This is a genomic window from Geodermatophilus sp. SYSU D01105 (assembly GCF_054050095.1).
The window spans coordinates 1-57671 of sequence record NZ_JBJGYR010000023.1; the positions used below are offsets into that span (position 1 = coordinate 1).

Genomic DNA, 57671 nt, shown 5'->3' on the forward strand with positions numbered 1-57671 from the left:
TGGAGCCGTACGGCGTAATTGTGGGGTGGTGAGAGCTCGCGCTGCGGGGCGGCGCGCGGCGCCCGGCCGGGGCGGCCCGCCCCCCCCCCCACCGCGAGGTCCAGCGGTTCGCCGACCAGGTAGTCGGCCGGCACCCGCAGCCGCAGGTGGAGCTTCTTGGCGTGGTAGTCGTGCAGCCGCTGCGGCCCCCACTGGGCCACCGGCAGCACGACCGCGTCGGTGGTCAGCGCCAGCCGGGCCACGCCGGTGCGCGCCTCCATCGGCCACCAGTCGGGGTCGCGGGTGACCGAGCCCTCCGGGTAGATGACGACGACGTTGCCGCGGGCGAGGTCGGCCTCCGCGGCGGTCAGCGAGGCGCGGGCGTCGGCCGAGCCGCGCGCCACCGGGATCTGGCCGGCGCTGTGCAGGATGCGCCCGACCACGCCGGTGAACACCGAGGCCTTGGCCAGGAAGTGCGGGACGCGGCCGCAGTCCCAGACCAGCCGCGCGCAGGCCAGCGGGTCGAGGACCGAGACGTGGTTGGCCACCACGATGACCGGCCCGGTGCGCGGGAACCGCTCGGCGTGCCGGTAGCGCATCCGGAACAGCAGGGAGACCAGCGGGTACACCACGGCGACGCACAGCGCGAGCGCCGGCGGGATCCGCCCGCGCGTCCGCCACCGCGACGGCGGACCTCCCGGTCGGCGCGCGATCCCCGGGGACCGGTCCTGGGTCACCGGCGCCCTCCCTCCTGCCGCTCCCGCGGCCTGCCGCCGCGGGATTGATCTGCGCCCATGATCGGGCCTGGTCCGGTCCCCCCGCTGCACGGGGTCCCCGGCGCGGGCGGAGCGCCCCCTCCCGCGGCCGGTGTGGTCACATGGGACCCGTGTCAGGGTGGTCGGTCGTCGTCCCGGCGAAACGGCTCGCCGTGGCCAAGACCCGGCTGACCCCGCTGACCGACTCCCTCGGCGGCCCGCCGGGCTCCGCCCACGCCGAGCTGGTGCTGGCCCTGCTGGCCGACACCGTGTCGGCCGCGCTCGCCTCGGCCGCGGTCGCCGAGGTCCTGGTGGTCACCGACGAGCCGCGGGCAGCCGCCGCGGTCACCGCGCTGGGCGCCCGGACCGTGCCCGACGAGCCCGACCGCGGCCTGAACCCCGCGCTCGCCCACGGCGCCCGCGCCGCCGGCAGCCGCACGGTCGCGGCGCTGTCCTCCGACCTCCCGGCGCTGCGGCCCGACGAGCTGACCGCCGCGCTGACCGCGGCCGGGACGGCGCCGCGCTGCTTCGTCGCCGACGCGCAGGGCACCGGGACGACGCTGCTCACCGCCGCCGGCGCCGACCTCGCCCCCGCGTTCGGGGCCGGGTCGGCCGGGCGGCACCGCGCCGGCGGCGCGGTGGAGCTCACCGGGAGCTGGCCGGGGCTGGCCCGGGACGTCGACACCGCCGCCGACCTGGCCGCGGCCGTGGCCCTCGGTGTGGGCGAGCACACCGGCGCCCTGCTGGCGGGGACCCTCGAACGCCCCTGAGCGTTGCCCGCCGTTCACCTTGCTGCGGCACGATGACCGCGTGCCCTCCACCCGATCCGGCGTCCCGTCCGAGCGGTACATCAACCGCGAGCTGTCCTGGCTGGACTTCAACGCCCGCGTCCTCGAGCTGGCCGAGGACGACTCCCTGCCGCTCCTGGAGCGGGTGAAGTTCCTCGCGATCTTCGCCAGCAACCTCGACGAGTTCTACATGGTGCGGATCGCCGGCCTGAAGCGCCGCCAGAGCACCGGGCTCACCGTCCGCTCCCCCGACGGGCTGACCATCCGCGAGCAGCTGGCGCGGGTGACCGAGCGGACCCGCGAGCTGGTGCACCGGCACGGCGACGTGTTCACCAAGGACATCACCCCGCGCCTGGAGGACGCCGGGATCCGCATCGTGCACTGGGACGACCTGGCCGACGTCGAGGCCAAGCGGCTGCGCGAGTACTTCCGCGACCAGGTCTTCCCGGTGCTCACCCCGCTGGCCGTCGACCCGGCCCACCCGTTCCCCTACATCAGCGGGCTCTCGCTCAACCTCGCCGTCTCGGTGCGCGACCCCGACACCGGGGCGCCGCGGTTCGCCCGGCTCAAGGTGCCCAACAACGTCCCGCGGTTCATCCCGGTGGGCGCGCCCGACTCCGAGGCGACCTTCCTGCCCCTCGAGGACCTCATCGCCGCCCACCTGCCGCAGCTGTTCCCCGGCCTCGACGTGCTCGACCACCACCTGTTCCGCGTCACCCGCAACGCCGACCTGGAGGTGGAGGAGGACCGCGACGAGGACCTGCTGCAGGCCCTGGAGCGCGAGCTGGCCCGGCGCCGCTTCGGCCCCGCGGTGCGCCTCGAGGTCGCCGAGTCGATGGACCCCCGGATCCTGCAGGTCCTGATCAACGAGCTGGAGGTCGACAAGGAGGACGTCGTCCAGGTGCCCGGCCTGCTCGACCTCGCCGCGCTGTGGGCGCTGGTCGACCTCGACCGGCCGGAGCTCAAGGACGAGCCGTTCGTGCCGGCCACCCACCCCCGGCTGTCGGAGGGGGAGACGCCCAAGAGCGTGTTCGCCACGCTGCGGGAGGGCGACGTGCTCGTCCACCACCCGTACCAGTCGTTCGCGACCAGCGTGCAGCGCTTCATCGAGCAGGCCGCCGCAGATCCGAACGTGCTGGCGATCAAGCAGACGCTCTACCGCACCTCCGGCGACTCCCCGATCGTGAACGCCCTCATCGACGCGGCCGAGGCGGGCAAGCAGGTCGTCGTCCTCGTGGAGATCAAGGCGCGCTTCGACGAGGAGGCCAACATCAGCTGGGCCCGCTCGCTGGAGCGCGCCGGCTGCCACGTCGTCTACGGCCTGGTCGGGCTGAAGACGCACTGCAAGACGGCGCTGGTGGTACGCCGCGAGGGCAGCGTCATCCGCCGCTACTGCCACATCGGCACGGGCAACTACAACCCGAAGACCGCCCGCCTCTACGAGGACCTGGGCATCCTGACCGCCGACCCGCGGGTGGGCGCCGACCTCACCGACCTGTTCAACACCCTCACCGGCTACTCGCGGCAGACGACCTACCGCCGGCTGATGGTGGCGCCGCACGGGGTCCGCGCCGGGCTGGTGGAGAAGATCCGCCGCGAGGCCCGGCACGCCCGCGAGGGCCGGCCGGCCGGCATCCGGATCAAGGTGAACTCGCTGGTCGACGAGCAGGTCATCGACGCGCTGTACGAGGCCTCGGCGGCGGGCGTCCCGGTGGAGCTGTTCATCCGCGGCATCTGCTCGCTGCGGCCCGGCGTCCCGGGCCTGTCCGAGAACGTGCGGGTGCGCTCGATCGTCGGCCGCTTCCTCGAGCACTCGCGGGTGATGCACTTCCGCAACGCGGGCGAGGGCGAGTGGTGGATCGGCAGCGCCGACCTCATGCACCGCAACCTCGACCGGCGGGTGGAGGTGCTGCTGCAGGTCTGCGACGAGCAGGCGCACCGCACCCTGGAGGACGTCTTCGACCGGGCCATGGCCGAGGACGTCCGCTGCTGGGAGCTGGGGCCCGACGCCACCTGGACCCGCCGGGAGGGACGGGACTACCAGGCGGGGCTCATGGCGATGGTCGCCGAGCACGCGAACGGCACCGCCTGATGGTCGTCCGGGCCGCGGGCGGGGCGCTGTGGCGGCCGGCCTCTGACGGGGGCGTCGAGACGGCGGTGGTGCACCGGCCCAAGTACGACGACTGGTCGCTGCCCAAGGGCAAGCTCGACCCCGGGGAGCACACGCTGACCGCCGCGGTCCGGGAGGCCGTCGAGGAGACGGGACTGGCCGTCGTCGCGGGGCGGCGGAGCGTGCGCACCGAGTACGAGGTCGCCGAGGGCGTCAAGCGCGTCGACTACTGGCTCATGCGGGTGGTGGGCGGGGAGTTCACGCCCAACTCCGAGGTCGACGACCTGCGCTGGCTGTCCCTGGACGACGCCGCCGAGCAGGTGAGCCACGACGCCGACCGCGCGGTCCTGGCCGACCTCGCGCGCACCGACGTCCCCCGGGAGCCGACCCTGCTGCTGGTGCGGCACGGCCGGGCCGGGGACAAGTCGGAGTGGGACGGCCCCGACGACCTGCGGCCGCTGGACGCCAAGGGCCGCCGGCAGGCCGCGCGGCTGGCCGAGGTGCTGCCGCTGTTCGCCCCGACCGCGGTGCTGACCGCGCGGCGCACCCGCTGCCGGGAGACCGTGCAACCGCTGGCCGATCGGCTCGGGCTCCCGGTGGAGGACTGCCCGGAGCTCGGGGAGGTCGAGTTCAGCGCCGACCCGGAGGCGGGCCTCACCGTCGTCGAGCGGCTGCTGGAGCCGCGCGAGGAGCCGGGGGTGACCGTCGTCTGCAGCCAGGGCGGGGCCATCCCGTCGGTCCTGCTGAGCCTGGGCGTCCGCTGGGCCGGGGTGGCCGGGCGGCTGCACCCGCCGGCGGCGAAGGGCAGCGTGTGGGCCCTGGCCGGCCGGCCGGGGGCGCTGGCGGCCGACTACTACCGCCACTTCGACCCCGACCCCGACGACGCCGCCCCCCGCTGAGACGCGAGGGGGGCGAGGACGCCGTGTGCGTCCCCGCCCCTCCGGCCCCGTCCAGGGCACCGCCGCGAGCGGGCGAGCGGTGGGGAGGACGGGGTCCTCCCTCAGGCGGGGAGGGCGGGCAGCGCCTTCGGCAGCCAGGGCTTGCGGGCCGCCTCGTAGGCCTCGATGTCGGCCACGTGCCGCTCGGTCAGGCCGACGTCGTCGAGCCCCTCCAGCAGCCGCCATCGGGTGTAGTCGTCGATCTCGAAGGGCACGGTGACGCCCGCGTAGCGGACCTCCTTCGCCTGGAGGTCCACGGTCACCTCGGTGGTCGGGTCGGCCTCGATCGCCTTCCACAGCGCCTCGACGTCGGCCTGCGGCAGCAGCACGGTGAGCAGCCCGGCCTTGGTCGAGTTGTTGCGGAAGATGTCGGCGAACCGGGAGCTGATCACCGCGCGGAACCCGCCGTCCATGAGCGCCCAGACGGCGTGCTCGCGGGACGAGCCGGTGCCGAAGTCCGGCCCGGCGACCAGGATCGAGGCGTCCGCGTACTCGGGCTTGTTGAGCACGAAGTCCGGCTCGTTGGTGCGCCAGGCGACGAACAGGCCGTCCTCGAACCCGGTGCGGGTGATCCGCTTGAGGTACTCGGCCGGGATGATCTGGTCGGTGTCGACGTTGGTCCGCCGCAGCGGGGCCGCCGTGCCGGTGTGGGTGGTGAAGGCTTCCATCGGGGTCAGACTCCAGCCGTAGCAGGGACGTCGGCGTCGGCCAGGTCGGCCGGGGCGGTCAGGTGGCCGGTGAGCGCGGTGGCCGCGGCGACGGCCGGGCTGACCAGGTGGGTGCGGCCGCCCTTGCCCTGTCGCCCCTGGAAGTTCCGGTTGCTCGTGGAGGCCGAGCGCTCCCCCGGCTTGAGCTGGTCGGGGTTCATGCCCAGGCACATCGAGCAGCCCGCACCCCGCCACTCGGCGCCGGCCTCGAGGAAGACCTGGTCCAGCCCCTCGGCCTCGGCCTGCGCCTTGACCGCGACCGACCCCGGGACGACGAGCATCCGGGTGTCCGGGTCGATCCTCTTGCCGCGCAGCAGCTCGGCGGCGACGCGCAGGTCCTCGATCCGGCCGTTCGTGCAGGACCCGAGGAAGACGGTGTCGACCTCGATCTCCCGCAGCGGGGTGCCCGGGGTCAGGCCCATGTAGGCCAGCGCCCCCTCGACGTCGCGCCGGTCGTTCTCGTCGGCGAAGTCCGACGGGTCGGGCACCCGCTCCGAGATGGGCAGCCCCTGGCCCGGGTTGGTCCCCCAGGTGACGAACGGCGTCAGCGTCGAGGCGTCGATGCGCACCTCGCGGTCGAAGACGGCGTCCTCGTCGGTCCGCAGCGTCGACCAGTACTCGACGGCGGCGTCCCAGTCGGCGCCCTGCGGGGCGTGCGGCCTGCCCCGGAGGAAGTCGAACGTCGTCTGGTCGGGGGCGATCAGCCCGGCTTTGGCCCCGGCCTCGATCGACATGTTGCAGATCGTCATGCGGGCCTCCATCGAGAGCTTCTCGATGGCGCTGCCGCGGTACTCGATGACGTGGCCCTGGCCACCGCCGGTGCCGATCTCGGCGATGACGGCGAGGATGACGTCCTTGGCCGAGACGCCTGGGGGCAGCTCGCCGTCGACGGTGACCGCCATCTGCTTGGGCCGGTACTGCGGCAGGGTCTGCGTGGCCAGCACGTGCTCGACCTCGCTGGTGCCGATGCCGAAGGCCAGCGCGCCGAACGCCCCGTGGGTGGAGGTGTGGCTGTCGCCGCAGACGATCGTCATGCCCGGCTGGGTCAGCCCCAGCTGCGGGCCGATGACGTGCACGATGCCCTGGTCGCGGTCGCCCATCGGGGCCAGCCGGATGCCGAACTCGGCCGCGTTGCGGCGCAGCGCCTCGACCTGCGCGCGGCTGATCGGGTCGGCGATCGGCGCCAGGATGTCCAGCGTCGGGACGTTGTGGTCCTCGGTGGCCATCGTGAGGTCCGGACGGCGCACGGTGCGCCCGGCCGCCCGGAGGCCGTCGAAGGCCTGGGGGCTGGTCACCTCGTGGACGAGGTGCAGGTCGATGAAGAGCAGGTCCGGCTCGCCCGCGGCGCTGCGCACGACGTGGGCGTCGTAGACCTTCTCCGCCAGGGTCTTCGGCACGGCTGGTCCCTCCTGGGTGCGGATCTCACTGCGGCCTGCTGGCCATCCCATGATGTGGGATGCGAGTATTGCTGTGTGGGACAGCCTAACCCCGTCGCCGTGCTGGACAAAGCAGTGGCCATCCTCCGCGCCGTCGCCGCGGAGCCGGCGACCCTCGCCGAGCTGGTCGAGCGCACCGGCCTACCGCGCGCCACGGCGCACCGGCTGGCGGTGGCGCTGGAGGGTCACCGCCTGGTCCGCCGCACGACCGCCGGGGCGTGGGCGCCCGGCCCCGGCCTGGCCGAGCTGGGCCGCGGCACCGCCGACCTCGCCGAGATCGCCGGACGGCACCTGGCCACGCTGCGGGACGCCAGCGGTGAGAGCGCCCAGTTCTACGTGCGCGACGGCGCCACCCGCGTCTGCCTGGCCGCCGCCGAGCGCTCCTCGGGGCTGCGCGACACCGTCCCCGTGGGGGCGCGGCTGCCCATGACCGCCGGCTCGGCCGCCCACGCGCTGCTGGCCTTCGCCCCGGCCGACGAGGTCACCCCGCTGCTGCCGGCGGCGAGCTTCACCGCCCGCACGCTGCTCGACGTCCGCCGGCGGGGCTGGGCGCACAGCATCGCCGAGCGCGAGCCCGGCGTGGCGTCGCTGTCGGCACCGGTGCGCGACGCCGCGGGCGGGGTGCTGGGCGCGGTCTCCATCTCCGGTCCGGTGGAGCGGCTGGGCCGCCGCCCCTCCCCCGAGGTGGTCGGCGCCGTGCTGGAGGCGGCCGGCGCCATCTCCCGCGCCGCACGCTGAACGACCCTTCCCCGGCAGGACGGGCGGGCGTACACACCTGTCATGAGCCTGACCGACGTGTCCACCCGCGGCCGCTTCCGCATCGCCGAGCCCGGGGAGGGCATCGGCCTGGACGAGCTGGCCCTGGCCACCCGCAACCACGGGATGCCGCTGGAGGCGCTGCGCTACGACGTCACGCCACCCGGCCTGCACTACGTGCTCACCCACTACGACATCCCCGCGGTCGACCCCGCCGGGTGGCGGCTGGAGGTCGGCGGGGCGGTCGAGCGGCCGCTGCGGCTCGACCTCGACGCGCTGCGGAGCCGGCCGGCCGTCACCGCCCGCGTGCTGCTGGAGTGCGCCGGCAACGGGCGCGCCCGGCTCGAGCCCCGGCCGGTCAGCCAGCCGTGGCTGCTGGAGGCGGTCGGCTCGGCCGAGTGGACCGGCACCCCGCTGGCGCCGCTGCTCGAGGAGGCCGGTCCCTCCCCCGCCGCCGTCGACGTGGCCTTCACCGGCGCCGACCACGGCCTCGAGCGCGGCGTCGAGCAGGACTACACGCGGGGCCTGTCGCTGGCCGAGGCGTGCCGCCCCGACGTGCTGCTCGTGTGGGCGATGAACGGGGCGCCGCTGCCGTCCCAGCACGGCGCTCCCCTGCGGCTGCTGGTCCCCGGCTGGTACGGCATGGCGCAGGTCAAGTGGCTGACCCGCATCGAGGTCCTCGACCGTCCCTTCGACGGGTTCCAGAACGCCACGGCCTACCGGCTCAAGGTCGACGCGGACGACGCCGGCGAGCCCGTGACCCGGATCGCCCCGCGGGCGCTGATGACACCCCCCGGCTTCCCGGACTTCATGACCCGCGAGCGCTTCTGCCGCCCCGGGCCGGTGACGCTGACCGGGCGGGCCTGGTCGGGCCGGGCGCCGGTGACCTCCGTGGAGGTCAGCCCGGACGGCGGGCGCAGCTGGGTCGAGGCCGACCTGGCGCCCCCGGACCCGGCGCACCCGTTCGCCTGGCGGGCCTGGGTCCTGCCGTGGACCGCCGAGCCGGGCCGCTACGAGTTCGTCGTCCGCGCCAGCGACGCGGTCGGCGCGCAGCCCACCGAGCAACCGTGGAACCGGCAGGGCATGGCCAACAACCTGGTGCAGCGGGTGCCGGTGACGGTGCTCGACGGGTCCTGATCAGTGCACCGGCCGGTCGTCGTCGGCGGGGTGCTCCTCCACGACGACCGGGCGCAGCCGCGACCACAGCCCGAAGGCGGCGGCGAAGACCAGCATCGCGATGCCGACCCACAGGTTGGCGTTGAAGTCGCCGGTCTTGGCCCGTTCGGCCTCGTCGTTGGCGAACAGGCCCATGAGGACCAGGACGACGCCGTAGAACCCGATCAGGCCGGCGATGACGTTGCGGACGTCGAAGGCGCCGGCCCGGTGCTTCTCGGGCTGCTGTCCGGTGCTGCTCACGTGCGGCTCCTCTGCGGGTGCGGCGCTCATCGGAAGACGACGTTGAGGACGACGACCATGACCAGCGAGATCCCCGCCAGCTTGGTCGGCGACTGGTACCAGGGCAGCCGGTGCGCCTCCGGGTCGGTCCGCTGCTCGCGCGGGGTCTCGGAGTACACGAGGCCGGCCAGCTCGGCCACCGGCTTCGGCGCGGTGACCATCGTGACGGCGACGCTGACCACGATGTCGACGACGAAGGCGGCGCTGGCAGCAACGAAGCTGGCGCCCTGGCCGCTGAGCGGGATCACGCCGACCGATGCCGCGCCCAGCGCGTCCTCGCTGAGCACGGCCACGAGGACGGCGCCGAGCGTGCCGGACACCAGACCGGCCCAGCCCGCGGTCGGCGTCATCCGCTTCCAGAACATGCCGAGGATGAAGGTGGCGAACAGCGGCGCGTTGAAGAAGCCGAACAGCGTCTGCAGGTAGTCCATCAGGTTGCTGTAGCCCGACGCGATCAGCGCCGTCCCGATGGCGACCACCGTCGCGCCGACCGTGGCCCACCGGCCGACCCGCAGGTAGTACCCGTCGGGCCGGTCCTTCTTCACGTACTGCTGCCACAGGTCGTAGCTGAAGACGGTGTTGAAGGCGGAGATGTTGGCCGCCATACCGGCCATGAACGCGGCCAGCAGGCCGGCGATCGCGACGCCGAGCAGGCCGTTGGGCAGCACGTCCCGGATCAGCCCGAGCATCGCGTCGTTGTACTGCAGGCTGCTGTCCTGACCGGCCTTGAGCTGCTGGATCTCCGGCACCAGGATGCCGGCGATGATGCCCGGGACGACCACGATGAACGGCACGAACATCTTCGGGAACGAGCCGATGATCGGCGTGCTCCGGGCCGCGGACATCGACTTGGTCGCCATGGCGCGCTGCACCTCGACGAAGTTCGTCGTCCAGTAGCCGAACGAGAGCACGAAGCCCAGGCCGAACACGATCCCGACGACCGACCACACCGGGTTCTCGAAGGTCGACAGCTCGGTGCCGGGCCAGGACCGCAGCTGCTCCTCGTCCCCGGCCGCGGTGACCCGGTCGATGAGGCCGCCGATCCCGCCGACCCGGTGCAGGCCGATGAGGGTGACCGGCAGCAGCGCGGCCACGATGACGAAGAACTGCAGGACCTCGTTGTAGATGGCCGCCGACAGCCCGCCGAGGGTGATGTAGCTGAGCACCACAGCGGCGGCCACGATCAGCGAGAGCCACAACGGCCAGCCCAGCAGCGACTCGACGATGGTCGCCAGCAGGAACAGGTTGATGCCGGCGATGAGCACCTGGGCCAGCGCGAAGGACAGCGCGTTCACCAGGTGGGCGCCGGTGCCGAACCGCCGGCGCATGAACTCCGGGACGCTGCGCACCTTCGACCCGTAGTAGAAGGGCATCATCACCACGCCCAGGAAGAGCATGGCGGGCACCGCGCCGACCCAGAAGTAGTGCATCGTCGGCATGCCGTACTGCGCGCCGTTGGCCGACATCCCGATGATCTCGACCGCGCCGAGGTTCGCCGAGATGAACGCCAGCCCGGTCACCCACGCCGGCAGGGAGCGCCCGGAGAGGAAGAAGTCCAGGCTGTCGGAGACGCGGCGGCGGGCCGCGAAGCCGATGAGCAGGACGACGGCGAAGTAGACGACCACCAGCAGGTAGTCGACGAAGTTCGCATCGAGGCGTAGGGCGTCCACGGCGGGCTGACCTCCGGTCTCGGGTCGGGTGGGACGGGCTCAGGCGAGCCGGTGGGCCCCCGGAGACGGCACGACAGCGAAGGTCCGCGGCGGGCTGTACCCCTCCTGCGCGAATCGACCCGTGATCGTCGTCGCGACATCGCTGGTCAGCGCGGCATCGACGAGCACGATGGCGCTGCCGCCGAAACCGCCGCCCACCATGCGGGCCCCGAGCGCGCCGGCCTCCAGCGCGGTGGCCACGCAGGTGTCGAGCTCCACCGTGGAGATCTGGAAGTCGTCGCGCAGGGACGCGTGCCCCGCGGTGAGCACCGGCCCGATCGCCCCCGGACCCTCGGTCCCGCGCAGGAGCGCGACGACGTCGAGGACCCGGGCGTTCTCGGTGACGATGTGCCGGGCGCGCCGCAGCAGGACCGCTCCCTCGGGCGTGCCGTCGTCCAGGGCGGCGAGGGCGGCGACGTCCGGGACGTCGCGCAGCGCGGCCACCCCGAGCCGCTCGGCGGCCTGCTCGCACTCCCGGCGGCGGTCCCCGTAGCCGCCGGTGGCGTGGTCGTGCGTCGTCCTGGTGTCGACGACGAGCAGCTCCAGGCCGGCGGCCGCGAGGTCGAGGGGGACCTGCTCGGAGCTGCGGTCCCGGGTGTCCAGGAAGAGCGCGTGGCCCGCGGTGCACAGCAGCGACGCGGACTGGTCGAGGATCCCCGTCGGCGCACCGACGAAGTCGTTCTCGGCCCGCCGGGCGACGTCGACCAGGTCGGCGACGGCGAGGTCGGGTGCGGTCAGGTCGCGCAGCGCCAGGGCGACCGAGCACGACAGGGCGGCGGACGACGACAGGCCCATGCCCGCCGGGACGTCGCCGTCGACCAGCACGCTCACCCCGCCGGGCACCCGGTCCCGCAGCGCGTCGACGACCCCCGCCGGGTAGCCGGCCCAGCCGCCCGGGCGGCCCGGCGCGAGCTCCGCGACGGGCACCTCGACGCGGTCGCCCGGGTGCTGCGCCGAGACGAGGGCGACCAGGCCGTCGTCGCGGCGGCTGACGGCGGCGCGGGTGGTGTGCGGCAGGGCCACCGGCAGCACGAAGCCGTCGTTGTAGTCGGTGTGCTCGCCGATCACGTTGACCCGGCCCGGCGCGGCCCACACCCCCTCGGGCTCCCCGCCGAACGCCTCCGCGAAGGCCTTCCGGGCTCGCTCGACGGCGCTGCCTGCGACGCTCACTCGCCCGTCACCCGCACGTCTCCGATGGTCCGGTTCCGGACTCGCTCCGCTCCTCGCTCGCTGGCGCTCCCTGCGATGCTCACTCGCCCGTCACCCGCACGTTCCGCAGCTGCTCGGCGACGTCCTCCGGCGTGGTGTCGCTGATGAACGCGCCCATCCCGGACTCCGAGCCGGCCAGGTACTTGAGCTTGCCGGGCGCCCGGCGCAGCGAGAACAGCTGCAGGTGCAGCCACCAGTCCTCGCGGCCGCGGCCCACCGGCGCCTGGTTCCACGAGGCGATGTAGGGCATCGGGGTGTCGAACCGGTGGGCGAACCGGCCGAGGACGTCGAGGTAGACCTCCGCCAGCGCGTCGCGCTCCTCGTCGGTGAGCGCGGGGAGGTCGGGGACCCGCCGGTGCGGGAACAGCTGCAGCTCGTAGGGCCAGCGGGCCGCGGCCGGCACGAACGCCGTCCAGTGGTCGTTGGCCGCGACCACGCGCGGGCCGCTGCGCTCGGCGGTGAGGAGGTCGGCGAACAGGTCCCCGCCGGTGTCCGCCCGGTGCCGCTCGACCGAGGCCAGCACCTTCTCCACCCGGGGGGTCACGAACGGGTAGGCGTAGATCTGCCCGTGCGGGTGCGAGAGGGTCACCCCGATCTCCTCGCCGGAGTTCTCGAAGACGAAGACCTGCTCCACGCCCTCGATGGCGGACAGTTCCGCGGTGCGCTCGGCCCACACGTCGACCACCAGGCGGGCGCGCTCGGCGCCGAGGGTGGCGAAGGAGCGGTCGTGGTCGCTGGTGAACACCACGACCTCGCACCGGCCGAAGCCCGGGCGCAGCTCGGTCAGCGGCGCACCGGGAGCCGTCGGGGGGACGTCGCGCTCGACCGCGGTCGCCAGCGACGGGAAGCGGTTCTCGAAGACGACGACCTGGTAGTCGGCCTCGGGGACCTCGGTGGGCTCGCGGTCGGGCCGGGTCGGGCACAGCGGGCACAGGTCGGCCGGCGGGAGGAAGGTCCGCGTCTGCCGGTGCGAGGCCAGGACCACCCACTCACCGAGCAGCGGGTCCCACCGCAGCTGCGAGTGGGTGCTGACCGGCGGGAGGTCGCGGGGGTCCTGCGCCGTCCGTTCCGGGGCCGGAGAGCCTGCGTCGAAGTAGAGGATCTCCCGGCCGTCGGCCAGCCGACGACTCGTCCGGATCACGTGCACTCCCGCCTCCCCACCGCCCGTCACCGACCGTGAGCGGCGCCCAGACGCTAGTCCCGCGCCTGGTCGGGCGGCCACCCGGCCCCCGGACGGCGAGAGCCCCCGGCCGGTGTGGCCGGGGGCTCTCCCCTGCTGTAGCCCCGAAGGGATTCGAACCCTCGCTACCGCCGTGAGAGGGCGGCGTCCTGGGCCGCTAGACGACGGGGCCGTGCGCGCACCATCCTGCCATGCCCCCGACCGGGGCCGCGCACCGGCCCCACGAGCGCACCCGCCCCGGAACGGGAGAGACCCCCTGGCCGGGTGGCCAGGGGGTCTCCCCTGCTGTAGCCCCGAAGGGATTCGAACCCTCGCTACCGCCGTGAGAGGGCGGCGTCCTGGGCCGCTAGACGACGGGGCCGTGCGGTGGTGCAGAGGAACGCTGCTCCCAGGACAGAACAGCTTCCTCGCTGGGGTACCAGGACTCGAACCTAGACTAACGGAGCCAGAATCCGTCGGGCTGCCAATTACCCCATACCCCAAGGGTCGTGCTGCACCTCGCGGCGCTGACCACCACCATACCCGACGCTCTGCGGCGGGTTCGCCACCCCCCGGGGTGACGGTGGTCGCAGGTCCAGCGCCGGGGTGAGCGTCTCGGGCCGCAGCCGCCCCCGGGCACGGGCCACGAGGACGACGTAGCCGGCCATCGCCAGCAGGTCGACGGCGACGACGACCAGCCCCGTCCCCGCCGGCACCGCCTCGGTGGTGACGCCCTCGCCGAGCCCCCCGGCCAGCAGGAAGACCAGCACGTTGTTGACCGCGTGGAGGACGATCGCCGCCTCCAGCCCGCCGGTCAGCCACACGACGGCGGAGGCGGCCAGGCCGAAGGCGAACCGGTCGAGGAAGGTCCAGAAGTCCGGCGGCGCGTGCGCCGCGGAGAACAGCGCGGCGGTCACGACGGCGGCGGTGAGCGCCCCCGCGCGGGGCCCGCGGATCCACCCGGCGATCGCCTGGCTGAGGTAGCCGCGGAAGACGTACTCCTCGGCCGCCGACTGCAGCGGCGTGGTGAGCACCACGACCACCAGCAGCCAGCCGTAGGACGCCACCGGGCCGGTCACCTCGCCGGCCCCGGTGAGGAACCCGAGCAGGACGCTGAGCAGGATCCCCGCACCGAGCGTGGGCAGGGACAGCAGCGTGAAGGGCAGGAACAGCCGCCTTCGCAGCCGTCCCACGACCGACGACGACCAGCCCGGTCGCATCCCGTGCGCCGCGACCCACGCCAGCCAGACGATCGGGATCGCCACTATCAGCGACAGGTTGGTGATCAGCAGGACGCCGGGGTCGACCAGGTCCAGCAGCTGCAGGTCGGGGAACGCCCCGGTGACCAGCGCCGCCAGCAGCACCACGGTGGCCGCCACGGTGTAGACCACGACGACCAGCAGCAGCCCGAGCAGCGGCCGCCACCAGCGCCAGTCCCGCGAGCGCATCGCCTGCAGGTACGGCACCGGCACGTCGTGCGGCGGCGTGCCCGGCGGCGGCGCCCAGCGCACGCCGGGCGGGAGTCCCGGCGGGGCGGTGTGCGGTCCCGGCTGCAGCGGCACCGGTCCCAGCGGCCACGGCACGGGGCCCGCCGCGGCGCCGGTGGCCGGCAGCGAGTGGACCCCGTGGACCGCCCCCGGGACGAACGGCGGGGCCCCGTAGGGCCCGGTCGGCGGCGGCCCGGTGTAGGGCTCGTCGTCCGCGGGTCCCGGCGGGCCCGGGAGCCAGCCCGGCGGCACGGTCACGGCATCGCCGATCAGCCGGGGACCGACGCCCGGGCAGCGGCCAGGCGGGCCAGCGTGCGGTCCCGGCCGAGCAGCTCGATCGACTCGTACAGCGGTGGGGACACGGTGCGGCCGCTGACCGCCACCCGCACCGGCCCGAAGGCCTGGCGCGGCTTGCGGCCCAGGCCGTCGACGAGGGCGGTCTTGAGCGCCGCCTCGATGTCACCGGTGGCCCAGGTGGGCAGCTCCCGCAGCGCGGTCGCCGCGGCGTCGAGCACCTCGGCCGCCTCGGGGCCGGCCAGCTGCTTGGCGGCGGCGGCCGGGTCGATCGCGACGTCCTCCACGAACAGGAACCGCAGCAGGTCGACGGCCTCGGAGAGCACCACCACGCGCTCCTGGGCCAGCGGCGCGATCGCGGTCAGCACCCGCTCCTGCTCGGCCGTCGGCGGGTCGCTGACCAGGCCGGCGCCGGCCAGGAAGGGCACGACGCGGGCGACGAACTCCTCGACCGGCAGCGCCCGCAGGTGCGTGGCGTTGATCGCCTCGGCCTTCTTCAGGTCGAAGCGGGCGGGGTTGGCGCTGACCCGCGTGACGTCGAAGGCCTCGACCATCTCCGCCATGGAGAAGATGTCCCGGTCCTCGGCGATCGACCAGCCCAGCAGCGCCAGGTAGTTGGCGAACCCCTCGGGGACGAAGCCGCGCTCCCGGTAGACGTCGACGTTGGACTGCGGGTCGCGCTTGGACAGCTTCTTGTTCCCCTCCCCCGTCACGTAGGGCAGGTGGCCGAAGCGCGGGGTGTACCGCGCCACCCCGATGTCGGTGAGCGCCGCGTAGAGGGCCAGCTGCCGGGGCGTGGAGGGCAGCAGGTCCTCACCGCGCAGCACGTCGGTGACCTCCATGAGCGCGTCGTCCACGGGGTTCACGAACGGGTACAGCGGGACGCCGTTGCCGCGGACCAGGACGAAGTCGGGGACCGACCCGGCCGCGAAGCGCACCTCGCCGCGGACCAGGTCGGTCCAGACGAGGTCCTCCTCGGGCATCCGCAGGCGCAGCACCGGCTGGCGGCCCTCGTCCCGGAAGGCCGCCTTCTGCGCCTCGGTGAGGAAGCGGTCGGCGTTGTCGTAGCCGAGCTTGGGGTCCTGCCCGGCGGCCAGCCGGCGGGCCTCGACCTCCTCGTTGGTGGAGAACGACTCGTAGGCGTGGCCGGCGGCCAGCAGCTTGGCGGCGACCTCCCGGTAGACCTCGTGCCGCTCCGACTGCCGGTAGGGACCGTGCGGACCGCCGACCTCCGGGCCCTCGTCCCAGTCCAGGCCCAGCCAGCGGAGGCTGTCGAGCAGGTGCCGGTAGGACTCCTCGGAGTCCCGGGCGGCGTCGGTGTCCTCGATGCGGAAGACGAACGTGCCACCGGTGTGCCGGGCGTGCGCCCAGTTGAACAGCGCCGTCCGGAGCAGGCCGACGTGGACCGTGCCCGTCGGCGACGGGCAGAAGCGGGTGCGGACTCCGGCCCCCGGAGCGGTCACCGGGCGCCGCCGGCCGTGGAGGTGGTGTCGGCGCCGGAGACCGTGTTGGCCAGCGTCCCCAGCCCCTCGATGGTGACCTCGACGTGCTGCCCGGGGCGGATCGGCCCGACGCCGGACGGCGTGCCGGTGAGCACCACGTCGCCGGGCAGCAGGGTCATGACCTGCGAGATGTAGGAGATCAGCGTCGGGGTGTCGAAGAGCAGCTGGCTGGTGCGGCCGGACTGGCGCAGCTCGCCGTCCACGGTGCAGGTGACCTCGAGGTCGGCGGGGTCCTTGCCCAGCGCCCCCAGGTCGGTCTCGATCCAGGGGCCCAGCGGGCAGAAGGAGTCGAAGCCCTTGGCGCGGGTCCACTGCCCGTCGCTGCGCTGCATGTCCCGCTCGGTGACGTCGTTGCCGATCGTGTAGCCGAAGACGCTCGACAGCGCCTGCTCGGGGCTCACGTGCCGGGCGCCGCGGGCGCCGATGACGACGGCGAGCTCGGCCTCGTGGTGCACGTTGGTGCTGCCCGGCGGGATGCGGATGGCGTCCCCGGGGCCGATGACCGACGTCGACGGCTTGAGGAACAGCAGCGGTTCCTTGGGCGCGTCGCCGGTCTTCATCTCCTCGACGTGCGCGGCGTAGTTCTTCCCGACGCAGACGACCTTGCTCGGCAGGATCGGCGAGAGCAGCCGGACGTCGGCCTGCGCGAACCGCTGGCCGGTGAAGGAGATGGTGCCGAAGGGGTGTCCCTCGATCTGGGCGACCTGGCCGTCACCGTCGAGGACACCGAAGGACATGCCGGAGGGCGAGGCGAAACGGACGATGCGCACGCACCGAGGCTACTGACCCGCGCCGAGGGCGCCACAGCCCTACGGTCGGACCATGGCGTGCCGGCTCAGCGAGATCGTCGTCGACTGCCGCGACCCCGAGGCGCTGGCCGCGTGGTGGGCGGAGGTCCTGGGGTACCGCGTGCTCTCCCGGGACCGGGACGAGGTGGAGATCGGCCCGGAGGCGGGGTTCGGCGGTCCGGCGCCGACCCTGGTCTTCGGCCGGGTCGCCGACCCGAGCCCGGGCAAGCCGCGGCTGCACATCGACGTCAACGCCACCGACCGGGACCAGGACGCCGAGCTGGAGCGGCTGCTGGCCCTCGGGGCCACGCGGGCCGACGTCGGCCAGACCGGCGACGAGGGGTGGCACGTCCTGGCCGACCCCGAGGGCAACCCGTTCTGCCTGCTGCGCCGCCGCCTCGACCCGCTCTGACATCGTCGTCCTCCGGACGACACCGCGACCAGGAGCCGACCGCCGGCTCCGTGGAGCCCACCCGGACCGACCAAGGAGGAGATCATGATCCTGATCGTCATCAAGTTCCCCGTCCGGCCCGACCGGATCGACGAGTTCCGGGCCAAGGCCGACGAGTACGCCGCGGCGGTGAACGCCGAGGAGGGCAGCCTGTTCTTCGAGTGGTCCCGCAGCGTGCTGGACCCGAACACCTTCGTCTGCATCGAGGGCTTCCGGGACTCCGAGGCCGGCGCCTCGCACGTGGCCACCCCGCACGCCAAGGCCGCCTTCGACTGGATGTCGGACCTGGTCGCGGAGCAGCCGCAGATCATCTACATCGACACCCCGGACGTCAGCGGCTTCGGCCCGATGGGCGAGGTCACGCCCCGGTCGTAGGCAGCGCCACGACCAGGTGACCCGGTCCCGACGCGTCCTCCCCCACCGCCACGGTCCGGGAGGACGCTCGGCGACCAGGTCACCTGGTCATCGCCCGGTGCCGGTCAGCCCTGCCCGGCGCGCACCGGGGCCCGGTGGCGGACGGCGTAGGTGAGCGCGTCGACCAGCGCGTGCCAGGACGCCTCGACGATGTTGTCGTGCACGCCGACGGTGGTCCACTCCCCCACCCCGTCGGTGCTGTCGATGAGCACCCGCGTGGTGGCGCTGGTGCCGCCCTTCCAGCCGAGGATGCGGACCTTGTAGTCGGCGAGCGAGACGCCGGCCAGCTGCGGGTAGCGGCTCACCAGCGCCTGCCGCAGCGCGTTGTCGAGGGCGTTGACCGGGCCGTTGCCCTCGCCGGTGCTGATGATCCGCTCCCCGTCGACGTGCACCTTGACGGTGGCCTCGCTGACCACGACGCCGTTCCCCCAGTGCTCGACCGAGGTCTTGTAGCTCTCCAGCTCGAACAGCGGCGCGGGGGCGTCGGGCAGCTGGGCGCGCAGCAGCAGCTCGAAGGAGGCGTCGGCCGCCTCGAACGACCAGCCGTCGGCCTCGAGCACCTTGACCTGGTCGACGACCCGGGCGATCGCGTCGGGGTGGCCGTCGAGGTCGACGCCGAGCTCGCGGCCCTTGAGCTCCACCGACGCGCGGCCGGCCATCTCGGTCACCAGGATGCGCATGTCGTTGCCGACGACGCCCGGGTCGAGGTGGTTGTACAGCTCGGGGCTGACCTTGATCGCGCTGGCGTGCAGACCGGCCTTGTGCGCGAAGGCCGAGGCGCCGACGTAGGGCTGGTGGTCGTCGGGGGCGATGTTGGCCAGCTCGGCGATCGCGTGGCTGACCCGCTGCAGCTCCGGCAGGCACTCGGCCGGCACCACCGGCAGGCCCATCTTCGTCACCAGGTTCGCGATGAGGACGAAGGTGTCGGCGTTGCCGGCCCGCTCGCCGTAGCCGTTCGCCGTCCCCTGCACGTGCGTGACGCCGGCCTCCACCGCGGCCAGGCTGTTGGCCACCGCGCAGCCGGTGTCGTCCTGGCAGTGGATGCCGAGCCGGCCGCTGACCCGCGACCGGACCTCGGCGACGACCCGCCCGACGTCCATCGGCAGCATCCCGCCGTTGGTGTCGCACATGACCCCGACCTCGGCGCCGGCCCCGAACGCGGCCTCCAGCACGCGGACGCCGTAGTCCGGGTCGGCCCGGTAGCCGTCGAAGAAGTGCTCGCAGTCGAGGAACACCCGCCGGCCGTGGCCGACGAAGAACTCGACGGTGTCGCGCACCATCGCCAGGTTCTCCTCGAGCGTCGTCCGCAGCGCCTCGCGGACGTGCCGGACGTCGGACTTGGCGACCAGGCAGACGACCGGCGTCTCGGCGTCGAGCAGGGCACGGACCTGCGGGTCGTCCGCCACGCGGACCCCGGCCTTGCGGGTCGCGCCGAAGGCCACCAGCTGGGCGTGGCGGAGCTTGAGCTCGGTGCGGGCACGAGCGAAGAACTCGGTGTCCTTGGGCAGCGCGCCGGGCCACCCGCCCTCGATGAACCCCACCCCGATCTCGTCGAGCAGCCGGGCGACGGCCAGCTTGTCGGCGACGGAGTAGCTCACCCCCTCGCGCTGCGCGCCGTCGCGCAGGGTCGTGTCGAAGACGTGGAAGTCCGTGGCGGGGGCGGCGTGGAGGGTCATCGGTTCTCCGGGGGCTGGTCGGCAACGGCCCGAACACGAAAAAGACCCCCCGGGAACGGGAGGTCTGCGCGCGGTCGAGAGGTGACTGCGCGCTACGGGATAATGAGCAGGCCGGTGGGGTGCATCACGACGAGTAAACCACGCCGCCCCGGCAGGTCCTACGGTCTCGGGGCATGACGACGACCGGTGAGACGGCGGCGGGGACGGCGGCCCGCGAGGTGGCCGAGGCGATGGCCGAGGCCGCCACGGCGTGGCTCGACACGCTGGACCCCGACCAGCGGGAGCTCGCCTCCTGGCCCGGCCCCGACGACGAGGCGGCCGAGGCCGAGCGGCTGCGCTGGTACTACACCCCCACCGACCACGGCGGCCTCCCGCTGGGCCGGCAGCGCCCCGCGCAGCAGCAGCTGGCCATGCGGCTGGTCGCCAGCGGCCTGTCCACCGCGGGGTACGTCACGGTCTCCACCGTCATCGGCTGGGAGAACGTGCTCGACCACCTGGAGGGCTGGTCGGTCGACTGGGGCCGGGAGCGCGGTCGCGACCCCGGGCTGTACTACCTGCGCGTCTTCGGTACCCCCGGCGGCGACCGGCCGTGGGGGTGGCGGTTCGGCGGCCACCACGTGTCGCTGAACAACCTCGTCGTCGACGGGAGCGTCCGGTCGGTGACCCCGTGCTTCCTGGGTGCCGACCCCGCGTCCGCGCCGCTGCTCGGCAGCGCCGACCTGCGGCCGCTGGGCACGGCCGAGGACCTGGCGCGGGAGCTGGTCCGGTCGCTCCCGGCGGACCTGCGGGAGGCCGCGGTGCTGCTCGACCGGGCCCCCTCGGACATCGTCGGCGCCAACCGCCCCCGGATCGGGGAGGGCGACGAGATGCTGCAGCTGCCCGACATCTGGCGGCAGCGGTTCACCGAGCCGCGCCTGCTCGACCGGGTCACCCGCATGGCGGAGGGCGCCGAGGCCGCCAGCGGCTTCGACGCCGCCGACCACCGCCGGCTGGCCCTGACCGCCGAGCCGAGGGGCCTGCCGGCGACCGAGCTCGACCGCGAGCAGCGGGCCCTGCTGCAGACCCTGCTCGGCGCCTACGTCGGCCGGGTGCCCGACGGGCTGGCGCCGGAGGTCGACCTCGACCGCGTGCACGTGGCGTGGGCGGGCCCGCTCGAGCCCGGACAGCCGCACTACTACCGGCTGCAGGCCCCCCGGCTGCTGGTGGAGTGGGACAACACCGCCCGGGGGGCCAACCACGCGCACTCGGTCTGGCGGGACCCGCAGGCCGACTTCGGGCTCGACGTGCTCGCCGAGCACCGCCGCCGGCACCACTGAGCACCGGCGCAGGGCGCGGGCGCCGGCCGGTGTCACCACCGACCCGCGCCCGGCCCCGGCGCGTCACCGGGGCTCGACGGGCAGCCCCTCGATCAGCGCGGCCATGTCGACCGAGCCCGGGTCGTCGACGCGGTCGGCCGCCGTCTCCAGCGATGCCAGGACGGCCGCGGCCAGCCGGTCGGAGACCCCGGCCGTCCCCAGCGCGGACCGGATGAGCCGGGCGTCCTTCGTCGCTCCGGGGAGGGCGAAGGACACCGCGTAGTCGCGCTCGATCATCGCCGCGCCCTTGACCCGGGCGAAGGGGGCGTCCAGGTGCCCTCCCTCGAGGACCCGGAAGAAGTCCCGCGGGTCGAGCCCCAGCCCCTGGGCCAGGGCCACCGACTGCGCGACGCCGGCGACGAGGGTCAGCACCCAGGCGTTGCAGGTGAGCTTGAGGCGGGTCCCGGCGCCCGCCTCCCCCACCCACAGCGTCCTGCGGCCCAGCGCCTCGAACACCGGCGCCAGCCGGTCGCGCGCGTCGTCCGGACCGGAGGCGAGCAGGACCAGCGCGCCCTCCTCGGCCGGCTTGCGGGTGCCCTGGACGGGGCAGTCGACCAGCACCACACCGAGCTCGCGGGCCACGGCCTGGAGCCGGTCGACGTCCTCGATGCCCACGGTCGAGCACTGCAGCCACAGGGTGCCGGCGGCCGGCGCGGCCCGGCGGACCGCGTCGACCGCCGCCCCGGCGTCGAACAGCATGGTCAGCACGACGTCGGCGCCGTCGGCGGCCTCGGCCGGGGAACCGAGTGCCTCGGCCCCCGGGCCGGCCAGGGCCCGCGCCTTGCTGCCGTCGCGGTTCCACATCCGCACGGGGATCCCCGCGCGGACCAGCGACCGCACCATCCCGGCACCCATGGTGCCGGTGCCGAGGACGGCGACGACCGGGCTGCCCTGCGGCTCGGTCACTCGACCAGGGCCACCGCGCGGGTGGGGCCGCCGTGCGCCCCGCGGACCTTGAGCGGGAACCCGACGAAGGTGAACCGGCGGTTCACCACCTGGTCGAGGTTGGCCAGGTTCTCGTAGTGGGTGATGTGTTCCCGGCGGCACATCATGTGGACCGGGTAGGTCTTGCTGGCCGGGTTGTCCGGGGTGGGGCTGTCCACGCCGAAGGTCTTGACGCCGCGCCGGACGATCCACTCCGCCGCCGACTCGCCCAGCCCCGCGAAGTCGGTCAGGTAGCGCTTGTCGCCGACGAAGCGGTTCCAGGTCGCCGTGTGGAACAGCACGATGTCCCCGCGCTGCACCTCCACCGGGGACTCCGACTCGATGCGGTCGAGGTCCTCGGCGGTGATGTCGGTCTGGGGCTCGAAGCCGGTGACGTCCAGGCACACGGCCGGGCCGTAGAACAGCTCCAGCGGCATCTGGTCGATGGTCTCCGCGCCGGGCGCCGGGTCCAGGTGCGAGAAGGAGTCCACGTGGGTGGGCCCGTTGTCGTTGAGGATGAAACCGGTCGTCTGGAACGAGAAGCCGCCCTCGAACCGTGGGGCGGTCTCCTCGTGCGTGGCGTGCTCGAACTGCACGGTCTTCAGGTGACCGGGGTAGACCTTCATCCCCTCGTAGATGTCCTGGGACAGGTCGATGATCTGCATGCGCTCTCCTCGGCACTGGGGATGGGCACTGGGGATGGCCCTTGCGGTGGTGCAGCGGTGGTGCAGCGGTGGTGCAGCGGTGGTGCAGCGGTGGTGCAGCGGTGGGACAGGGCATGGTCTCGGGCGGCCCACCGGTCCGCCATGTGTCCGGCCACACCCCGCCGGCCGGTCGTTCGTCGCCGGACCCGAGGCGGCGCGGCGTCCGCCCCGGGTCCGGCGACCGTCACTGGACCCGCTCGACCGCCCCGCTGAGCGCTGACCGGGTGATCGCCTCGAAGGCGCGCACGGTGGCGCGGACCTCGGCCGGGGGGATCGGGTACTCGGCGGTGCCCGCGACGGCGGCGGCGAAGCGCTCGAGGTTGTCGCGGACGGCGGGGCTGGGCGGGACGAACCGGGTGGTCGGCTCGCTGTCCCGGTGGCGGGTGGTGACGTCCCAGCCGGCCGGTGACTCCGGGTGGGCGCGGTCGCGGATCTCCATCCACCCCTCCGAGCCGAGCAGGCAGATCCGCCCGATGAAGGGCGTGGTGAGGATGGCGGTGATGCTCGCGGTGGCCCCGCTGGCGAAGCCCAGGGTCACCGAGAGGGTGTCGCCGTTGCCGAACGACGTGGCGCGGGTGGCCAGGCGCGCCCACACCTCCACCGGCTCACCGAGCAGCCCGACGGCGAGGTCCACGAGGTGGATGCCGGTCGCCGACAACGGGCCCACGGGCGCCTCCACGCTCGACAGCCGCCAGTTGTCCGGGGGCAGGGCGAGGAACTTGTCCTGGCTGAAGTTGCCCTCGAACACCAGCGGCGTGCCCAGCTCGCCGGCGCGGCACCGCGCCTGGAGTTCGACCACCGGCGGCTCGAAGCGCCGCTCGTGGCCGACGCCCAGCTGCACACCGGCCGCCGCGACGGCGGCGAGGGCCACGTCGGCGTCGGCCACGGTGGTGCTGAAGGGCTTCTCGCAGAACACGTGCTTGCCGGCCTCGGCCGCGGCCACGATCTGCGCGGAGTGGAACCGGTGCGGCGAGCACAGGACCACGGCCTCGATCGCGGGGTCGGCCAGCGCCTCGGCGAGGTCGGCCGTCGTCGCCAGCCCCCGCGCCGCTGCGCGCTCCCGCCCGGCCGGCTCGGGGTCGACCCCCAGCACCGGCCGGACGGTCGCGCTGCCGGCCAGCTCGTCGAGGACCTTCTGTCCCCACCAGCCCAGCCCGATGACGGCGACGTCCACGGCGGGCCTCAGCCGTCCAGCTTGAGCAGCTTGGCCGCGGTCGCGCTGCGGATGAGGTTGCGGTCCTCGTCGCTGAGGCCCCGGACCCCGTCGATCTGCCCCAGCGGGTCGTAGTGGCCCATGTCGAAGGGGTAGTCGGTGCCGATGACGACGTGGTCGGCCCCCATCTGCTGGACGAGGAACTCCAGGTGGACGGAGTCGAACACCAGGCAGTCGACGTAGACCTGCTTGAGGTAGGTGCTCGGGGGCCGGGTGATGTGGTGCCGGCCCTCGGGGCGCAGCTCGTAGGAGTGGTCGATCCGGGAGGAGTAGAAGGGCAGGAAGCCGCCGCCGTGCACCAGGCAGAGCTTGAGCGCCGGGTGCTCCTCGAGGACGCCGCCGTGGATGATCCGGTTGATCGCCACCGTGGTGTCCAGCGGGTTCCCGATCACGTTGGTCATGTAGTACTTCTGCAGCCGCTCACCGTGGGTGAAGCCGTTCGGGTGCAGCAGGACGACGACGTCGAGCTCCTCGGCCTTGGCGAAGAAGCGCCGGAACCGCTGGTCGTCGAGGTCGAGACCGAAGACGTTGGTGTTGATCTCCACGCCGCGGAAGCCGTACTCGCGGACGCAGTGCTCGAGCTCCTCCACCGCCGACGAGACGTCCTGCAGCGGGACCGTGGCCAGCCCGACGAACCGGTCGGGGTGGTCGGCCACGATCGAGGCCAGGTTCTCGTTCTGCATCCGGGCGAGCGTCCGGCCGAGCTCGACGTCGGTCCAGTAGTAGTACTGCGGCGGCGCCACCGAGATGGCCTGGACGTCGATGCCCATGGCGTCCATGTCGGCCAGCCGGACGTCGACGTCGGTCAGCTTGGGCATGATCTCGGCGGTGTGCTTGGGCTGGTACTCGTTGGTCTCCGCCCCTGCCCAGTACGAGAACGGTTCGTACTGCGGCTCCATCAGGCCCTTGACGAGCTCCTGACACGCCGGGGTGAACACGTGGGCGTGGATGTCGACGGTGCGGCCGGACATGGGGTCCTCTCGGTCGGGGGTGCGTCGGTCAGTTGACGGGGGCGTAGACGTCGGGTGCCCAGGGCAGCTCGGCCCCGGCGTACTTGGCCGCGCGGACGTCACCGGAGCGGGCGTGGCCCTCGAAGAGCTCGATCCGCGCCGCCCGGCCGCACAGCTCGCCCAGGGCGGCGCTGGCCGCACGGTCGGTGACCTCCTGGTAGGTCACCGTCCGGAGGTACTTGCCCACCCAGAGGCCGCCGGTGTACCGGGCCGCCCCGCGCGTGGGGAGGACGTGGTTGGTGCCGATGACCTTGTCCCCGTAGGAGACGCAGGTCCCCTCCCCGAGGAACAGGGCACCGTAGTTGCGCATCCCCTCCAGGGCCCGGCGCGGCTCCTCGGTCAGGATCTGGACGTGCTCGCTGGCGAACACGTCGGCCAGCCCGAAGGCCTCGTCGATGTCGTCCACGACGAGCACCTGACCGTGGTCCCGCCACGCCGGCCCGGCCATGTCGCTGGTCGGCATGCCGGGGAGCAGCCGCTCGACGTGCGCCATGGCCTCGCGCGCGAGGTCCTCGGACGTGGTGATGAGGACCGCCGGTGAGTCCGGGCCGTGCTCGGCCTGGCTGAGCAGGTCGACGGCGACGACGAACGGGTCGGCGCTCTCGTCGGCGACCACGAGGATCTCGGTGGGACCGGCGAACAGGTCGATGCCGACCTCGCCGAACAGCTGCCGCTTGGCCTCGGCGACGTAGGCGTTGCCCGGGCCGGCCAGCAGGTCGACCTTGCCGATCGTCTCGGTCCCGATGGCCATCGCGGCGACGGCCTGGACCCCGCCCAGGAGGAAGATCTCGTCGGCCCCGGCCAGGTGCATGGCGGCGACGGTGGCCGCGGGGACCTGCCCGCGGATGGGCGGCGTGCAGGCGGTCACCCGCTCGACGCCGGCGACCTTCGCCGTGACCACGGTCATGTGGGCCGAGGCCGTCAGCGGGTACCGGCCACCGGGGACGTAGGCGCCGGTCGCCGCGATCGGCAGGTGCTTCTGCCCGAGGAAGACCCCGGGCTGGGTCTCCACCTCGAACTCGCGCATGGAGTCCAGCTGGTGCCGCGCGAACTCCGCGACGTTGGCCTGGACCGTCTGCAGGTCCTCGACGACCCCGCGGTCGACGCCGGCGACGATGCGCGCGATCTCCTCGGGGCCGAGCCGGAAGTCCTCGGGGGACCAGGAGTCGAACCGCTCGGAGTACTCGCGGACCGCCTCGTCGCCCCGGTCGCGGACGTCGGCGATGACGCGCGCCACCACCTCGGCCACCTCGGGCGACCCCTGCCGCGGGACGCCGTCGGAGGCCCTCTTCTTCAGCTGCCTGATCATCGGTGTGCTCCAGGTCACGTCGGGGCCTGCATCGTGTTGTGCATACCTAGTCATGTCAAGCGACGCACGGGCGGAGAGGCGGTCCGGCGACCCCGCCCGCGACACCTCCGCACCGGAACCCAGAGGTCAGACAGGTGACGCGGGCGGTCGGGCCGGTCGGGCACCGGCTCTCCCGCCGATCCCGGACCCGGCCTGGCTGATGGCGCTGATCCACGAGTGCTTGACGTATGCACACCGTGCCGTGCACAGTTCCTGCCCGTATACGTGGTCTCGGTCACACTCCGGTCCGCTCCCCCGGCCGGTGGCCCGAGCTCCACCGGCCGGCGGTCCCTCGCCGGCAGCACCACGAGGCGGCACCCGTGCGACGGACGCGCGACGCGTCCCCGACCAGAAGGCAGGAACCCATGGGGAACAGAGCAGGCGGCACCCGGGCCGGGAAGCTGCGCCTGGTGGCCGGCGTGGCCGCGCTGGCGGTCACCGCCACGGCCTGCGCCTCCGGCGGCGGATCCGGTCAGGCCGCTGGCGAGGCGCAGGACGCCAACGGCGTCGTGAACATGGTCATGGCCCCCGATCCGGTCTGGAAGTGGCTCGAGGACCAGGGCATCAAGCAGGAGATGGAGGAGGCAGCCGGCGTCCAGGTGCTCACCTCGTCGTCCTGGGACGAGTTCGGCGTCTACGCCGGTGGCCACGCCGACGTCATCTCCGCCGCGACCTACGAGGTCCCCGAGCTGGCGGAGGCGACCGGCGAGCCGGCCACCGTCTTCGGGGCCTACAACACCGACCGCAGCATCCTGGCCGTCCAGGCCGGCAACCCCGCGCAGACCATCTGCGACCTCAAGGGCCAGCGCATCGCGACGTTCACCGCGGTCAGCATCACGCTGATCTGGGGGATGTACGCCAAGGAGATGTGCGACCTGGACCTCCAGGCCGGCGGCGGTGACTTCGAGCTGGTCGTCACCGACATCCAGAACCTGGCCAGCCTGGTGGCGCGCGGCGACGCCGACGCCTGCCTGTGCCTGCCGGACTTCGCCATCCCCGAGCTGTCGACCAACCAGATCACGCCGCTGTACGACGCCAAGTCGGCGGCGCAGATGTGGGCCGAGAACTACGGCAGCAACCCCGACGACGTGACCCACCCGCAGACCAACGTCTTCGTCGCCCGCGAGTCGTGGGTGGAGAAGAACAAGGACGAGGCGACCTTCCTCATCTCCCTGTGGGACCGCGGCATCCAGGAGTGGCAGCAGCACCGCGACGAGATCATCGCCGCCTACCCCGAGGACTTCGCGGTCCGGACGCCCGAGGAGATGGCGTTCCTGCAGGACTGGCTCGACAACCGGTTCGACTGGTTCGTGCCCACCACGTTCCTCGACGACGAGTGGGTCCAGGGCGAGCAGGAGGTCTTCGACCTGATGCGGGAGACCGGCTTCGTCGAGGAAGACGCCGAGGAGCCCAGCTTCACGACCCTCCAGCCGACGTCCTGACCCGGCCACACCTCCCGAGGGGACCACTCCATGACCAACCCCGTGATCACGGAACCGCCTGTGGCGCCCGCGGTCACCTGGCAGGAGGGCGAGGCGCTCGCCCGCAAGGCGTCGGCGCGCAACAAGCGCAAGCGCCTCGCCCTCCTCGTCGCCGGGTGGGCGGCCCTGCTGCTCATCTGGCAGGTGGCCGCGTACTACCTCCCGTTCGGCACCCTGCCGAACCCGCTCGAGGTGTCCGTCGAGATGTGGGACATCGTCGCCAGCGGTGCCCTCGTGTCGGACTTCCTGGCCAGCGTCCTGAAGACCTTCGCCGGCTTCGGCGTCGCCGTCCTGATCGGTGCGCCCGTCGGGTACCTGATGGGCCGCTACAACTACTGGCGGGCGTTCTTCCACGACGGCGTGACCGTCGCCGGCACCATCCCGGCGCTCACCTACGCCGTCCTCTCGCTGATCATCTTCGGCCTCTCCAACCTCGGCCCGGTCCTCGCCGTCGCCCTGGTGTCCACGCCCTACGTCGCCATCAACGTGGCGGAGGGCATCCGGGGGGTCGACCAGTCCCTGGTGAAGATGAGCCAGGCGTTCGGGCGCTCCCCCCGGCAGATCCGCCGGGAGGTCTTCGTCCCGACGATCGTGCCGTACGTCTTCGCGGCGGTCCGCATGTCCTTCGCGGTGGCTTGGAAGGTCGAGGCCCTCACCGAGGTCTTCGGCGGCACGAACGGCGTGGGCTTCCAGATCCGCAGCGAGTACCAGTTGTTCAACATCACCGGCGTCATCGCCTGGATGGCCCTGTTCATCGTCTTCATGCTGATCATCGAGCGGCTGGTGCTCCGCAAGCTGGAGAACCGTCTCCTCGCCTGGCGACCGGAAGAGAGGGCCGCGAAGTGACCGACACCCTGGCCCCGCACACGTCCTCGCAGGAGGTCGCACGGCCCCGCCCGACGTGGCGTCGTCGGCTCCTCTCCGACCGGGCGGCGCGCATCACGTTCTACGTGGCCGCGTTCGTGCTCTGGCTCGTGCTCGCCGCGCTGTTCGAGCGGATCCCGGGGCCCGCCTCGGTCGTCGACTCGCTGATCGAGGAGTTCCGCCGCGGGGAGGTCTTCGGCAACTTCGCCGACACCTTCTACCGGTTCGGGGTCGGCGTGGCCCTGTCGATCGTCGTCGGCGTCCTCGTGGGGGTGCTGATGGGGCTGTCGCCGATGGCGCGGGCGTTCCTGGAGAGCCCCGTCATGGTCGCCCTCTCCATCCCCGCCATCATGTGGGCCTTCCTCACCGTCATGTGGTTCGGCTTCGGGCACACCTCGCCGATCGTCACCACGTTCCTGACCGCGGTGCCGTTCATGATCGTCAACGTGGCGCAGGGCGTCTTCGGGGTGTCCCGGGACCTGCGCGACATGTCGTCCTCCTACGGCGTCCCGGTCGGCCGGCGGGTCCGGGAGCTGGTCCTGCCCGCGGTCATGGGCTACGTCATGGCCGGTATCCGGTTCGTCGTGATCATGGGCTGGAACGGCGTGCTGCTGGCCGAGTGGTTCGGCGGCTCCGGCGGCGCCGGTTACCGGGCCCGCTACTGGTACGACGCCAACCAGTTCGCCGGCTTCGCCGCGTGGGTCGTGCTCTTCGTGGGCGTGATCATCGTCCTCGACCAGCTCATCTTCGAGCGGCTGTCCCGGCGGGCGTTCCGCTGGCGGGACGCGGCGCACTGAGCCACGGGGTGGTGCCGCGGCGCGCGGCACCACCCCCTCCTCCTCCTCCTCCTCCCACACGCAACGACATGCGAGAGGCACGACCATGGCCGTCCTGGCAGTGAAGGACCTCTGCAAGACCTTCGGCGCCGGCACCGCACGCAGCAACCGGGTGCTGGACCACATCAACTTCGACGTCCGCGGGCAGACGTTCGTCTCGATCGTCGGGCCCTCCGGCTCCGGCAAGAGCACCCTGCTCAACATCATCTCCGGCGTGGAGCCGCACACGTCGGGGGAGCTCCAGCTCACCAGCGACGAGGGCAGGCCCGCGCGGCTCGGCTACGTGTTCCAGGACGCGCGGCTGCTCCCCTGGCGCACCGTCCGCCAGAACATGCTCTACGTCCAGGACAAGGACGACGAGGAGACCAGGCGCCGGGTCGACAAGTACCTGGAGATGGTGGGCCTCGCCAAGCACGCGGACTTCTACCCCGGCCAGCTCTCCGGCGGCATGCAGCAGCGCGTCGGCATCGCCCGGGCGTTCGCGGTCGAGCCCGACCTGCTGATCATGGATGAGCCGTTCAGCCACCTGGACGCGATCACCGCCCGCGAGCTCCGGGCCCAGCTGCAGGACATCTGGGCCCGGACCAAGAAGACCGTCGTGTTCGTGACCCACGACGTCGTGGAGGCCGTCGAGCTCTCCGACCGGATCATCGTGCTGCAGCCCGGTGGCCGGATCTTCGAGGAGATCACCGTCGACCTGCCCCACCCCCGCCGTCAGTCCGACCCCGCGGTGGCGACCCTGCAGGCCCAGGTCCTCGCGCGGCTGGAGAACATGAAGGCGCTGACGCCGCAGGTGGCCGCGGCCACCTGAGCCGCGTCCCGGACGCCGGCGGGTGTCGCGCCGCCACCGGGCGGCGGCGCGACACCCGCCGGGACGCCCGGAGCCGCCGCGGCACCAGGGGTCCCACACCGTGCGGTGCGCCGGACGGTCCCGCCACGACGCCCGACGGCGTCCGGCCACTCGTCACCCGCACGACCCGAGGGGGAAGCCATGTCCACCGCCTGCACCGGCCCGGCCGCGGGCGCACCCCGTCCGGACGGGAGCGACCGGTGAGCGCCGAGTCCTCGGCGATCGCGCCCGACGACCCCACCCCGCTGCCCGGGGCCGGTCCCCGGGACCGGCGGACGCAGGACACCCCGCCCACCAGCTGGACCGTCGCCCGCGCGGCCGGCGTCTCCCAGTCGACGGTCTCCCGGGCGCTGCGGGGCGACCCGCGGGTGCGGGAGGAGACGCGGCGCAAGGTGGACCAGGCGGCCCGGCGGCTGGGTTACGTGCCCAACTCGCTGGCCAGCAGCCTGGTCTCCCGGTCGACCCGCACCGTCGCGGTCGTCGTCTCCGACCTGACCAACCCGTTCTTCCCCTCGCTGCTCACCCCCGTCTACGACGAGCTGCAGCTGCTGGGCTACCGCGTGGTGCTCCTCACCGAGCGGACCGACGTCCTCTCCGGCCAGGAGACCCTGCAGCGGCTGCTCGACCGCTCCATCGACGGGGTGCTGGTCACCACCGCGACGCTGGGCTCCCGGGTCGCGGTCGAGCTGCAGCGCCGGGGGCTGCCGACGGTGCTGCTCAACCGGTACATCGACGGCCTGGACGTCGACCGGGTGATCAGCGACAACCACGGCGGCGCGGTCGTCGGGGGCCGGCACCTGCTCGACCTCGGCCACCGCCGCATCGCGCTCATCAGCGGTCCGTCGAACACCTCCACCAGCCGGGACCGCCGGGCCGGCCTGACCGAGGCGCTCGCCGGAGCCGGGGCGCGCCTGGACCCCGCCCTGGTCCGCGAGGGCACCTACTCCCACCAGAGCGGCTACCAGCACACCCGGGACCTGCTGCGGCTGCCCGAGCCGCCGACCGCCATCGTCTGCGGCAACGACGTCGTGGCCTTCGGCGCGATCGACGCGGCCCTCTCGCTCGGCGTCCGGGTCCCCGACGACGTGTCGATCCTGGGGTTCGACGACATCCCGATGGCGGCGTGGGAGGTCTTCCAGCTGACCACCCTCCGCCAGCCGATCGGCGACATGGCCCGCGCGGCGGCCCGGATGCTGGCCGAGCGGATCGAGCACCCCGGGGAGCTCGGTCCCGGCCGCGAGCAGGTCTTCGCCACCAGCCTGGTGCGGCGGGCCACGGTGGACCGCCCGAGCAACGGCTGAGCCGGCCCGAGCGGCCCCTGGCCGGCGGCCCCACCACCTCAGCGGGCCGCCGCGAGCGCCGCCAGGACCTCCTCCGGGCGGATCGGCTGGGACCAGACCCGCGCACCACCGGCCCGGGCGAGCGCGTCGTTGACCGCGCAGTGCAGCGCCGCCGGTGCCCCCGCGGTGCCGGCCTCCCCGACCCCCTTCGTGCCCAGGGTCGTCGTGGGCGCGGGGGTCTCGATGTGCTCGATGCGGATGTCGGGCAGGTCCCCCGCGGTCGGCAGCAGGTAGTCGAGCAGGGTCGAGGTCAGCGGCTGGCCGATCGGGTCGTGGACCACCCGCTCGAGCAGCGCCCCACCCAGGCCCTGGGCGATGCCGCCGCGGATCTGGCCGTCGACGACGTCGGGGTTGACCAGCACGCCGCAGTCCTCGACCACCGCGTAGTCGACGACCCGGACCAGGCCGGTCCCGCGCTCCACCTCCACGACAGCGACGTGCGTGCCGTTGTTGAAGGTGTACGGCGGACCGGAGTACGAGCCGACCGCGCCCAGCCCCACCTCGACGTCCGCCGGCAGCCGGTGGGTGCCCCAGTACGCCACGGCGGCGACCTCGCTGACCGGCGTCCCGGTGGCCGGGACGCCGCGGACGCCGACGACGCCGTCCACGAGCTCCAGGTCGTCCGGGTCGGCCTCCATGACGTGCCCGGCGAGGACCAGCAGCCGCCGGCGCACCTCCACGGCCGCGGCGTGCGCGGCACCGACCGAGACGACGGCCGACCGGCTGGCCCAGACGCCGCTGCCGTGCGGCACCACGCGGGTGTCGCCGGAGACCACCCGGACGTCCTCCAGGCGGACGCCGAGGCCGTCGGCCACCACCTGCGCGGCCGTCGTGTGCAGCCCCTGGCCCTGGCCGGGCGTGCCGAGCAGCACGGTCACCGACCCGTCGGGCTGGACGGTGACCTCGACCTGGTCGTGCGCGGTGATCGGCGCGCCCTTCGCGCCGTAGAACATCGCCCCGGGCGCGGAGAGCTCGACGAAGGAGGAGAAGCCCACGCCGAGCAGGCAGCCGCGCCGCTCGGCGTCCCTGCGGCGCTCCTCGACCCCGTCGGCCACCATCGCGACGGCCCGCTCCAGCGACTCCAGGTGCGACCCGGAGTCGTAGACGTTCCCGGTGGGCGAGGTGTAGGGCAGATCGTCGGGGCGCAGCAGGTTGCGCCGGCGGATCTCGTCGGCGGTCAGCCCCAGCTCCCGCGCCGCCTCGTCGACGAGCAGCTCCATGACCAGGATCGCCGGCGGGTGGCCGACCGCCCGGTAGACCGCGAGCGGGGTCTTGTGGGTGAAGACGACGCGCAGCGAGGAGGCGTAGGCCGGCACCCGGTAGGGCCCGGGCATGATCGTCGCGACCTGGACGCCCTCGGTGACGCAGCCCCGCGGGTACATCGAGTAGGCCCCGGCATCGGAGACCACCTCGGAGCGCAGCCCCAGGATGTGGCCGTCCGCGTCCACGGCGAGGGCGGCGGTGACCCGCTCGTCCCGGGCCTGGGTGTCGGACTGCAGCGACTCGAACCGGTCCTGCGTCCACTTCAGCGGCCGGCCGAGGACCACGGCGGCGGTCACCACCGCCATCTCGTCGGGGTAGACGAACGCCTTCATGCCGAACGCGCCGCCGACGTGCTCGGTGATGACCCGGACGGCGTTCTCCGGCAGGCTCAGCAGCCGGGCGTACAGGGTCTGCAGCATCTGCGGCGCCTGCGTCGACACGCGCACGGTGAGCGTGCGCTCGTCCCGGTCGAAGGAGGCGAGCACCCCCCGCGTCTCGAGGGCGACGGCGGTGTGCCGGCCGGTCTGCACCTGCACCTCGACGACCGCCGCGGCGCCGGCGAAGGCCGCGTCGACGTCGCCGGTGCCGAACGGGGCGGCGAAGCAGAGGTTGGTCCCGAGGTCCTCGTGCACCAGCGGGCTGCCCGGCTCGAGCGCGGCGAGCGGGTCGAGCACCGCGGGCAGCTCCTCGTAGTCGACCACGACGAGCTCGGCAGCGTCCTCGGCCTCGGCGCGGCTGCCCGCCGCCACCAGCACGACCGGCTCCCCCACGTGCCGGACGACGCCGGTGGCCAGCGCCGTCTGCTCCCCGGCGACCATGCCCGGCCAGGAGAGCAGCCCGCGCCAGCCCGGGCAGTACGGGGCCAGGTCGGCCGCGGTCAGCACCGCCACCACCCCGGGGGCGGCCTCGGCCGCGGAGGTGTCGACCGCGACGATCCGGCCCGAGGCGATCGGCGACCGGACGAAGGCCACGACCGCCTGCCGGGGTTCGTCGACGTCGTCGACGAACCGCCCGCGCCCGGCCAGCAGCCGCGGGTCCTCGCTGCGGCGCACCCGCTGCCCGACGTACCGGGGCCCGCTCACCGGTCCGCTCCCCCGCCGTCGGCCGGCAGCTCCGCCGCGGCCGCGAGGACTGCGTCGACGATCGTCTGGTAGCCGGTGCAGCGGCACAGGTTGCCGCCGAGGCGCTCGCGCAGCGCCGCGCGATCCCAGTCCGGCCGCTCGCGCAGCGCCGCCAGCGCCGTCATCAGCAGCCCGGGGGTGCAGAACCCGCACTGCACCGCGGACCGCTCCCAGAAGGCGCGCTGCAGCGGGTGCATCTCCTGCCCGCCGAGACCCTCCACGGTCTCCACCGCGCACCCGTCGGCCTGCACGGCGAAGACCAGGCAGCTGCGGACGGCGACCCCGTCGAGGATCACGGTGCACGCCCCGCACACGCCCTGCTCGCAGCCGACGTGGGTGCCGGTGAGGCCGAGCTCGCCGCGCAGGAAGTCGGCCAGCGTCGTCCGCGGCTCCGCCGACCCCGACTCGCGCCGGCCGTTCACCTCCAGCCGCACGCGGACCGGTTGCCCGTGCACGCCCCCTCCCGCGGTCACGCCGCCTCCCCCGTGACGGCGGCCAGCGCCCGCCGGACCAGCGCCCGGCCGGCCTCCTGCCGGTAGTCGGCCGAGGCGTGCACCTCGTCGCCGAGCACGTCCACGCCGTCGAACGCGGCGGCGGCCGCCGCATCGAGGACGGCGGAGGTCGGCACCTCGCCTGCGAGCACCGCCTCCGCGCCGGTCGACCGGACCGGCGTCCCGGCCACGCCGAAGAGCACCACCCGGGTGCGCGAGCAGTGGCCGCCCTCGTCGCGCTCGACCCCGCACACCACGCCGGCGAGGGCGAAGTCGCCGCGCCTGCGGGAGACCTCGTCCACGGTCCACACCGACCGCGGCGCGGGCAGCGGCAACCGCGCGGCGACGACCATCTCCCCCTCGTCGAGCGCGGTGCTGAACGGCCCGGTGAGGAAGTCGGCCGCGGCCACCCGGCGCCGGCCGGCGGGACCGTCGACCTCCACCTCGCCGTCGGTGGCCAGCAGCAGCGCGGGCAGCTCGGCCGCCGGGTCGGCGTGGGCCAGCGACCCGCACAGCGTGCCGCGCGCCCGGATCTCCGGGTGCGCGACGAGTCCGAGGGTGGCGACCAGCAGCGGGTGGGCGGCAGCCACCTCCGGGTCCCGCTCGAGCTCGCGGTCGGTCACCGCGGCGCCGACGCTCAGGACGCCGTCCTCCCGGCGGGAGCCGCGCAGCTCCGGGCACCGGGTGATGTCCACCAGCAGGGCGGGGGTGGCCAGGCGCAGTGCCATGACCGGCACCAGGCTCTGGCCGCCGGCCAGGACGCGCGCGTCCTCGGCCGAGCCCAGCGCGGCCAGCGCGTCGGCCACGGACCCGGCGCGCACGTGGTCGAAGGGCGCGGCCTTCACCGGCCGCTGCCGGCGGGCGGCGCGGACACCCCGTCCCCGGGCGCCGCGGGGTCGGAGAGCAGCCCCGACGCCGTCACCCCGGCGAGCGCGCAGACCTCGTCGACGTCGGAGACGTCGCCGCTGACCCCCACCGCACCCACGACCCGGCCGTCGGGCGTGCGCAGCAGGACACCGCCCGCTGCGGGCGCGAACCGGCCGTCGGCGACGGCGGCCAGCGCCGTGAAGAACACCGGCTGCCGCTCGGCGCGCACCCCGAGTTCCCGCGAGCTGAGCCCCATCCCGAGAGCGCCGTAGGCCTTCGCCGTGGCGATCTGGGGGCGCAGGATCCCCGAGCCGTCCTCGCGCTTGAGGGTGACCAGGTGCCCCCCGGCGTCCAGGACGGCGACGGTCAGCGGTGCGGCGCCCATCGACCGCCCGTGCGCCAGCGTCGCCGCGGCGACCACCTCGGCCTGCTCCAGCGTGATCATCGGCGTTCCTCCCTCGATCGGTCGCTGCCCGCGCCCAGCACCTCGAGCAGCGCCGCCGCGTCCGCGGAGGCCAGCCCGAGCTCGACGGCGCGGTCGTAGAGCGGGCGGACGGCGGCCAGCACGGGGGTGTCCAGGCCCAGCCGGTCGGCGAACTCGGCGATGACGCCGACGTCCTTGACGAACATGGAGACCTTCGCCGTAGCCGGCTCGTAGGTCCGGTCGACCATCAGCCGGCCACGCTTCTCGAAGACCACCGAGTTGCCCGCGCCGTCCCGGATGGTGTCGTAGAGCTGCTGCGGGTCCAGCCCGGCGGCCTCGCCGAGCGCGAACGCCTCGGCCGTCGCGGCGTTGTGCACGGCCACCAGCAGGTTGGCGACCAGCTTCATCGTCGAGCCGGAACCGAAGGGCCCCAGGTACCGCACGGAGCGGGCGACGGCCTCCAGGACCGGGCGGATCCGCTCGAACCCCGCCTCGTCGCCGCTGCCGAGGACGACCACGTCCCGCTCGAGGGCTTGCGCGCCGGTGCCGCTCAGCGGGCAGTCCAGGAGCACGCCCCCGGCGTCGGCGAGCCGGCGGCGGCACGCCTCCTTGACCTCGTGGGGCAGCGTGGAGGTCTCCGCGACCACCAGCCCCGCGCGGCCGGCGTCCGCCAGCTCGGCGACCACCTCCCGGGCGGCGTCCGCCGTGGGCAGCGAGGTGAGGACCAGGTCCGCCGCGGCGGCCACCTCGCCGGCCGAGGCCGCGGCGGTGCCGCCGGCCGCGACCAGGTCCCGCACCCGGCCCGGGTCGACGTCGTACCCCACGACGGCGTGGCCGCGGGCCAGGAGGTGGCCGGCCATCGCCGAGCCCATGATCCCGAGCCCCACCATCCCCACGGTCGTCATCCGGGCTCCCCGTGCCGGCCGGTCGCGGCCACCTCACGGCTCCCGGAGCGCCGCCACGACCGCGTCGAGGTCCGGGAGGACGAGGGCGTCGTCGGTGACCCAGCGGTACCGGACCACCCCGTCGCGGTCGATGACGAAGACCGACCGCTTCGCCAGGCCGGCATGCCCCTTCCACACGTCGTAGCGCACCCCGTAGTCGGCACACACGGTGCGGTCCCAGTCCGACAGCAGCGGGAAGTCCACGCCCAGGGAGCGGGCGAAGGCCTGCTGCGAGAACGTCGCGGTGACGGCGACCGCGAGGACGTCGGCACCCAGCGCGCGGATCTCCCCGGCCCGGTGTCCCAACTGGGACAGCTCGGCCGTCTAGACGCTGCCGAAGTCGAAGACGTAGAAGAGCAGGACGACGGGGCCGTGCTGGAGCCGCTCGGCCAGGTCGACGTCGTCGTCGAAGGTGTGCCGGAGCCGGAACGCCGGCGCGCGGTCACCGACGTCGACGGCGGGCGGTGGTGCGGGCACCGGGTCCTCCTCACGTCACTGCAAGGGGTGCAGCGGCTGCGGCTCGGTGATGGTCGCGGTGATGGCCCCGAGCAGTTCGGCCTCCAGCCGCACCTGGTCCCCCGGCCGCAGCCACGGGTACTGCTCGGAGCCGTGCACCGTGGACAGCTCGAGGATGCAGCCGGTCCCGACCGTCCCGCTACCGATGACGTCGCCGGTGCGCACCTCGGTGCCGCGCGAGGCGTAGGCGATCATCTGGCCGAAGCTCCAGTAGAGGTCGGCGGCGTTGCCCTTGCTGTAGATCGAGCCGTTCACCGAGGCCTGCATCTGCAGGTCGAAGGACTTCCCCCGGCGGCGGGGCTCGAGCTCGTCGGGGGTGACCAGCCAGGGCCCGAGGCTGGTCGCGGTGTCCTTGCCCTTGACCGGGCCCATGCTGTGGCGGACCTCCTGGGCCTGCAGGTCCCGGGCGCTCCAGTCGCAGAACAGCAGGTACCCGGCGATGTGCTCCTCGGCCTCGTCGGGCGCCAGGTTGGCCCCGGTGCGCCCGATCACCGCGGCGAACTCGAGCTCGAAGTCGAAGTCCGTGCAGCCCGGCGGCACCGGGACGTCGTCGCGCGCCCCCCGGACCGCCGCCGGGTTCTGGAAGTAGAAGACCGGCCGCTGGTACCAGTCGGGGTCCATCTGCAGGCCGTTGGCCTCCCGGTAGGTCCGGACGTGGGTCTCGAAGGCGTAGAAGTCCCGGACCGACGGCGGCACCGGGATGGGCGCGCGCAGCCGGGCCTCGGCCTCGGGGACGACGTCGAGCGGGTCGGACTGCGCCTGCTCGGCCGCCCGGGCCAGCCGCTCGCCGTCGTCCCCCAGCAGGTCGAGCAGCCGGGGAGCCGTGCGCAGTCCGTGCAGGGCGCCGTCGACCAGCACCGCCGGGTGTTCCTGGCCGTCGGAGGGCGAGACGTAGGTGGTCCAGCGCACGGGGGGTCCTCCTCGGAGAGCGGGTCGGGTGTCAGACGAACGCGGAGCCGGACCCCGCGAACAGCTCGCGGGCCGGCGGGGGGACGGCGGCCGGCGGGTCCTCGAGGCCCTCCAGCAGGTGGCCCATGCGCCGCTTCTTGGTGCGCAGGTAGACGAGGTTCTCCGGGTTCGGCTCGGTCTGCAGTGGCTCGCGGGCCACGATCTCCAGCCCGTGGCCGGCCAGGCCGCCGTACTTGTCCGGGTTGTTGGTGAGCAGCCGCAGCCGGCGGGCGCCGAGGTCCACGAGGATCTGCGCCCCGACGCCGTACTCGCGGCTGTCGACGGGGACACCGAGGTCGAGGTTGGCGTCCACGGTGTCCCGCCCGGCGTCCTGCAGGTCGTAGGCGCGCAGCTTGTGCCCCAGGCCGATGCCCCGGCCCTCGTGACCGCGCAGGTACACGACCGCGCCCCGCCCCGCGGCGGCCACTCGGGCCATCGCCGCCTCCAGCTGCGGGCCGCAGTCGCAGCGCAGGGACCGGAAGATGTCGCCGGTCAGGCACTCGCTGTGCACCCGCACGAGGAGCTCCTCGTCGCCGGTGACGTCCCCGAGGGTGAAGGCCGCGTGCTCGGTGCCGTCGAGGACCGACCGGTAGCTGAGGCACCGGAACTCCCCCCACGGCGTGGGGACGCGGGCGTCCCCGGTCCGCTCCACCAGGGCGTCGACCCGCCGGCGGTGGGCGATCAGGTCCGCGACGGTGATGATCGGCAGCCCGTGCACGGCCGCGAAGCGGAACAGCTCGGGACGCCGGGCCATCGTGCCGTCGTCGTTGACGACCTCGCAGATGACCCCGGCGGGCTCCAGGCCGGCCAGGCGCGCCAGGTCGACCGCCGCCTCGGTGTGCCCGGCCCGCCGGAGGACGCCGCCCTCGCGGGCCCGCAGCGGGAACACGTGACCGGGCCGGTTGAAGGCCGCCGCGCCCACGGCCGGGTCGGCCAGCGCACGGATCGTCGCCGCGCGGTCGGCCGCCGAGATGCCCGTCGTCGTCCCCGCCGCGAGGTCCACGGTGTGGGTGAACGCCGTCCGGTGCGACTCGGTGTTGCCGCCGCCCACCATGAGCGGCAGGTCGAGGTCGTCGCAGCGCTCCCCGGTCAGCGCCACGCACACCACACCGGAGCCGTGCCGGACCATGAAGGCGAGGTCCGGCGGGCGGGCGTGGACGGCGGCCATGACCAGGTCGCCCTCGTCCTCCCGGTCCTCGTCGTCGACCACCACGACCATGCCGCCGTCGGCGATCTCCTGCACCGCCAGCTCGACCGGGTCGAACCGCGGCTCGCCGGCGGCCGGCGTCCCGTCGCCCACGTCAGGCCTCGTAGGGGGTCATCTCGTCGAGCGCGGGCTTGACGTGCTCCATGAACAGCTCCAGCTGCCGCACGACGCTCTCGGCCGGCTGCTGCGCCCAGTGGTAGATGAGCACGACGTACTCGGCCGGCAGTTGCCGCCACAGCTCCACGTACTGGTCGCGGACCTGCTCCGGGGTGCCCACCACCCACAGCCCCGAGTTCACGACGGAGTCCACCGGGTTGGCCGGGTCGAACTTCATCGGCGTGGTGCCGGCGTACAGGTCGCGGAAGATGTCGACGTCGTACTCGGCCACCATGCGACGGGCCTCGTCCTCGGTCTCGGCCATCTGCCCCCACCGCACCAGGGCCTGGTTCTGCCCGAGCGCGTAGTCCCGGCCGGCGGAGGCCGCGGCGTCGACGTAGGCCGCGCCGAACTCGGCCGCCCGCTCGATCTTGGAGAAGTAGGTCGGGATGAAGCCGCGCGGGCCGCAGTACTCGATCGTCTCCTTGCTCGCGTTGCTGGAGACGAACACCGGCGGGTAGGGCTTCTGCAGCGGGCTCGGGACGACGCTGACCCGGCGGATCCGGTTGTGCTCGTCCATCTCGCCGGGTGCGCCGAGCTCGCGGGTCGCCGTCATCGTCCAGTCGACGCCCTCCTCGTAGGGGTAGGGCACCTGCCAGCGGCCCTTGGCCTCGACGCTGTCCTGGGTCCAGGACTGGAGCACCAGCTCGACGTTCTCCTCGAAGATCTCCCGGTTGACCTGGTCGTCGGAGAACCGGGCGGCCTTCGTGGCCTCGTCCAGCTCGGCCATCTTCTCCTGGTTGCCCGACGGCGAGAGCGTGGCGCGGGTGCCCAGGTGCTGGCCGAGGATGTTGGTCCAGCGCGCCTGGTACCCGCGGGAGAAGCCGCAGAAGGAACGGCCGCCGGACAGGTGGTCGATGACGGCGACGTCCTCGGCCACGCGGAACGGGTTCTGCGCGCTCATCGTGTAGCCGAGCTGGCCGACCCGGATGTTCGTGGTCATGGCCGCCCAGTAGGCGTCCAGCAGGCCGGGGTTGGGGCCGACCTCGTAGCCCTCGCTGTGGAAGTGGTGCTCGATCGAGGAGATCCCCCACAGCCCCAGCTCGTCGGCCGCCCGGACGATCGTCGGCATCTCCCGGATCAGCGCCTGGTAGCGCTCGGCGTCCCGGCCGAGGGGCCGCTGCTCGATGCGCTCCTCGCGGGTCGCGGCCACCTGGGGGTAGAGCTGCAGGATCACTTTCACCATGGCCGCCGGCCTCCGCTTCGTCCGGACTGTGGGGTGGATCACCCCGGGTCGAGCAGGGACGCTACGGAGGACGGCGGGGCCTGGCACGTGAGGTCCCGACAGTGTCTGCCCGCATCCCTTTGTGTCCCCACACAAGCCGGGCGGCCCCTCGGCGACTCGATACTGGCCGCCCTGGACGGCGGTCCCGGAGCCGCCCGGTCGGTTGGGAGACAGCGTGTCCATCGACGAACTCGAGGGCCTGCCGGTGGCCTTCTCGCCCCCACCCGGGGCCTTCGCGGCCTCGCCCGCCGGGCGGATGGCGGCCCGGCACGGCATCGCCGACGCGCGCGAGTTCGCCGAGCGGGCGGCCGCCGACCCCGAGTGGTACTGGGCCGCGGGGATGGCCGACCTCGGCATCCCGTGGATGCGCCCCTACGAGACCGTGCTCGACCTGTCGCGGGGCCCCGAGCACCCCCGGTTCTTCGTCGGCGGGCAGCTGAACTGGGCCGACTTCGCCGTCGACCGCTGGGTCCGGGAGGGGCGCGGGGCGGCCCGCGCCGTCTGGTGGGAGGGGGACGACGGCGCCACCCGCACGCTCACCTACGCCGAGCTGAAGTCGCTCGTGGACGCGGCCGCCGGCGCGCTGCGCGCCGCGGGCGTCGGCACCGGGGACGTGGTGGCCCTGCTGCTGCCGATGGTGCCGGAGGCCATCGCCACCGTGCTGGCCGCGGCCAAGATCGGCGCGGTCGTCGTGCCGTTGTTCAGCGGCTACGGGCCGCTCGCGGTGCGCGCCCGGCTCGAGGACTCCGGCGCCTCGGTGCTGGTCACGTGCGACGCCGTACCGCGCCGTGGCCGCCCGGTGCCGCTCAAGGAGGTCGCCGACGACGCCGTCCGGGGCCTGCCCGGTCTGCACACGGTGCTGGTGGTGCGCCGCCTCGGGGTGGACGTCCGCATGACGCCGGGCCGGGACAGGTGGTGGCACGACGCGTGCGCCACCGCCCGACCGGTGGAGCAGGCCGAGCCCATGGACGCCGACGCGCCCTGCCTGCTGCTCTACACCTCGGGCAGCACCGGCCGGCCCAAGGGCTGCGTGCACACCCACGCCGGCCTGCCGTTCAAGGTCGCGCTCGAGGCCCGGCACGCCATGGGCGTCGACGAGACCGCGGCGATGCTGTGGCTGACCGACATGGGCTGGGTCATGGGCTCGTTCGTCATCGCGGCGGCGCTGGGCAACGGGGGCACCGCCGTCTTCTTCGAGGGGGTGCCGGACTGGCCCGAGCCCGACCGGCTCTGGGCGGTCGCCGAGCGCAGCCGCACCACCGTGCTCGGCATCTCCCCCACCGTCGTCCGCGCGCTCATGGCCCACGGCGACTCCTGGCCCGACCGGCACGACCTCCCCGACCTGCGGGCGATCGGGTCCACCGGGGAACCCTGGAACGTGGGCCCCTGGCACTGGTGCGCAGAGCACGTCGGCAAGGGCCGGGCGCCGATCGTGAACATCTCCGGCGGCACCGAGATCGGCGGGTCGCTGCTGTGCGGCTCGACGTTCCTGCCGGTCAAGCCGGCCTCGTTCGCCGGGCCCACCCTCGGCGTCCGCGCCGACGTCGTCGACGAGCGGGGGCAGTCGGTCCGCGGGGAGATCGGCGAGCTCGTCGTCCGCTCGGTGTGGCCGGGCATGACCAAGGGCTTCTGGCACGACGAGGAGCGCTACCTGGAGGCGTACTGGCAGCGCTTCCCCGGCATCTGGCACCACGGCGACCTCGCCTACGTCGACGCCGACGGCTACTGGTACCTGCTGGGCCGGTCCGACGACACGATCAAGGTCGCCGGCAAGCGGCTGGGCCCCGCCGAGGTGGAGTCGCTGCTGGTCGACGACGAGCGGGTCGTCGAGGCCGCCGCCGTCGGGGTCCCGGACGTCGTCAAGGGCGAGGCGCTGGTCTGCTTCGTCGTGCTGCACGACGAGGTGGACGCCGACGCCGCCGTCCCGGCGCTGCAGCAGGTGCTCACCGCGGCCCTGGGCAAGGCGATGGCCCCGCGCGCGGTCCACGTCGTCCCGGCGCTGCCCAAGACCCGCAACGGCAAGATCCTGCGCCGCGTGGCCCGGGCCTCCTACCTCGGGACGCCGGCAGGCGACCTCTCCTCGATGGAGGACCTCACCGTCCTCGACGGGTGGCCGCGCACGGACGCCGCGTCGGTCGGGTGACGGAGCGAAAAGCGGAACAGGGGGTTGCGGTGTCCGTAGAGTGGCGTGACCTGCAACACAGCGCCGTGGAGGAGGGATCCGTCGTGGTGCACCCGCCACTCGCCGAGGCCGACGTCCTCCTCGCCGGTGAACCGGCCGCCGCCGAGCTGAGCTCGTGGCTGGACGCGATCGCCGAGATCACCCGGGCGGCGAACCGGGCCGTGCCCCAGGGCGAGCTGCTGGACCTGATCGCCGGGACCACGGCCCGGCTGACCGGGTACGACTTCTGCGCGGTGTTCGTCGCCGACCCCGTGCGGGAGGCGCTGATCATCCAGGGCTCCTACGGCCTGTCCCAGGAGTACATCGACGCCATCAACGCCCGGACGCCGATCCTGCTGCGCCCCGGCGACACCGGCGAGGGTCCCTCCAGCCGCGCCTTCCGGGCGCAGCGGCCGGTCACCGTGCTCGACATCGCCGCCGACGCGCCGTCCCGCTCGTGGGAGACGGTCGCCGCCCAGCAGGGGTACTCGTCGCTGCTGGCGGTGCCGCTGGTCGTGGGCCAGGTCCCGTTCGGGCTGGTCAACTGCTACACCGTGGACAAGCACGACTTCTCCGCGCGCGAGATCATCCTCATGGAGAGCATGGCCAACCAGGCCGGGCTGGCCATCGAGACCACGCGACGGGTGACCGAGGCCCGCGAGCGGGCCGACCGGCTCGCCGCCGAGGCCGGTGGCCTGACCGCCGAGCTGGACGCCCAGCGCCGCGCCGACGAGGACCACCAGGCGCTGCTGCGGATCGTGCTGCGCGGCGGCGGGCTCGCGGCGATCGCCGAGTCGGTGGCGGCGAAGCTGCGGTGCGGGGTCGCGATCGACGACGCCGGTGGCCGCCTCCTGGCCTCGGCCTGCGGCGTCGGCCGGCCGGACACCGGCCAGCGTCAGGTCGCCGACGCCTACGCCCGCGCCCGCGCACGGGTCGGCGACGAGGTGGACGTCGAGGCGGTCGACGTCCCGGCCGAGGAGGGCCGGCCCGCCGGCTCCGAGGGACTGGTGGTCCCCGTCGTCGTCGACGAGGAGACCGCCGGGCACCTCTGGGCGCTGCCGCCGGGACAGCCGCTGGGGTCGGCGCAGCGACGGGCGCTCACCCGGGCCGCCGCGGTCGTGGCGCTGGCGCTGCTCAAGGAGCGCACCGCCCAGGAGGTCGAGTGGCGGCTCTCGCGCGACTTCCTCGACGACCTCCTCGACCCCGGCACCCACTCCTCCGACGCGCTGCTCGCCCGTGCCCGCCAGCTGGGTGCGGACCTGTCGCGGCCGCACACCGTGCTGGTCATCCGGCGCGACCCCACCCCCGGCGCGACCGGCGCGGACTCCGAGGACCGGGCCGCCTACGCCCAGCGTGCACTGCTGTCCCTGGTCCAGCGGACCGGTGCCGCGTGGCGGGGTGCCACGCTCACCGCCACGCGCAGCGACCACGTCGTGGTGCTGTGGGACGACGCGGAGTGCACCCGCTGCGCCAAGGACTTCGCCGAGCACCTCCGCCGGGAGATCCAGGCCTACGCCAGCGGGTGGACGGCGACCATCAGCGTGGGGCCCTCGTGCACCGACGTCCACGAGTACGGCGACGCCTACCGGCTGACCTGCGGCGTGCTCGACCTCGTGCAGCACTCCGAGCGCGGCGACCGCGTGGTCTCCCTGGACACGATCGGCGCCTACCGGCTGCTGCTGCAGGTCAAGCGTCCCCGCGAGCTGCAGTCCTTCGCCGACTCCATGCTCGGCACCGTCCGGGCCTACGACCGGCAGCACCAGACCAGCCTGCGCGCCACGCTGGACGCCTACATGTCCCACCGGTGCAACGTCTCGGTCACGGCCAAGTCGCTGCACGTGCACCCCAACACCGTGGCCTACCGCCTGCGGCGGGTGGAGGAGCTGCTCGACCTGGACCTCAGCGACCCGCAGGCGCTGCTGCACCTGCAGCTGGCGCTCATGGTCGAGTCCGTCCTCGGCGACCCGGACTGACCGGCCGCGCTCAGCGGGGGGCGAGCTGGGCCATGGCCCGGCGCACCCCGGCGACGTAGCCCTCGTCGCCCTCCACGGGGTGCGGGACGACGGCGACGGTCGCCGCATCGGTCTCGTGCCAGGCCGCGAGCTGCTCCCGGCACCGCGCCGGCGGCCCGACCAGGCAGTACTCGTCGACCAGCCGGTCGGAGATCGCCGCGCGCAGCCCGGCCTGGTCGTCGGCGGCGAACGCGGCGGCGATCGCCGCGGCCTCGGCCTCGTAGCCGGCGCGGGCCAGCGCGCTGTTGTAGCTGGGCAGCCCGACCCAGTAGCCGAGGGAGGCCCGCGCGGCGTCCCGCGCCGCCGCCAGGTCCTCGGTGACGAACGCGTGCACGGTGGCCTCCACCACCGGCGCCGGCCGGTCGGTGCGCTCCCCCGCGCGGGCGGTGGCCGCGGCCAGCACGGCCAGGCCCGAGCGCGGGACCAGCCAGGCCATGACCCCGTCGGAGACCATCGCCCCGGCCTCGGCCATCCTCGGACCCACCGCGGCGGTGTACACCGGCACGGGGTGCTCCGGCAGCCGGAAGTCCAGCAGCTCCCCCTGGTAGACCTGCGGGGGGAGGTCGGGGTAGCGCTCCCGGCCGCGGCCCTCCAGCACGGCCTTGACGTCCCGGACGTAGGCCGGCAGGTCCTCGCTCGGCCGACCCACCTCCACGCCGAGCGCGGCCAGCCGGACCTTGTGCCCCAGGCCGAGGCCCAGCACGAACCGGCCACCGGAGAGGTCCGCGGCGGTCACCGCCATCTGCGCGGTGACGACCGGGTGGCGCAGGTAGCTGATCGCCACGCAGCTGCCGACCCGGATGCGGCTGGTGCCCAGCAGCATGGCCAGGTCGATCGAGAGGGTGTCGGTCAGCGACTCGGTCGTGTAGAAGGCGGCGTAACCGGCGTCCTCCGCCGCCCGGGCCAGCTCCACGAACTCACAGGTCCGCGCGGGGACGAAGGTGGGCAGCGCGACGCCGGTCTCGGCCATGCGGGCAGGGGTCTCCCTCGGGGGTGGACGACGGTCACAGCGACAGGTACTGCTCCATCCAGCCGGGGTCGCGGCGCAGCTCCGCGGCGTTCCCCGAGTGCACGATCACGCCGGAGTCGATGACGTAGACCCGGTCGGCGAGCTCGAGGGCCATCTGGGCGTTCTGCTCCACGAGCAGGACGCCGTGCCCGCCGTCGGCGATCTGCCGGAGCGTGGTCCCCATGTCGGCGGCGATGTTCGGCGCCAGCCCCTGGGTCACCTCGTCGACCAGCAGCAGGTTGCGCCCGCAGATGAGCGCCCGGCCGACGGCGACCATCTGCTGCTGGCCGCCCGAGAGCCGGGAGGCGTCGCGGTCGAGGTGCGGCTCGAGCTGGGGGAAGACCTCCAGGGCGCGCTGCAGCGCCGCCTGCTGCTCGGCCTTGGGCACGCGCGAGCCCAGCGCGGCGAGGCGGAAGTTCTCCCGCACGGTGAGCCCGGGGAACATCCGGCGGTCCTCGGGGACGTAGCCGACCCCGGACTGGGCGACGGTCTCGGCCGGCAGCCCGACGACGTCCCGGCCCGCGCAGCGGATGTGCCCGCCGCGGACCGTGACCAGCCCCATGATCGACTTCACCGTGGTGGTCTTGCCGGCCCCGTTGCGGCCGAGCAGCGCGACCAGCTCGCCCTGCTGCACGGTCAGCGAGACGCCCTGCAGCACGTGGGCCAGCCCGTAGTAGGACTGGATGCCCTCGACCTCGAGCAGCGCCTGCCCGGCGGCGTCCGCCCGCTCCGCGCGGCCGGCGCCCTGGGCGGTGCTCACCGGCTGCCCGTCAGGTAGACGGCCTGGACCTCGGGATGGGTCCGGACCTCCTCCGGCGTCCCCTCGAAGAGCTTGCGCCCCTGGTGCAGGACGGTGATCCGGTCGGCGATCGAGAGGATCACGTCCATCTTGTGCTCGATCATCAGGATGGTCACGTCCCGGTTCAGCTCCTGCACCAGCTCGACGGTCGCGGCGGTCTCGGGTGGGCTCATCCCCGCCGTCGGCTCGTCGAGCAGGAGCAGGCGGGGCGAGGTGGCCAGGGCGATGGCGAGGTCGAGGCGGCGCTGGTCGCCGTGGGAGAGGTTGCTGGCGATGAGGTCCCGGTCGCGGGCCAGGCCGATCCGCTCCAGCACCTCCTCGGTGCGCCGGGTGACCGCCTTGATCCCGTCGGCGGGCCGCCAGAACACGTAGGAGTGGGAGGCCGCCTGCGCCGCGATGCGCACGTTCTCGAAGACGGTGAGCAGCGGGAACACCGTGGTGATCTGGTAGGACTTCGCCAGCCCCCTGCGGGCCACCTTCGAGTACGGCATGCCGGTGATGTCCTCGCCGGCGAACCGCACCCGCCCGGCGCTGGGCCGGGTGTGCCCGGTGAGCAGGTTGAACAGCGTCGTCTTGCCCGAGCCGTTCGGGCCGATGATCGCGTGCAGGCTGCCCTCGGGGACCTCGAGGGAGACGTCGTCCACCGCGTGGATGCCGCCGAAGGAGCGGTCCAGCCCCTCGGCCTGCAGCACCAGGTCACTCGTCGGCCGGCTCACCGGGCCGCCCTCCGTCCCCGCCGGAACAACCCGGGCAGCGTCTGCGTGACCAGCCCCCACAGCCCCTGCGGGAAGGCCAGGACGCACAGGACGAAGATCGCGCCGACGATCAGCTGCCAGGAGGCGAACGTGCGGCTCAGGCTGCTCTCCAGGAGCAGGTAGACGACCGCCCCGAGGAACGGCCCGAACAGCGACGCCCGGCCGCCGAGGATCACCATGATCAGCACCACGCCCGACAGCAGCCAGTACGGCTGCAGGCCGACGAAGTTGTTCAGCATCGCGAACAGGCCACCGGCCAGCCCGGCGACCGTGCCGGCGACGACGAAGGTGACCAGCTGGACCAGGCGGGTGTTGTAGCCGCACCCGCGGGCCCGCTCCTCGTTCTCCCGGATCGCCTGCAGCACGCGGCCCATCGGTGACTCGGTGTAGAGGATCAGCGCGGCGAAGACGACCAGCACGACCACCGCGGTGAACACGAAGAACGTGAGCGGGTCGCGCAGCGCGTTGAGCTCGATGCTGGCGCCCGGCAGCCACAGCGTCGAGACGGGGATCCCCGACAGCCCGTCGTCCCCCCGGGTGACGCTGTCCCACTGCAGCGCGATGAAGAAGCCGAGCTGGGCGAAGGCCAGCGTGAGCATCGAGAAGTACACCTCGGACCGGCGCAGGCACACCGCCCCGACGAGCAGGGAGAGCACCGCCATGCTCAGCGCCGAGACCAGCATGGCGACCCACGCACTGGTGCTCACGTGCAGGAGCACCAGCCCCGCCGCGTAGCCGCCCCAGGCGAAGGGCAGCGCGTGGCCGAAGGACACCAGGCCGCCGTAGCCGACCAGCAGGTTCAGCCCCGCGGCCCACAGGCCGTACACGAGCATGCCGATGGCCAGGCTCGGGTTCGGGACGGTGAACATGACGACCACCGCGAGGACCACGAGCAGCACCAGCTGCCCCCAGGTCCAGCGCGCCGGTCCCCTGCCGCTGGCGCGGGCGAGGGTGACCGCCGCCGCCCCCGTCTCCGGGGTTCCGTCCGAGGCGGACGTCCGCAGGTCGGTCATGTCGCCCCCAGCAGGCCGCGCGGTCGGAACGTCATCACCAGGATCATCAGCACGAAGGGCACGATCCCGGCGTAGATGCTCGCGTAGAGGGTGGTCACGGAGACCAGGACGCCGATCAGCAGCCCGGCGACGACGGCGCCCCAGAAGCTGCCCATGCCGCCGACCACGACGACCACGAACGCGAGGATGAGGATGTCGGCGCCCATCTCCGGGTAGACGCCGGTGATCGGCCCGGTGAGGACGCCGGCGATGCCGGCCACCGCCACACCGAGGGCGAACACCAGCGTGCGGTAGCGGTCGAACCGCACACCCAGCGCCCGGATCATCACGTGGTCGCGGATGCCCGCCCGCACGACCAGGCCGACGTTGGTGCGCTGCAGGAACAGCCACAGCCCGGCGACGACCAGGCCGACGACGACCACGACGAACAGCAGGTAGGCCGGGATGGGCCGGCCGAACCCCAGGGGGACCTGGAAGTCCAGCAGGCCCGGCGACGGGACGCGGCGGCCACCGGAGCCGGCGACCAGCCGCACGCCCTCGATGAGGATGTAGGTCAGGCCGAAGGTGAGCAGCAGGGCGTCGACCTGGTCGCGCCCGTACATCGGCTTGATGATCGTCCGCTCCAGCACCGCACCCAGCGCGGCCATCACGAGGGGCACCAGGAGCAGCGCCGGCCAGATGCTCCCGGTCGCCGCCGCCAGGTACGAGGTGACGTAGGCGCCCACCATGTACAGCGCGCCGTGGGCGAAGTTGATGAACTCCAGCAGCCCGAAGATCAGGTTCAGGCCGAGCGCGAGCAGCACGAGCAGCGCGCCGCTGACGAGTCCCAGCACGAGCTGGGAGAGCAACTGGTCCATGCGCCTCCTTCCTGGTGGGTGCCGTCGGGACGGGCCGGCCCCGTGGCTGTCGCGGCCGGCCGGTCAGCCCACGCGCTGGAACTCGGTCTTCACCTCGTCGCAGGTGGGGGCGTACTCCTCGGTCCCGGGCGCGGTCGCCACGACCTCGCGGTAGCCGAACTGGGCGTCCCCGCCGCGGCTCTCCGCCTCGTCGGCGGCCAGGCCCTCGAGGATGTAGATCGGGATCAGCGCCTGGTGGTCGCACGCCCGGATGGTCATGTCGCCCTGACCGAGGGAGACCTCGACGCCCTCCATCCCCTGGCGGAAGGCCTCGGGGGTGTCGTTGCCCTGCTCGACCTGCTGGGCGATGAGGTTCACCGCGTTGTAGGTGTAGACGCCGTAGCCACCCGGCACCGCGCCGTAGGCCTCCCGGTACGCGTCGACGTACTCCCGCACGCCCTGGTCGTCGACGTTCCAGTAGAAGGCCGCCATCGCCCAGGTGTTGTCGATCAGGTCGAACCCGAGCTCCTGGTCGAAGCTGAGGTCCTCGAGGGTGAAGAAGGTCTTGAACCGGTCGGTCAGGCCGAACTGGTCGGCCTGGCGCAGGAAGCTGACCTGGTCGCGGCCCACGCCGCCGAACACCAGCACCTGGGCGCCGGAGCCCTCGATCGTCGGGATGTAGGGGTTGAAGTCGGTGGTGCCCAGCGGGAAGTACGCCGTGCCGGCCACCGAGCAGCCCTGCTGCTCGGCGATCGCGTTCTTGTAGCCGGCCTCCTGCTCGTAGCCGAACGCGTAGTCCGGCAGCAGCAGGAAGACGCTCTGGCCCAGCTCGCTGCAGATGAACGGCGCCGCGGCGTTGGTCGTCTGCGACGGGACCGGCGCGAGGTGGTAGGTGATCGCCGGGTCGAAGTTCGGCGGCCGGTTGAGCTGCTCGGTCTGGCACGCGCCGAGGTAGGGGACGCCGGCCTGCGCGGCGATCTGGTTCATCGCCAGCGTCGTGGCCGCCGAGACGCAGCCGGTGAGGAAGTCGACCTGCTCCTCCTGGACCAGGGCCTGGGCCTCGCGCAGGGCCACGTCGGGCTTGAGCTGGTCGTCGCGGACGACGAGCTCGATCGGCCGGTCGCCGATCTGCCCGCCGAGCTGCTCCACCGCCAGCTCCGCGCCGTTGCGCTGCTCCTCGCCCAGCTGCACGTAGGCGCCGGTCAGCCCGGTGATGACGCCGATGCGGACCGGCTCGGTCGAGCCGCCCCCGCCTCCCCCGCCGCCACCGTCGCCCCCGGCCACCGTTCCGCCGCAGGCGGCGACCAGGAGCGCCACCCCCGCCACCAGTCCGGCCCTAGCCCGCATGGCACCCACCTCTCGCCGTCGACAGGGTGGGCGAACCCTACGAGTCGAGACGTGACGCACGTCTCATGGACGGGCACATGATCGCGGCGGTGCGACTTGTGGGGCCGCACAACCACAGCGGCGGCAGCGTGCGGTTGCATGCGCGTGGGTGCGGCCGGGGCGCGCCGTCCCGACCTCCCCCGTCGAAGGCGGTGCCGCATGCAGATCGGCCTGTTCCACTCCATCCAGTGGCCCGAGGGCAGCGACCAGCGCGAGCGGTACGAGCAGGCCCTCACCCAGGCCTGCCACGCCGACGCGGTGGGCTTCGACTCGGTGTGGCTGACCGAGCACCACTTCAGCCGGCACGGCATCGTGTCCGACAGCCTCACCGTGCTCGGCCACCTCGCCGCCCGCACCAGCTCGGTGCGGCTGGGGACGGCGGTGTCGGTGCTCCCGCTCCACCACCCGCTGCGCTTCGCCGAGTCGGCCGCGACGGTCGACCAGCTCAGCGGCGGCCGGCTCGACCTCGGCATCGGGCGCGGCTACCAGCCCGGGGAGTTCCGCGGCTACGGGGTGGACATCGCCGAGAAGCACGACCGCTTCGCCGAGGCCCTCGACGTCCTCCAGCGGGTGTGGGCCGCCGACGGGCCGCTCTCCTACTCCGGGCGGTACTGGTCCTTCGAGGACGCCTCCCCCCAGCCGCGGCCCGTGCAGCAGCCGCACCCGCCGCTGTGGATGGCCACCGACAGCCCCGACGGCCTGGCCCAGTGCGCGGCCAACGGGTGGGGCGTCCTGCTCCCGCAGGGCACGTCCCTGACGGTCACCGCCGGCCAGGTGAAGCGCTGGGCCGAGGCGCTGGCCGGGGTCGGCGCCGGGCTCGAGGACGGCCGGGTGTACCTGGCCCGGGCCACGCACGTGGCCCCCACCGACGAGCAGGCGTGGGCCGAGGCGGAGGGCCCGTACAAGGACTTCCTGGGCTACGCCGACAAGCTCCGGCGCGCGCAGGCGGGCAGCGACCCGGGCGGGCGCAGCCCCTTCGACCTGGACGCCGACCTGCGTGACAGCGCGCTGTTCGGCAGCCCCGACACGGTCCTCTCCCGGCTGCGCGAGATCCGGGAGCTCGGCGTCGAGCGGGTGATGCTGTTCCTGCACATGGGCGGCCTGCCGCACGAGCAGATCATGTCCTCGCTCGACCTGCTGGCGGCCGAGGTCCTCCCCGTGGTCCGGGGGTGGTGACCGTGCCCGCGCCCGTCGTCGACGCCCAGGTCCACGTGTGGCTGCCCGAGGCCCCCGACCGGCCGTGGCCGCCCGGGGGCGCGGAGCGGGCCACGGCCATGCACCGCGCCGAGCCGATCAGCGGCCCGGCCCTGCTGCGGGAGATGGGTGAGGCCGGGGTCGACCGCGCCGTCCTCGTCCCCCCGTTCTTCGAGGGGTACCGCAACGACTACGCGGTGGCCTGCGCGACCGAGGCGCCCGACGCCTTCCGCGTCATGGCCCGCGTCGACCTGCGCACCGGCGACCCCGGTCCGGTGCGCGAGCTGCTGCGCGACCCGGTCGTCGCCGGCGTCCGGCTGGTGTTCCTGCCCGCGGACGCCGGCCGCGTGGACGACCCCGGCGCGGAGTGGCTCTGGGAGTTCGCCGAGGCCGAGGACGTCCCGGTGATGCTGCTGGCCTCCGGTCAGCTGCGCGAGCTCGGCGACCTGGCGCGGCGCCGGCCGGGGCTGCGGCTGGCCGTGGACCACCTCGGCCTGACCGGCTCGGCCACCGACGCGGCCGCCGCGCCGGAGATCGCGGAGCTCGCCGGCCTGGCGGGGCTGCCCAACGTCTCGGTGAAGGTCACCGCCGTCCCCTGCTACAGCACCGAGTCCTACCCCTGGCCGGCGATGCACCCGCACCTGCGGCGGCTCTTCGACGCCTACGGGCCCGAGCGGCTGTTCTGGGGGTCGGACCTGTCGCGGCTGCGGGGCTCCTACGCCGACCTGGTCCGGCTGTTCCGCGAGGACCTGGACTTCCTGTCCGGCTCCGACGTCGAGGCGGTCATGGGGAGCAGCGTGCTGCGCTGGCTGGGCTGGCCGGCCTGACCGCCGTCCTGCTCGGGCTGCTGACCGCCCTGCTGTTCGGGACGGCGGCCTACCTGGGGCCGGTCCTCGGCCGCCGGTACGACCCGGGCGCGGTGCTGGCCGCGGGCCAGGTCTCCGCCGTCGTCGCGGCCGGCCTCGTCGTCGCCCTGCTGCGCGCGCCGGCGCCGTCGGCCGGCGCGCTGGTGTTCGGGCTGCTGGCCGGGGTGGCCAACGGGCTGGCGCTGCTGTCGATGTTCGAGTGCGCGCAGCACCTGCGGCTGTCGGTGATGGCACCGATCGGCGCCTCCGGGGGTGCGGTGCCCGTCGTGGTCGCCCTCGCCCTCGGGGAGCGACCGCAGGTGTGGCAGCTGGCCGGCATCCCCCTCGCCCTCCTGGGGGTCGTGCTGGTCGCGGCCGGTCAGTCCGGCGGCTCGGGTGCGGACCCGCCCGGCGGACGGCGCGCCCGGGGGTTGTGGCTGGCCGCGGCGTGGGCGCTGCTCTACGGCGTGTTCCTGAGCCTGTTCGCCGAGGCGGTGGCCCTCGGCGGCACGAGCGCGGCCGGCGGGATGTGGGCGGTGCTGACCAGCCGGGCGATGCTGCTGACCACCGTCGTCCTGGTGCCGCTGGCCCGCCGGTCGCCGCTGCGGCTGGCCCGCTCGGCGCTGCCGCTGGTCACGCTCAACGGGCTGCTGATCCTCGGCGGGGTCACCGCGTTCGCGGCGGCCACCTCGGCGGGCCTGGTGAGCGTCGTGTCGGTGCTGGCGACCCTGTCCCCGCTGGTGACGGTGGCGCTGGCCGTCGTCCTGCTGCGGGAGCGGCTGGGCGCCGGCCAGCAGGCCGGCCTGGCGACGGCGACCGCCGGCGTGGTGCTGCTCGCCGCCGGCTGAGCGAGCCGCGCCGGTCAGCCGGCCAGGATGGCGGCGGTGATCCGCTCCGGGGTCAGCGGCAGCTCGCGGACGCGGACGCCGACCGCGTCGGCGAGGGCGTTGGCCAGGGCGGCGGTCACCGGTCCCCCGGTCACCTCGCCGGCGCCGAGCGGCGGCTCGTCCGGCCGGTCCAGCAGCGTCACGTGCACCCGGGGCACGTCCGGGAAGCGCAGGACCGGGTACCCGTCCCAGTCCCGGCTGGTGACCGTCCGGTCGTCGACGGACACCTGCTCGAGCAGCGCCCAGCTGGTCGCCTGGATCGCGCCGCCCTCCAGCTGGTTGGCCAGCCCGTCGGGGTTGACCACCTGCCCGGCGTCCACGGCGACCCACAGGTCGGTCACCCGCAGCTCGCTGACCGCCTCGACCCGCGCGACCACCGCGCAGTAGCCGCAGACGCCCTTGTAGCGGGAGTAGCCCACCCCCCACCCGACCGACTCCGCCGGCTGCCGGCCGGCCCACCCCGACCGCTCGGCGACCGCCCGGAGGACGGCGCGGGCGCGCTCGTCGGCCAGCTGCCGCACCCGGTACTCCAGCGGGTCGGCCCCGGTCCGGGCCGCCAGCTCGTCCACGGCCGACTCGATCGCGAAGACGTTCACGGTGGCGCCCAGCCCCCGCAGCGCCGAGGTCCGCAGCGGCGTCTCCAGCACGCGGTGGGCGCGGACCTCGAGGTCGGCGACGCGGTACTCGGGGACGGCGTCGCGGGCGTTGCCCCCGCCGGTGGCCAGCGACGGGTCCGCGGCCGGGTCGGCCGTCGCCCCGGCGGCGAGTCGGGCGCCGAGCAGCCCCGGGCGGCCGTCGGTGCCCGGCCGGCTGAGGTGCCCGTTGCCCCAGGTGCCGGAGGTCCAGGTCACCAGGTCGCCACGCTCGTCCACGCCGGCCTCGACCGCCACCGCCATGGCCGGCCCGTAGGGCTCCCAGGCGAACTCGTCCTCGCGCGACCACACGACCTGGACCGGCCGGCCCGGCACGGCCCGGGCGAGCAGCGCCGCGTCGCAGGCGACGTCGTCGGCGCTGTTGTGCCCGTAGCAGCCCGAGCCCTCGACGTGCCGGACGACGACGCCGCCCGGGTCCACGCCCAGCGCGGCGGCCAGCGCCCGCCGCAGGGGGTGGATGCCCTGGCTGGCGCACCAGACCTCCAGCCGGTCGCCGTCCCAGCGGGCGACGGCGCAGCCCGGGCCGATCGAGGCGTGCGCGACGTACGGGCGGGTGTAGGTGGCCCGCACCCGGGCGACGACCCGGTCGCCGGCCGCGGGGTCGCGCCGCCGCGCCACCTCGGTGCACTCGGCCTCCTGCCCCACCAGCTCGCCCGGCAGCCACCCGGCCCGGCCGTCGCGGTCGGCCCAGCGGGCGCCGGTCCGCAGCAGCTCGGCCGCGCGCACCGCCTCCTCCTCCCGGGTCGCCACGACGCCGAGGAAGTCGCCCTCCCGGACGACCGCGACCACCGCGGGCAGCTCCCGCACCGGCCCGTCGTCGCACGCGACCAGCCGCGCCGAGGCCGTGGGCGGCCGCACGACGCGGCCGCGGAGCTGGCCGGGCAGGGCCAGGTCGTGCACGAACACGGCGGCCCCGGTCAGCTTCGGTGGCAGGTCGACCCGCGGCAGCGGGCGGCCGACGACGGTGTGCCGGGCCGGGTCCTTGACCGGCGCCGTGCCGGACACCGGGACGTCGAGGGCGGCCCGGTCCAGCAGGTCGGCGTAGGTCCCGCAGCGGCGCCCCGCGTCGTCGCGCACCTGCCCGTCGACCACCGTCAGCCGCTCGGCCGGGATGCCGGTGCGGGCCGACGCGGCGTCCAGCGCGCAGGCCCGGACCTCGGCGCAGACGGCCCGGACCGCGGTCCCCGAGTCCATGACCGACCGGCTCCCGGCGGTCAGCCCCTCGTCGGGGCCGCGGTCGGTGGCCGCGGGCGCCACGACGACCCGCGCCGGGTCGACGTCGAGCTCCTCGGCGGCGATCTGCACCAGCGCCGTGAGGACCCCCTGCCCCAGCTCCACCTTCCCGACCCGCAGCAGCACACCGCCGTCGGCCGGGAACTCCAGCCACGAGGACAGGAGGGGGTTCGCGCGCAGGCTCGGCCCGGGCGGATCGGGCACCGTGGCCACGGGGGACGGCGCCGCCGGGCCGCTCACGACGCGCCGCCCCGGCCCGGCAGGGGGCCGAACGCCGGCGGCGGGACCCGGCGGCACGAGGCCGCCTCGTAGGCCGAGGCGACCTGCAGGACGACGTCCTCCCGGCCGGGCTCGGCGCGGAAGACGAGCGAGAACGGCAACCCCGGCTCCGGCACGGTGCTCGCCCGGTCGGACTCCGTCGGCACGTACTCGGTGCGGTCGGCGCTGAGCGTGAACACCGGGTCGTGGACGGTCCGGACGTAGCCCGCCGGGACCAGGACCTCGGTCAGCCCGGCGTTGGGCCCGGAGAAGGACTCCGGCCGGAGGTTCTGCGGGGTGCCCGGCTCGATGGCCGAGCCGATCCTCCCCGGGGGCAGCGGGGTGTGCAGCCGGACGAGGACGTCGAGGTGGTTCTCGAGCAGGACCATCATGTCCACCCGCCGCAGCAGCTCGCGGAGCATGACCCGCTCGGGGATGCCCTGCCGCTGGTCGAGCGGGTTGCGCACGTCGGTCACCTCCTCCCAGTTGCGCCACCAGGCCCGCTGGTCGTCGCCCCAGAACTTCGAGCGGGCGTTGAGCGTGGCGAAGTCCACCAGGGACTCGGTGTGGCCCCGTGCGCTCCAGTCGGCCGCGCGGCGGGTCAGGTACTGGGGGATGTGGAAGCGGAAGGCCATCGCCAGCTCCTGGTCCTGGACCGTGGCGAGGTCCAGGTTCGCCGGCGCGGCGATGCGCTCGTCGGCCAGCTCGACCAGGTAGTCGACCGGCTGCATGCTGCCGGTCCCGCACACCCGGCCGGGCATGAACTCCGTCGGGACGACGGCGGCCGCGACGTCCGGGAACAGCGGCTGCCCGTCGGGACGCAGGCGGAACAGCAGGTCCGGCAGGAAGACCGGCACCAGCCGGGCCAGCGCCCGCCGGAAGTCGGTTCCCATCGGCTCCACGCCGGGGTCCGGCGGCCACAGCGGGTCGGCGGACTCGACGAGGGTGGCCCCGAGGTGCCGGCCGAGGACCTCCGCGATCTCCGCGGCCGCTCGCGGGGGGATCACCGAGGAGGCGGGGGCGTCCGGGCGGGTGAGCATGGACTCGCGGACGACGCCGATCCGCGTGCCGCGCAGCGCCCCGGCCTCCCCGGTGCGCCGGGCGTGCGGGGCGTAGGCGGGCAGCACGCTGGAGCGCGGCACGGTGGTGTGGGGGTCGCGGGGGTCGTAGTAGCCCTCGACGGGGTCGCGCAGCGCGTCGAGGACCCGGGCCGCGTCGTGCAGCGTCCGCGCGAGGACCCCGGTCCGGTCGACGTGGATGTCGGCGCCGATGGCCCCGCCGTCGAAGCCCAGCATCGCCTTGTGCGGGAGGACCAGCGCGACGGCGTTGTGGTTGGCCGGGCCCCGGCACGACGCCCGGGTCTCCTCACCCAGGCTGCACATGACGAGGTTGGCGCTGACCGAGACGCCCGACCCGGAGCTCGAGCCCAGCGACGCCGACCGCGTGGTGTCGTAGGGGTTGGCCGGGTTCCCGGCCCAGGTGCTGCGCTGGTAGCCGAGGGTGGAGGGCAGGACGGCGTCGGGCCGGTGGCGGCCGCCCGGGTCGCCGACCCGGCCGTTGTACTCCGTGCAGACCGCCTTGGCGTAGATGATCGCGCCCTTCGCGCGCAGCTGGGCGACCAGCGCGTGGTCGCGCGCCGGGAAGTCGATGTCGAACCGGGCGTCGGCGCCGCCGGTCGTGCGCATGTCCGCGGTGTCGAAGGGGTCCTTGAAGGAGAAGACGACCCCGTACACCGGCATCGCCTCGAGGTCGGGGTCGCGGCCGTACGCGGCGTCGAGCGCGGCGGCCTGCTCGAGCGCGTCGGGCTGCCGGCGGAACAGCTCGCACACCGCCGGCGCGTCCGGGGGCAGCGGCCCGTCGTCGGGGTGGCGGTCGAAGTCGCCCCGGCAGGTGACCGAGCGCTCGCCCCGGATGTTCAGGGTGGCCAGCG

52 protein-coding genes and 3 tRNA genes (1 of these 55 running past the window's edge) are annotated in these 57671 nt (G+C 74.1%); 18 read left to right on the forward strand and 37 right to left on the reverse strand.

Translation table 11 applies throughout. From position 1 onward, the window contains the following. On the reverse strand, positions 1-716 hold a 716-nt coding region (locus tag ACI79I_RS19695), incomplete at its 3' end, for a lysophospholipid acyltransferase family protein (protein WP_456994007.1). A 140-nt stretch (positions 717-856) separates the two neighbouring features. On the opposite strand from ACI79I_RS19695, the gene cofC reads away from it, so the two are divergent. The 3 genes from cofC to ACI79I_RS19710 are packed head-to-tail and all read left to right on the forward strand — an operon-like array spanning position 857 to position 4531. Next, a complete protein-coding gene (gene cofC / locus ACI79I_RS19700) occupies positions 857-1504 on the forward strand; it encodes a 2-phospho-L-lactate guanylyltransferase (protein ID WP_456994008.1) in 648 nt (215 codons plus the stop codon). A gap of 40 nt (positions 1505-1544) precedes the next feature. Then, on the forward strand, positions 1545-3614 hold the full coding sequence (locus tag ACI79I_RS19705; RefSeq protein ID WP_456994009.1) for an RNA degradosome polyphosphate kinase: 2070 nt from the start codon (positions 1545-1547) through the stop codon (positions 3612-3614). After that, a complete protein-coding gene (locus ACI79I_RS19710; protein WP_456994010.1) occupies positions 3614-4531 on the forward strand; it encodes an NUDIX hydrolase in 918 nt (305 codons plus the stop codon). The genes ACI79I_RS19705 and ACI79I_RS19710 overlap by 1 nt, the downstream gene beginning before the upstream one ends. 101 nt (positions 4532-4632) lie before the next feature. Here ACI79I_RS19710 and leuD read toward each other — a convergent pair whose 3' ends face one another. Further along, the gene (gene leuD, locus ACI79I_RS19715) at positions 4633-5238 is read right to left on the reverse strand and encodes a 3-isopropylmalate dehydratase small subunit (RefSeq protein WP_456994011.1); all 606 of its coding nucleotides are present in this window, start codon (positions 5236-5238) and stop codon (positions 4633-4635) included. Positions 5239-5243: 5 nt separating this feature from the next. Next, positions 5244-6674 carry a 3-isopropylmalate dehydratase large subunit gene (gene leuC / locus ACI79I_RS19720; protein ID WP_456994012.1) on the reverse strand — a complete coding sequence of 477 codons (1431 nt, stop codon included), beginning with the start codon at positions 6672-6674 and terminating at the stop codon, positions 5244-5246. A gap of 99 nt (positions 6675-6773) precedes the next feature. Here leuC and ACI79I_RS19725 point away from each other — a divergent pair, with 99 nt between their 5' ends. Together ACI79I_RS19725 and ACI79I_RS19730 are read left to right on the forward strand one after the other, a co-directional pair. Continuing rightward, complete coding sequence (locus tag ACI79I_RS19725; protein ID WP_456946404.1) at positions 6774-7451, forward strand: IclR family transcriptional regulator; 678 nt, start codon at positions 6774-6776, stop codon at positions 7449-7451. Between the two features lie 42 nt (positions 7452-7493). Then, a complete protein-coding gene (locus ACI79I_RS19730) occupies positions 7494-8606 on the forward strand; it encodes a sulfite oxidase (protein ID WP_456994013.1) in 1113 nt (370 codons plus the stop codon). Here ACI79I_RS19730 and ACI79I_RS19735 read toward each other — a convergent pair whose 3' ends face one another. The 10 genes from ACI79I_RS19735 to ACI79I_RS19780 form a co-directional block, all read right to left on the reverse strand. After that, positions 8607-8885, reverse strand: a complete 279-nt coding sequence (locus ACI79I_RS19735) for a hypothetical protein (protein ID WP_456994015.1) — start codon at positions 8883-8885, stop codon at positions 8607-8609. A gap of 26 nt (positions 8886-8911) precedes the next feature. Beyond that, on the reverse strand, positions 8912-10594 hold the full coding sequence (locus ACI79I_RS19740; protein WP_456994016.1) for a sodium:solute symporter family protein: 1683 nt from the start codon (positions 10592-10594) through the stop codon (positions 8912-8914). A 39-nt stretch (positions 10595-10633) separates the two neighbouring features. Then, positions 10634-11803 (reverse strand): galactokinase, encoded by a 1170-nt coding sequence (gene galK, locus ACI79I_RS19745; protein WP_456994017.1) that lies wholly within the window; start codon positions 11801-11803, stop codon positions 10634-10636. 79 nt (positions 11804-11882) lie between these two features. Further along, positions 11883-12983 carry a galactose-1-phosphate uridylyltransferase gene (galT, locus tag ACI79I_RS19750; protein WP_456994018.1) on the reverse strand — a complete coding sequence of 367 codons (1101 nt, stop codon included), beginning with the start codon at positions 12981-12983 and terminating at the stop codon, positions 11883-11885. Between the two features lie 138 nt (positions 12984-13121). After that, a tRNA-Glu gene (locus ACI79I_RS19755) sits at positions 13122-13194 on the reverse strand. Positions 13195-13310: 116 nt separating this feature from the next. Beyond that, a tRNA-Glu gene (locus ACI79I_RS19760) sits at positions 13311-13383 on the reverse strand. A 49-nt stretch (positions 13384-13432) separates the two neighbouring features. Continuing rightward, a tRNA-Gln gene (locus ACI79I_RS19765) sits at positions 13433-13504 on the reverse strand. Further along, complete coding sequence (locus ACI79I_RS19770) at positions 13490-14746, reverse strand: CPBP family glutamic-type intramembrane protease (RefSeq protein WP_456994019.1); 1257 nt, start codon at positions 14744-14746, stop codon at positions 13490-13492. The genes ACI79I_RS19765 and ACI79I_RS19770 overlap by 15 nt, the downstream gene beginning before the upstream one ends. A gap of 11 nt (positions 14747-14757) precedes the next feature. Beyond that, positions 14758-16245 (reverse strand): glutamate--tRNA ligase, encoded by a 1488-nt coding sequence (gltX, locus tag ACI79I_RS19775; RefSeq protein ID WP_456994020.1) that lies wholly within the window; start codon positions 16243-16245, stop codon positions 14758-14760. Next, positions 16242-17054, reverse strand: coding sequence for a fumarylacetoacetate hydrolase family protein (locus tag ACI79I_RS19780; protein WP_456994021.1), 813 nt, complete (start codon positions 17052-17054; stop codon positions 16242-16244). The genes gltX and ACI79I_RS19780 overlap by 4 nt, the downstream gene beginning before the upstream one ends. A gap of 52 nt (positions 17055-17106) precedes the next feature. On the opposite strand from ACI79I_RS19780, the gene ACI79I_RS19785 reads away from it, so the two are divergent. Together ACI79I_RS19785 and ACI79I_RS19790 are read left to right on the forward strand one after the other, a co-directional pair. Then, complete coding sequence (locus ACI79I_RS19785) at positions 17107-17484, forward strand: VOC family protein (protein ID WP_456994022.1); 378 nt, start codon at positions 17107-17109, stop codon at positions 17482-17484. An 84-nt stretch (positions 17485-17568) separates the two neighbouring features. Then, a complete protein-coding gene (locus ACI79I_RS19790; protein WP_456946414.1) occupies positions 17569-17898 on the forward strand; it encodes a putative quinol monooxygenase in 330 nt (109 codons plus the stop codon). A gap of 104 nt (positions 17899-18002) precedes the next feature. Here ACI79I_RS19790 and cimA read toward each other — a convergent pair whose 3' ends face one another. Further along, positions 18003-19613 carry a citramalate synthase gene (gene cimA, locus ACI79I_RS19795; protein WP_456994023.1) on the reverse strand — a complete coding sequence of 537 codons (1611 nt, stop codon included), beginning with the start codon at positions 19611-19613 and terminating at the stop codon, positions 18003-18005. Positions 19614-19786: 173 nt separating this feature from the next. On the opposite strand from cimA, the gene ACI79I_RS19800 reads away from it, so the two are divergent. Further along, on the forward strand, positions 19787-20929 hold the full coding sequence (locus tag ACI79I_RS19800; protein WP_456994024.1) for a DUF3500 domain-containing protein: 1143 nt from the start codon (positions 19787-19789) through the stop codon (positions 20927-20929). A gap of 63 nt (positions 20930-20992) precedes the next feature. On the opposite strand, the gene ACI79I_RS19805 is transcribed toward ACI79I_RS19800, so the two are convergent. From ACI79I_RS19805 to hisD, 5 genes are all read right to left on the reverse strand, one after another. Beyond that, entirely contained in the window at positions 20993-21874 is an 882-nt protein-coding gene (locus ACI79I_RS19805; RefSeq protein ID WP_456994025.1) for an NAD(P)-dependent oxidoreductase, read from the reverse strand. Next, positions 21871-22557: a cyclase family protein gene (locus ACI79I_RS19810; protein ID WP_456994026.1), complete on the reverse strand. Its 687-nt coding sequence runs from the start codon at positions 22555-22557 to the stop codon at positions 21871-21873. The genes ACI79I_RS19805 and ACI79I_RS19810 overlap by 4 nt, the downstream gene beginning before the upstream one ends. A gap of 223 nt (positions 22558-22780) precedes the next feature. Further along, complete coding sequence (locus ACI79I_RS19815; protein ID WP_456994027.1) at positions 22781-23770, reverse strand: Gfo/Idh/MocA family protein; 990 nt, start codon at positions 23768-23770, stop codon at positions 22781-22783. 8 nt (positions 23771-23778) lie between these two features. Then, entirely contained in the window at positions 23779-24780 is a 1002-nt protein-coding gene (locus ACI79I_RS19820; protein WP_456994028.1) for an amidohydrolase family protein, read from the reverse strand. Between the two features lie 28 nt (positions 24781-24808). Next, positions 24809-26128, reverse strand: coding sequence for a histidinol dehydrogenase (gene hisD, locus ACI79I_RS19825; RefSeq protein WP_456994029.1), 1320 nt, complete (start codon positions 26126-26128; stop codon positions 24809-24811). Between the two features lie 404 nt (positions 26129-26532). Between hisD and ACI79I_RS19830 the strand changes: the two genes are divergently transcribed. The 5 genes from ACI79I_RS19830 to ACI79I_RS19850 all read left to right on the forward strand — a co-directional run bounded on the left by ACI79I_RS19830 (position 26533) and on the right by ACI79I_RS19850 (position 31499). Further along, on the forward strand, positions 26533-27609 hold the full coding sequence (locus ACI79I_RS19830; protein ID WP_456994031.1) for an ABC transporter substrate-binding protein: 1077 nt from the start codon (positions 26533-26535) through the stop codon (positions 27607-27609). A 30-nt stretch (positions 27610-27639) separates the two neighbouring features. Further along, positions 27640-28494 carry an ABC transporter permease gene (locus tag ACI79I_RS19835; protein WP_456946423.1) on the forward strand — a complete coding sequence of 285 codons (855 nt, stop codon included), beginning with the start codon at positions 27640-27642 and terminating at the stop codon, positions 28492-28494. Next, positions 28491-29309 (forward strand): ABC transporter permease, encoded by an 819-nt coding sequence (locus ACI79I_RS19840; RefSeq protein ID WP_456994032.1) that lies wholly within the window; start codon positions 28491-28493, stop codon positions 29307-29309. Before ACI79I_RS19835 ends, ACI79I_RS19840 begins: the two co-directional genes overlap by 4 nt. An 85-nt stretch (positions 29310-29394) precedes the next feature. Continuing rightward, on the forward strand, positions 29395-30159 hold the full coding sequence (locus tag ACI79I_RS19845; protein ID WP_456946425.1) for an ABC transporter ATP-binding protein: 765 nt from the start codon (positions 29395-29397) through the stop codon (positions 30157-30159). 239 nt (positions 30160-30398) lie between these two features. After that, entirely contained in the window at positions 30399-31499 is a 1101-nt protein-coding gene (locus ACI79I_RS19850) for a LacI family DNA-binding transcriptional regulator (protein ID WP_456994033.1), read from the forward strand. A gap of 38 nt (positions 31500-31537) precedes the next feature. Here the strand turns inward: ACI79I_RS19850 and ACI79I_RS19855 are convergent, their stop codons facing one another. The 10 genes from ACI79I_RS19855 to ACI79I_RS19900 are packed head-to-tail and all read right to left on the reverse strand — an operon-like array spanning position 31538 to position 40661. After that, positions 31538-33883: a xanthine dehydrogenase family protein molybdopterin-binding subunit gene (locus ACI79I_RS19855; protein ID WP_456994034.1), complete on the reverse strand. Its 2346-nt coding sequence runs from the start codon at positions 33881-33883 to the stop codon at positions 31538-31540. Beyond that, positions 33880-34395, reverse strand: a complete 516-nt coding sequence (locus ACI79I_RS19860; protein WP_456994035.1) for a (2Fe-2S)-binding protein — start codon at positions 34393-34395, stop codon at positions 33880-33882. The genes ACI79I_RS19855 and ACI79I_RS19860 overlap by 4 nt, the downstream gene beginning before the upstream one ends. Then, a complete protein-coding gene (locus ACI79I_RS19865; RefSeq protein ID WP_456994036.1) occupies positions 34392-35258 on the reverse strand; it encodes an FAD binding domain-containing protein in 867 nt (288 codons plus the stop codon). Before ACI79I_RS19865 ends, ACI79I_RS19860 begins: the two co-directional genes overlap by 4 nt. Next, entirely contained in the window at positions 35255-35725 is a 471-nt protein-coding gene (locus tag ACI79I_RS19870; protein WP_456994037.1) for a GlcG/HbpS family heme-binding protein, read from the reverse strand. Before ACI79I_RS19870 ends, ACI79I_RS19865 begins: the two co-directional genes overlap by 4 nt. Then, positions 35722-36609: an NAD(P)-dependent oxidoreductase gene (locus ACI79I_RS19875; protein ID WP_456994038.1), complete on the reverse strand. Its 888-nt coding sequence runs from the start codon at positions 36607-36609 to the stop codon at positions 35722-35724. The genes ACI79I_RS19870 and ACI79I_RS19875 overlap by 4 nt, the downstream gene beginning before the upstream one ends. Positions 36610-36642: 33 nt before the next feature. After that, entirely contained in the window at positions 36643-36963 is a 321-nt protein-coding gene (locus ACI79I_RS19880; protein WP_456994073.1) for a redoxin domain-containing protein, read from the reverse strand. 9 nt (positions 36964-36972) lie between these two features. After that, complete coding sequence (locus ACI79I_RS19885; protein ID WP_456994039.1) at positions 36973-37125, reverse strand: hypothetical protein; 153 nt, start codon at positions 37123-37125, stop codon at positions 36973-36975. A gap of 15 nt (positions 37126-37140) precedes the next feature. Beyond that, a complete protein-coding gene (locus tag ACI79I_RS19890; RefSeq protein WP_456994040.1) occupies positions 37141-38073 on the reverse strand; it encodes a fumarylacetoacetate hydrolase family protein in 933 nt (310 codons plus the stop codon). A gap of 31 nt (positions 38074-38104) precedes the next feature. After that, the gene (locus ACI79I_RS19895; protein WP_456994041.1) at positions 38105-39412 is read right to left on the reverse strand and encodes a bifunctional 3,4-dihydroxy-2-butanone-4-phosphate synthase/GTP cyclohydrolase II; all 1308 of its coding nucleotides are present in this window, start codon (positions 39410-39412) and stop codon (positions 38105-38107) included. A 1-nt stretch (position 39413) separates the two neighbouring features. Further along, positions 39414-40661, reverse strand: coding sequence for an LLM class flavin-dependent oxidoreductase (locus ACI79I_RS19900; RefSeq protein ID WP_456994042.1), 1248 nt, complete (start codon positions 40659-40661; stop codon positions 39414-39416). A gap of 214 nt (positions 40662-40875) precedes the next feature. On the opposite strand from ACI79I_RS19900, the gene ACI79I_RS19905 reads away from it, so the two are divergent. Together ACI79I_RS19905 and ACI79I_RS19910 are read left to right on the forward strand one after the other, a co-directional pair. Beyond that, entirely contained in the window at positions 40876-42843 is a 1968-nt protein-coding gene (locus tag ACI79I_RS19905) for an AMP-binding protein (protein ID WP_456994043.1), read from the forward strand. An 83-nt stretch (positions 42844-42926) separates the two neighbouring features. Beyond that, complete coding sequence (locus ACI79I_RS19910) at positions 42927-44834, forward strand: helix-turn-helix domain-containing protein (RefSeq protein WP_456994044.1); 1908 nt, start codon at positions 42927-42929, stop codon at positions 44832-44834. 10 nt (positions 44835-44844) lie between these two features. On the opposite strand, the gene ACI79I_RS19915 is transcribed toward ACI79I_RS19910, so the two are convergent. The 6 genes from ACI79I_RS19915 to ACI79I_RS19940 all read right to left on the reverse strand — a co-directional run bounded on the left by ACI79I_RS19915 (position 44845) and on the right by ACI79I_RS19940 (position 50632). Beyond that, positions 44845-45843, reverse strand: coding sequence for an LLM class flavin-dependent oxidoreductase (locus ACI79I_RS19915; protein ID WP_456994045.1), 999 nt, complete (start codon positions 45841-45843; stop codon positions 44845-44847). Positions 45844-45877: 34 nt separating this feature from the next. Then, positions 45878-46642, reverse strand: coding sequence for an ABC transporter ATP-binding protein (locus ACI79I_RS19920; protein ID WP_456994046.1), 765 nt, complete (start codon positions 46640-46642; stop codon positions 45878-45880). Then, entirely contained in the window at positions 46639-47397 is a 759-nt protein-coding gene (locus tag ACI79I_RS19925) for an ABC transporter ATP-binding protein (protein ID WP_456994047.1), read from the reverse strand. The genes ACI79I_RS19920 and ACI79I_RS19925 overlap by 4 nt, the downstream gene beginning before the upstream one ends. Continuing rightward, on the reverse strand, positions 47394-48449 hold the full coding sequence (locus tag ACI79I_RS19930) for a branched-chain amino acid ABC transporter permease (RefSeq protein ID WP_456994048.1): 1056 nt from the start codon (positions 48447-48449) through the stop codon (positions 47394-47396). Before ACI79I_RS19930 ends, ACI79I_RS19925 begins: the two co-directional genes overlap by 4 nt. Further along, the gene (locus tag ACI79I_RS19935) at positions 48446-49306 is read right to left on the reverse strand and encodes a branched-chain amino acid ABC transporter permease (RefSeq protein WP_456994049.1); all 861 of its coding nucleotides are present in this window, start codon (positions 49304-49306) and stop codon (positions 48446-48448) included. Before ACI79I_RS19935 ends, ACI79I_RS19930 begins: the two co-directional genes overlap by 4 nt. A 63-nt stretch (positions 49307-49369) precedes the next feature. Next, positions 49370-50632 carry an ABC transporter substrate-binding protein gene (locus ACI79I_RS19940; RefSeq protein ID WP_456994050.1) on the reverse strand — a complete coding sequence of 421 codons (1263 nt, stop codon included), beginning with the start codon at positions 50630-50632 and terminating at the stop codon, positions 49370-49372. A 198-nt stretch (positions 50633-50830) separates the two neighbouring features. On the opposite strand from ACI79I_RS19940, the gene ACI79I_RS19945 reads away from it, so the two are divergent. From ACI79I_RS19945 to ACI79I_RS19955, 3 genes are all read left to right on the forward strand, one after another. Continuing rightward, positions 50831-51847, forward strand: a complete 1017-nt coding sequence (locus tag ACI79I_RS19945; RefSeq protein WP_456994051.1) for an LLM class flavin-dependent oxidoreductase — start codon at positions 50831-50833, stop codon at positions 51845-51847. A 2-nt stretch (positions 51848-51849) separates the two neighbouring features. After that, a complete protein-coding gene (locus ACI79I_RS19950; protein ID WP_456994052.1) occupies positions 51850-52692 on the forward strand; it encodes an amidohydrolase family protein in 843 nt (280 codons plus the stop codon). A gap of 92 nt (positions 52693-52784) precedes the next feature. Next, positions 52785-53558, forward strand: a complete 774-nt coding sequence (locus tag ACI79I_RS19955; protein ID WP_456994053.1) for a hypothetical protein — start codon at positions 52785-52787, stop codon at positions 53556-53558. A 14-nt stretch (positions 53559-53572) separates the two neighbouring features. Here ACI79I_RS19955 and ACI79I_RS19960 read toward each other — a convergent pair whose 3' ends face one another. After that, on the reverse strand, positions 53573-55723 hold the full coding sequence (locus ACI79I_RS19960; protein ID WP_456994054.1) for a molybdopterin cofactor-binding domain-containing protein: 2151 nt from the start codon (positions 55721-55723) through the stop codon (positions 53573-53575). Beyond that, a protein-coding gene (locus tag ACI79I_RS19965) for an amidase family protein (protein ID WP_456994055.1) crosses the window boundary here: on the reverse strand, positions 55720-57671 show its 3' portion. It continues 385 nt past the right edge of the window; 1952 of the gene's 2337 nt are visible here — the last part of the coding sequence; its start codon lies beyond the right edge, outside the window; the stop codon is at positions 55720-55722. Before ACI79I_RS19965 ends, ACI79I_RS19960 begins: the two co-directional genes overlap by 4 nt.

Excerpts from the sequence above, each read along its gene's own strand:
- ACI79I_RS19945 (WP_456994051.1), top strand. The coding sequence starts at position 50,831 with ATGCAGATCGGCCTGTTCCACTCCATCCAGTGGCCCGAGGGCAGCGAC.
- ACI79I_RS19785 (WP_456994022.1), top strand. The coding sequence starts at position 17,107 with ATGGCGTGCCGGCTCAGCGAGATCGTCGTCGACTGCCGCGACCCCGAG.
- ACI79I_RS19875 (WP_456994038.1), bottom strand. The coding sequence starts at position 36,609 with ATGACGACCGTGGGGATGGTGGGGCTCGGGATCATGGGCTCGGCGATG.
- hisD (WP_456994029.1), bottom strand. The coding sequence starts at position 26,128 with ATGATCAGGCAGCTGAAGAAGAGGGCCTCCGACGGCGTCCCGCGGCAG.
- ACI79I_RS19915 (WP_456994045.1), bottom strand. The coding sequence starts at position 45,843 with ATGGCCGAGACCGGCGTCGCGCTGCCCACCTTCGTCCCCGCGCGGACC.
- ACI79I_RS19800 (WP_456994024.1), top strand. The coding sequence starts at position 19,787 with ATGACGACGACCGGTGAGACGGCGGCGGGGACGGCGGCCCGCGAGGTG.
- ACI79I_RS19940 (WP_456994050.1), bottom strand. The coding sequence starts at position 50,632 with ATGCGGGCTAGGGCCGGACTGGTGGCGGGGGTGGCGCTCCTGGTCGCC.
- ACI79I_RS19790 (WP_456946414.1), top strand. The coding sequence starts at position 17,569 with ATGATCCTGATCGTCATCAAGTTCCCCGTCCGGCCCGACCGGATCGAC.
- ACI79I_RS19730 (WP_456994013.1), top strand. The coding sequence starts at position 7,494 with ATGAGCCTGACCGACGTGTCCACCCGCGGCCGCTTCCGCATCGCCGAG.
- ACI79I_RS19845 (WP_456946425.1), top strand. The coding sequence starts at position 29,395 with ATGGCCGTCCTGGCAGTGAAGGACCTCTGCAAGACCTTCGGCGCCGGC.
- ACI79I_RS19935 (WP_456994049.1), bottom strand. The coding sequence starts at position 49,306 with ATGGACCAGTTGCTCTCCCAGCTCGTGCTGGGACTCGTCAGCGGCGCG.
- ACI79I_RS19930 (WP_456994048.1), bottom strand. The coding sequence starts at position 48,449 with ATGACCGACCTGCGGACGTCCGCCTCGGACGGAACCCCGGAGACGGGG.
- cofC (WP_456994008.1), top strand. The coding sequence starts at position 857 with ATGGGACCCGTGTCAGGGTGGTCGGTCGTCGTCCCGGCGAAACGGCTC.
- ACI79I_RS19810 (WP_456994026.1), bottom strand. The coding sequence starts at position 22,557 with ATGCAGATCATCGACCTGTCCCAGGACATCTACGAGGGGATGAAGGTC.
- ACI79I_RS19820 (WP_456994028.1), bottom strand. The coding sequence starts at position 24,780 with ATGTCCGGCCGCACCGTCGACATCCACGCCCACGTGTTCACCCCGGCG.
- ACI79I_RS19900 (WP_456994042.1), bottom strand. The coding sequence starts at position 40,661 with ATGGTGAAAGTGATCCTGCAGCTCTACCCCCAGGTGGCCGCGACCCGC.
- cimA (WP_456994023.1), bottom strand. The coding sequence starts at position 19,613 with ATGACCCTCCACGCCGCCCCCGCCACGGACTTCCACGTCTTCGACACG.
- leuD (WP_456994011.1), bottom strand. The coding sequence starts at position 5,238 with ATGGAAGCCTTCACCACCCACACCGGCACGGCGGCCCCGCTGCGGCGG.
- ACI79I_RS19830 (WP_456994031.1), top strand. The coding sequence starts at position 26,533 with ATGGGGAACAGAGCAGGCGGCACCCGGGCCGGGAAGCTGCGCCTGGTG.
- ACI79I_RS19710 (WP_456994010.1), top strand. The coding sequence starts at position 3,614 with ATGGTCGTCCGGGCCGCGGGCGGGGCGCTGTGGCGGCCGGCCTCTGAC.
- ACI79I_RS19870 (WP_456994037.1), bottom strand. The coding sequence starts at position 35,725 with ATGATCACGCTGGAGCAGGCCGAGGTGGTCGCCGCGGCGACGCTGGCG.
- ACI79I_RS19835 (WP_456946423.1), top strand. The coding sequence starts at position 27,640 with ATGACCAACCCCGTGATCACGGAACCGCCTGTGGCGCCCGCGGTCACC.